Here is a 57671-nt window from a genome sequence, read left to right as displayed (position 1 = left end):
CGGGCATCTTAATCTTTTCGTCGGCGAAAATCGCCACATGCGGCACGCCATCGGCACCAATCCAACCGCGGTACATGCCTTCGGTATTGAAGGGGAATGCCGCCTTGCCATCAGCAGACAACACGATGCCACCGCCATCGCCACCGAGCTCGGGAATGCGCTTGACGATGACTTCATCGCCGGCCTGTGCCGGCGTTTCCTTCAAGTACTTCATGCGTGCGCATATTTCATGCGCCACCGACAGACGGATGTAGTACTCGCCCCAGCCCGTGCCTGAAACCGCGCACTGGTCGCTGGCATAGGTGCCGGCACCGATGATCGGCGAATCACCCACACGCCCATAGCGTTTATTAGTCATGCCGCCGGTGGACGTGCCCGCTGCGAGCTTGCCCTGGTTGTCCAGCGCAACGGCACCGACGGTGCCGAAATGCTTGGCGGTTTCCAGGTCGGTGTGCGCCTGCCCTGCGGTTTCTTCCTTCAATGCACGCTGCAGCTGCTCCCAGCGCTTTTCGGTGCGGAAGTAGGACGGATCGACCAGCTCGATCTTCTGTTCGGCAGCGAACATCTCCGCGCCCTGCCCCACCATCATCACGTGCGGCGAATGCTCCATCACCGCGCGCGCGAGCAGGATCGGATTCTTCACCGTATGCACGCCAGCCACCGCACCGGCACGCAGCGTGGCGCCATCCATCAGCGAGGAATCCAGCTCGTTCTTGCCGTCATGCGTGAACACCGCTCCACGCCCGGCATTGAAGGTCGGGTCGTTCTCCAGCACGGTGATGGCGGCAGTCACCGCATCCAGCGCCGGCTTGCCCGCGACCAGTGCCTGATGGCCCTGACGCAGCGCCTCGGTCAAGGCCGCACGCGCCGCACGCTCCTCTGCAGCACTGAAGTCCTTGCGCTCGACGCCGGCCCCGCCGTGAATCACCAGCAAGGGAGAAACCTCGGCTGCAGCGGCAGCCCCCGAGGACAGCGACGCCAGGCCCAGCAGTACCGCAGAAGTCAGCTTCATGTTTCTTCACTCCCGAATGGAACCCGATTCTAGGCAGGTGCCAGCCGCTGTGAACAGTGACCGCAGCCACCCGTGCCCACAGCGCCGACACAACCGCAGCCGCAGCGCCGTCGAGAATGGCAACGGGTGCATGACAAGAAAAAAAAAGGGGCCAAAGCCCCTTTTCCTACGCAGCGTGCATCCTCATTCGGGATGCAGCTTCAACTCGCCAGCAACGACGCTGGCCATTGCAGTGAACGCGGCGTTGTCGACCTTGAACCCATCCAGATGCAGGCGGCTGCCTTCCCCTACCCCGGTTACCGGGATAGCACTGAATTCCAGCGGTTCGCCATTGCTGAGCCGGTCGGCCGTGCGCTGCGGCATCACCAACCATGCATAACCATCGTTCAAGGAATACACACGTCCACGGCCATCGGCCTCGACACATAGCGCCGTGTCCTCATCCACGCCGATGCCTACGATGTCGTCCCGCCCCTTGTCCTGCGCGGCGCGGGCCACAAACACGATCAAACGACCCAGCCGGTCACGCTTGGCGAAGTGGGTGTCGGTGACCACGTTGGACAGATAGGGCATGGTCAGGAAATCCCGGTCCATGGTCACCTCGCTGCCCATCGGATCGTTCAGCGCGGTCGGGGAATTGACGCTGCCACCGTCCAGCGCGCCATAGGCGTAGCCACCCAGGATGGCCAGCCCCGCGCTGGTACCGCCGATCGGCTTGCCGGCGCGGATGTGCTCATTGAGCGCGGTATTGAGTTCGGTGCCCTTCCAGAAGCGGATGTAACGCGCCTGGTCGCCACCGGCGATGAAGATTGCATCGGCAGCGCGCACCACCCGCAGCACGGCCGGATCGTCGGCGGCCTTGCGACTGTCGAACACCAGCGTCTGCACCGCAGTGACGCCACCGATGTCGTTGTAGAGCTCTTTCTGCATGTTGTCGTCACCGGAGGCGCGCAGGATCACCACGCGGCCATGCCCGGCACGTTCAACCCACCAATGGAATGCCTCGGGCACCCAGTCGCCGCCGCCCATCAACAGCATCGCCGGCTCGGTCTTGCCGGGACGCGGGGCAGCAAGATCACCCACTTCGTAATACGTGTAGCCGGGCGCGCCAGGACCGCGCGAATCCTGCGCATGGGCCGCACCTGCGGCAGCGATGGCCACCACTACCAGGGCCAGCCGCCCAAGCCAGGAACTCTTACGTTTCATCGCGCACTCCAGCCCACACATGTAACCGCTTCCAGCTGTAATGCCAGACTTTCCGGCAGTGGTCAAGCGTGTAAAAAAGGTGTTAGATGCTGTGGACCCATTCACATTTCAGACAGGGTTGGGCGGCATTCCCTGACAGCCGGATGGGCATCCCAGAACATTCATTAGAGAGCCGATTCATGCGTAAACACGCAATGGTGTGTTCAATCCAACTGGCCCTGTTGTCGATGGCCGCCCCTGCCCTGGCGCAGAACAGCCCCCAAGGCCAACCCCAGCAACTGGACACGGTGCAGGTCACCGGCTCACGCATTCCGCGCGCCCAGGTCGAAGGCCCGGCGCCGGTCACGGTGGTGACTGCTGAACAGATCAAGTCCGCCGGCTTCACCTCGGTGCCCGACGTACTGCGCTCACTGAGCCAGAACAGTGGCAGCACCCAAGGGCAGCAGAACACCACGGGCGCCCAATCCACACCGGGCGCACAGGCAGTGGACCTGCGCGGGCTCGGGCCGAATCACACCCTGGTGCTGGTCAACGGCCGCCGCATCGCCGACTTCCCGCTGCCGCTCAACGGCCGCAGCAACTTCACGGACGTCGGCAACATCCCGCTGGGCATGATCGATCGCATTGAAGTGCTGACCGGCAGCGCATCGGCCGTTTACGGCTCCGATGCCATGGCCGGCGTCATCAACTTCATCCTCAAAAAATCTACTGACGGCACCACCATCGATTACCGGTTTGGCGACACCAGCCGCGGCGGTGGCACCTCGCACAACCTGACCCTTACCACCGGCTTCGACCAAGGCGGCTTCAGCGGCATCGTCGGTGTTGAGCTGATCGATAAGCGTCCGCTCTGGGGCACCGACCGCAGCGTGCAGGATTCAACATTGGATTCACCTGCGGAAGAGCGCCGGTTGCCGCGTCTCATCGCCCAGCTGCAGAACTGGGACGACGATGAAAACATCGCACCGGACGACGGCTGCGCGGCAATGGCTGGCCTCAACGGCGGCACCACCGTGCTCGCCGAGAACGACCTCGGCCCGTATTGCGGCAGCGAGCGCGCAATTGCCTACCGCACCATCCAGAACGAGCGCAAAGGCTTCAATGCCTATGGCTCGTTCGAATACCGCTTCAATGACGCTCTGTCATGGTTTGCCGATGTCCAGCTCGGCCAGCAGAAGGTCAAGCTGCTGACCGGCACCAACAGCAACGATGTCGCCAGCGACCATATGGGCTGGGAATTCCATGACCCGAACTCGTCCGGCAACTACCGCAACAAGATCTTCTACAACGCCACCACCGAGCGTTACGAAAACTGGGCGCGTCAATTCACTCCGGAAGAAGTGGGTGGCCTGCGGAATCGCATGAACACCACCACCCAGAAGACCTTTGCGGTGACCACCGGCCTGAAGGGCATGATCGCCGAGGAATGGAACTGGGAGGCCGCTTACAACCACTCCCAGTACAAGGCTGACGTCAAAATGCCGCGCATCAAGGCGGCTGCGGCCAACCGCCTGTTCCTTGGCGAGCTGCAGGGCTATGACGATGACGGCATTGCGATCTACACCCCGGATCCGGCACGGCTGTTCACGCCACTGACCCAGGCCGAATTCGCCTCGATCGGGGCGATGTCCACCTTCCGTCCGGAAGCCAAGAACGACAATCTCAGCTTTACGGTAGACAACGCGTCGCTGTTCTCGATGCCTGCTGGCGATGTCGGCTTCGCAGGTGCCGTCGAGTACGGCAAGCAGTCCTATGAGATCAACCCCGATCCGCTTGCGCTCACCGAAGATGCCTACTATGGCCCGCGCTATGGTGATGGTCATGGCGATCGCGACCACTGGAGTGCTGCCGGCGAACTGCGCTTGCCATTGGCTTCGAGCCTGCAGGCAAGCGTAGCCGGGCGCTATGACCGCTACAGCTACGGCAACAAGAACCCGGGCAAATTCACCTACAGCGCCGGTCTGGAATGGCGTCCGTTGGATACCTTGCTGCTGCGCAGCTCCTACGGCACCGGCTTCCGCGCACCGGACATGCACTACCTGTTTGCCGGGAACGATTACTACCGCACCCGCTTCGCCACCGACTACTTCCAGTGCCGCACCGCCGAGCCCGGTGTCACTGACGGGTATTGCTATGACGACGGCAGCTATGACGGCAGCACGTTCGATGTCTACAGCGGCAACATGAATCTGGATGAGGAGACCAGCAAGTCGTTCTCGGCCGGCTTCGTCTGGTCGCCGGTGGCCAACTTCGACCTGGCAGTGGATTACTACAAGATCCGGATCGAGAACCAGGTACAGACGCAGGACCGCGAGGAACTGCGCATCACCGAAGCCAACTGCCGCCTGGGCAGCACCGACAGCGGCGCAGCGGTCGACATCAACTCGCCCACCTGCGTGGACGCCTTGGCACGCGTCATCCGCGACGGCGATGGCAACATCACCAGCGTGCGTTTCGGTCCGATCAACATTGCCAACGAGGAAACCTCGGGCATCGATGTGGCCGCCAACTACCGCCTGCAGACAGCAAACGCGGGTGATTTCAGCTTCACCGGCCAGTACAACTGGACGCACCGCCACACCCGCCAGCAGTTCCCGGGCGACCCGAAGGAAGACATGCTCGATGTCAGCTTCAGCGCCACCACGCTGCCACGGGTGAAGTCGAATCTCGGCGTCAGCTGGGACAAGGGTGCGTGGGGCGCCAGCCTGTTCGGCAGCTACCTGGGCCGTGTTGCCAATTACGACAACGATGCATGGACCGAGGCCACCTGGCGCTTCAACGCCGGTGCCCGCTACGACATCACCGACCATCTGCGGGTGTCGTTGTCGGTCAACAATCTGTTCGACAAGATGCCGCCGAAGGATCCGACCTGGTCGAACTACCCGTACTACGACACCTCCTGGTTCGACAGCATGGGCCGCAGCTACTACGTGCAGCTCACCTGGAAGCTGGGCGGCAAGGCGTTGTAAGGCCTGGTCGTATGTAGTGCCAACAAGGCCCGCCAATGGCGGGCCTTGTTGTTTGCGCGAAACAGGAATGTCACCTGCAGAGGCCTGCCGACGCCAGAGGCTTCCGTAGCCTGGGCAAGCCCAGCGCCCCCCCCCCCGGGGCCTTGCGCCCGGCCGCTGCACTGCCTTGCGATGTTCATCCCCCGGGTGCGCTGCGCTTACCCGGGCTACACGGATGATCCGAATCTGTCGACGACGACAGTTCTCCACAGCGGCTGTGTGCAATGGATGGAGAAGGTTGTGGACAACTCCGTGCAGGCCTTGCACTGCAATAGTTTCAAAGCCATGGTGAATTTTTGGCCAGCACACCGGGACGCGCAGAACAGCGCGTGTTTGTAGGAGCGGCGTGAGCTGCGAAGCACGTGGATTGTCAGCTTGCAAAGGCCATCGATACGTCGGCAATACCAGCTTCGGGGCGGGCGCCCCACCCACCAACCAAAGACGCGCCCCCCCTGGGGGTGTGCGGGGAGCACCCAACCCGCCTATGCCGGCCCGCCTTGTGGGAGCGGCGTCAGCCGCGAAGCAGGTAGATCATCAGATGGCATAGCTGCCTGCCGCTTCGGCAATGCCAGCTTCGCGGCTTACGCCGCTCCCACAAACAACTCTGCCAACCTGGCTTCTCCACAGCCGCTGTGTGCAATGGATGGAGAAGGCTGTGGACAACCGTGCGCAGGCCTTGCGCTGCAAGGCTTTCAAAATTGTGGTGAAATTTTGACCAGGCAGCAGATTGCAGATACAACAAGGCCCCGCAATGCGGGGCCTTGTGGCTGCAGCAACGTCGATGTAATCAGACGTTGAAGCGGAAATGCAGCACGTCGCCTTCCTTGACGATGTAATCCTTGCCTTCCAGACGCAGGCGACCGGCTTCCTTGGCGCCCTGCTCGCCCTTGAGGTTGATGAAGTCCTCATAGCTGATGGTTTCGGCGCGGATGAAGCCACGCTCGAAGTCGGTATGGATCACGCCAGCAGCCTGCGGCGCCGTCGAACCGGCGCGCAGCTGCCATGCGCGGACTTCCTTCACGCCTGCGGTGAAGTAGGTCTGCAAGCCGAGCAGCTTGTAGCCGGCACGGATCACGCGGTTCAGGCCAGGCTCTTCCAGGCCGAGATCCTTGAGGAACTCATCGCGGTCGGCGTCATCGAGCTGCGCCATTTCTTCTTCGATGGCCGCACACACCGGTACCACTTCGGCGCCTTCCGCCTCGGCGCGGGCACGCACCAGGTCCAGCAGCGGATTGTTCTCGAAGCCGTCCTCGGCGACGTTGGCGATGTACATCAGCGGCTTCAGCGTGATCAGGAACATGTCACGGATCAACGCCTTCTCATCGGCATCGAGGCCAGCCGAACGCGCCGACTTACCCTGGTCCAGCGCCGACGCCAGCTTTTCCAGCACCGGCTTGCGGGCCAGTGCTTCCTTGTCGTTGGCCTTGGCCGCGCGGGTAGCGCGATCCAGTGCCTTCAATACCGATTCCAGATCGGCCAGCGCCAGCTCGGTATCGATAGTCTCGATATCGGCGATCGGGTCGACCTTGTTGGAGACGTGGATGACGTTGCTGTCTTCGAAGCAGCGCACGACGTGGGCGATGGCATCGGTCTCGCGGATGTGGGCCAGGAACTTGTTGCCCAGGCCTTCACCCTTGGACGCACCAGCAACCAGGCCGGCGATGTCGACGAACTCCATCGTGGTCGGGATCACCCGCTCTGGCTTGACGATGGCTGCCAGCGCGTCAAGGCGCGGATCCGGCACCGGCACGACGCCGGTGTTCGGCTCGATCGTGCAGAACGGGAAGTTGGCCGCAGCGATACCCGCCTTGGTCAGCGCATTGAACAGGGTCGACTTGCCGACATTGGGCAGACCGACGATGCCGCATTTGATACCCATGCTTGAACTCCCGTGAATGGAAAATCGGGAATGGAGAATCGGAAGGGCGTACCGCCGTTCCACTCCCCATTCCCCATTTCCTGCTCACTTGATGGTGTGCAGACGCTTCATTGCTTCGCTGAAATCGCCAGCTACCGCCAGCGGCATTACATCGATGGCCGCATCGATGGCCTGTGCCATCAGCACGGCGTCGTCCGGCGACGGACGGCCCAGTACCCAACCCACCACGCGGTCCTTGTGACCGGGATGGCCGATGCCAAGACGCAGACGGTGGAACTTGCCGTGACCGAGCAGACGGATGGTGTCACGCAGGCCGTTCTGGCCGCCATGACCGCCATCGAACTTGAGCCGGGCCACGCCGGGCGGCATGTCCAGTTCGTCGTGTGCAATCAGGGTTTCTTCCGGCTCGATCTTCCAGAACCGCTGTGCGGCGGTGACCGATTTGCCGGCAAGATTCATGTAGGTGGCCGGCTTCAACAGCCATACCGGCTGCCCAGCAATCTCGACCTTGGCGACTTCGCCAAACAATTTGCTTTCCAGCGCCCAGCGCGCGCCCTGCCGCTCTGCCAGGGCCTCAACGAAATGAAACCCAGCGTTGTGCCGGGTTCGGGCGTGTTCGGGTCCGGGGTTGCCGAGACCAACGATCAATCGCAAGCCAGTCATCTGTCAGATACACCTGCTGCGCCCGCTCCGAAGAGCGGGCGCAACATAGCCGATTACTCGGCTGCTGCTTCTTCTGCAGCGGCGGTCTTGGCGATGACAACTGCGTCGTCATGGCCCTTGCCCAGCTTCAGTGCCGGAATTTCCACGCCAGCCGGCAGCTTCAGGCCCGACAGGTAGATGATGTCACCAGCCTTCAGCTCGCCCAGGTCGACTTCGATCGACTCCGGCAGGTCCTTCGGCAAGCAGGCAATCGCCACTTCCTTCAGTTCGTGGGTGACCAGAACGTCGGCAGCCTTGCCAGCCGGCGAGGTGTCTTCGTTGATGAAGGTCAGCGGCACCGAAGCGTGCAGCACTTCATTTTCGTTCACGCGCTGGAAATCCAGGTGCATGACCAGCTGCTTGTACGGGTGACGCTGCATGTCACGCAGCAGCACCTTGTGGATGGTGCCGTCGAGGTTCAGGTCGATGATGGAGGAGTAGAACCAATCGTTGAACTGGGCCAGCCAGATTTCATTGTGGTTGAACTCGACCTTCACCGGCTCCTTGTTACCGCCGTAAACGATACCCGGGACCACACCGGCATGACGCAGGCGGCGGCTCGCACCCTGACCTTGCACGTCACGACGGGCGACTTTGATTTCGTGGGACTTTGCCATGTTGACTACTCTAGGTTGTTGCACCGCCTCGCGGCGCTGCGTAAAGACTCTTCCGCGACCAGAAGAGCCTGTTGTGATCCCCGGACACGCCGGGGACCGGATCCATCAATCCACGTACATCGAGCTGACCGACTCACCGAAGGCGATGCGGCGCATCGTCTCGGCCAGCATTTCGGCCACGCTGATCTGGCGGATCTTGGGACAGACGCGGGCCACTTCGGAAAGCGGAATCGTGTCGGTCACCACCAGCTCGTCGAGCTGGGAGTTGTTCAGATTGTCCACCGCCGGGCCCGAGAGCACGGCGTGGGTGCAGTACGCGGCAACCTTGAGTGCGCCACGCGCCTTGAGGGCAGCAGCGGCAGCACACAGGGTGCCGGCGGTGTCGACGATATCGTCGACCATCACGCAGGTCTTGCCTTCAACGTCACCGATGATGTTCATCACGGTGGCAACGTTGGCACGCGGGCGACGCTTGTCGATGATGGCCAGGTCGGCATCATCCAGGCGCTTTGCCACGGCGCGGGCGCGTACCACGCCGCCTACGTCCGGGCTGACCACGATCAGGTTGTCGGTGCCGTAAACGCGCCAGATGTCTGCCAGCAACAGCGGCGAGGCATAGACGTTGTCGACCGGCATGTCGAAGAAACCCTGGATCTGATCGGCATGCAGGTCGACCGTGAGGATCTGGTCGGTATGCACGGCCGAGAACATCTTTGCAGCAACCTTGGCGGTGATCGGCACGCGCGAGGACCGCATGCGGCGATCCTGGCGGGCGTAGCCGAAGTACGGCACCACCGCGGTGACGGAGGCGGCGCTCGCGCGCTTGAGCGCGTCGATGATCACCAGCAGCTCCATCAGGTTTTCCGCACTCGGGGCGCCGGTGGACTGGACCACGAATACATCCTGCTTACGCACGTTTTCCTGGATCTCGACCTGAACTTCGCCGTCGGAGAACTTGGAAACCAGCGCCTTGCCCGGTCTTACCCCGAGTTCCTTGCAGATGCTCTGCGCAAGGTGTTTATTGGCATTGCCGGAAAAAACCAGCAGGTTCGGGGAATCTTGCATGACAGCTCTCTCGGGCGGGGGCGAGTAGCAAAGGAAACGTGATTGCTGCAGAGGTGGCGCATATCGGCTTGCTCGCACATCCGGTGCGCTTACAGCTGGAAGGAACGTGTGGCAGGGGCGGTAGGATTCGAACCTACGAATGCCAGGATCAAAACCTGGTGCCTTGGGCCTCTTGGCGACGCCCCTGCATCAAACAATTCCCGTCGTTTCCAGCGCATCAAGCAGTGGCGAGCGATCAACGCCCGCAGCTACCCATGCCCGCAGTTGCTCCGGCAATTCCGCCAACGCCTGCTCTGCAGCAACGCGCGTGGCAAATTCGACGAAACAACCGCTTCCCGACCCCGTGAGCCGTGCCCGACCAATACCTGACAGGGCCTGGAACGTTGCCTCGATGGCAGGTTCCTGACGCCGTAGTACCGGCTCGAACGCATTTCCGAGGACGGTCCCGGAAGCGAAGTCGGCTATTTTCACGGGCTTGGCATCCCGCGTCAAATGCTGCGAACGAAAAAGTTCAGCCGTGGGCACATGAACGCCCGGATCCACCAGCAAATACCATGCTTCCGGCAGTTCGATCGGGGTCAGCAATTCGCCCACGCCTTCGGCCCAGGCGCTGCGGCCGCGCACAAATACCGGCACATCGGCGCCCAGGCCCATGCCGATGGCAGCCAGTGCGTCCTCATCCAGACCCGTGCCCCACAAGGCATTGAGCACCACCAGCACGGTGGCCGCGTCCGAGGAGCCGCCTCCAAAGCCGCCACCGGCCGGAATGTGCTTCTCGACCCGGATATCGACGCCTTTGGCGCAATTTGAGGCATTTCTCAGCGCGATAGCTGCACGAACCACCAGATCATCGGCCTCGGCGACACCTGCCACCGATGGCCCGTCACGGCGTATTTGTCCGTCTTCACGCAGGCGCAGGCCAATGCGGTCGCCCCAATCCAGCAGGCGGAAGACGGTCTGCAATAAATGGTAGCCATCGGCGCGACGGCCGGTGATCTGCAGGAAGAGATTCAATTTGGCCGGGGCCGGCCAGTACGACCAGCCCGCAGCGTCAGCAACCACGGTCATGGTGCGCCCGCGCCCCATTCATCCACAATCAGACGAACCTTGGCATCGCCATTGACCGCCTCGATACGCCGCGGCAGCGAGGGGCGCCCCGGCTCGGCCGGGTACCAGTCCAGATAGTCGACCTGCCAGCCCTGCTGGCGCAGCACCCGCGGCCGGCCTTCGGCGTCGAAACCGAGGTGCTCCGGGGCCATTCCTGATGATGTCGGCAGGCCGCGCACCCATTCGGCCAGCTGCGCTACCGGGATTTCCCAGCCAGTGGCCTGAAGCAACAGCTCGCCGGCGTTATCAGCGCTGCGTGGACCGCCCTCCAGGCCTTCCAGCCGCACCGGCTGGCCGGGCTCGCCGCCACTGAGCTGCCAGCTCTGGCGGGTGACCGGCGCCGCAAGGCTGACCTGGTAGGCCGGCCCCTGCTGCAGCCAGTCAATCCGGCCGTTGCCGCCGTTGCGGCCCTTGCTGATCGCCACCCGGCCCTGGAATGACCAGTCCGGCTGCGCCATCAAGGCCGCCTGCCGCGCCTGCGATGCGGCCTGTGCCGCTGCCGATACCTGCGCAACCTCAGCCGCCACCGGCGTGGCTTGCCGCTTGGGCACCGAGCCACAGGCCGCAAGCGCCCCAACCATCACGAGCGCCAACGGCGCCCGCCACATCATCACGTTCATACACCCAACTTTTCGATCGCACGCTGCAGCGCGCGGTTATCCGGATCCAACTTGCGGGCTTCATCAAAAAAGCGCCGCGCTTCCTCTTTCTGCCCAAGCACCCACAGCACTTCGGCCACGTGTGCGGCAATTTCCGGATCCTTGTTCAAGGTCCAGGCGCGGCGCAGGTGCACCAGCGCTTCCTCGTTGCGGCCCAGCCGGTACAGCACCCAGCCATAGCTGTCGACGATGGCGGCATTATCCGGCTCGGCGACGCGTGCGCGGTCGATCAGCTCCAAGGCTTCCTGATAGCGATGGGTGCGATCGGCCAGGGTGTAACCCAGCGCATTAAGCGCGGCGACGTTCTCCGGCTCGGCAACCAGCACCTTGCGCAGGTCGGCTTCGGCGCGCGGCACGTCATCACTGCGCTCCCATGCCAGCGCGCGGGCATAAAGCAGCGCGCTGTCGTCCGGGAATGCCGCCAGGCCACGGCCCAGCACATCAAGCTCGGCCTGGGCATTGCCATCACGCAGCTGCAATTCGGACTGAAGCAGGTAGGCATCGCGGCGCACGTCGTCATCCAGAGAGGCATCGGCCTGGATGGCCTGCACTTCCTTTTCGGCCTTGGCCTTGTCGCCCATCAGATACAACGCATTGACTGCGCGCAGCTGCGCCTCGCCGCGATGCTCGCCACCGGGCACGCCGTGGTACCAGTCCACGGCTTCCTGATAGCGCTTCAGGTATTCGGCGATCTTGCCCAGCAACAGGCGCTGGTCCGGGTCCGGCTTGCTGGCCTTGGCCGAAATGTCCTGGTAAAGCGCCAGCAGCGCCACATCATCCTTCTGCTTGGCCAGCAGCGAGGCACGCATGCCCCAGCTCTGCAGGTTCTGCTCGCCTACCGACAGCACATGTTCGGCAGCCGTGGTGTCGCCCAAGACGTCATAGGCAATGGCCAGTGCGGCGCGCAGTTCATCATCTTTCTCGGCCTTCGGCTCGATGCCCTTGAGCAGGGCCAACGCCTCGTCCTTCTTGCCGGCCTGGTTGAGCTGCGAGGCATGCAGCAGCGCCACTCGCGGCTCGTCCGGGAAGCGCTTGACCACTTCGGCCACCATGCGCCGCGACAGCTCCGGGCGCTCCATCCGCAACGCCAGCCGGCCGAACTCCTGCCAGGCCTCCAGGTCATCGGGTATCGCATTGGCATCGACCAGCTGGCCCAGCACCTGCGCCGGCACCGCCGGGTCACGGCCGCCGGTAGCCAAGGCCAGCAGCGCATAGCGCCAGGCGCGTGGCTCGGGCGAACGCAGCACCGCCAGCAGTTCCTTGCGGGCAAGCTTGGCATCGCCATTGCGCATGGCCAGCGCGCCACGGGTGCCGCGCACCGCTACCGAACCGGGGTCACGCTGTGCCCACAACGCCAGCGCCTGCTCGGCACGGCCAGCGTCATCGGCAAGCATGGCGATACGGGTGGCGCGTTCGGCCAGCCCCACGTCGCCCTTGGCTTCCTGGGCGGCCTGCAGGTACCAGCGCGCGGCGTCGGGCAGCTTGCCGGCCTGCAGCGAGAATTCGCCGGCCAGCACCGGGGTCAGCGGCAGGCCTTCAGCCGCCAGGGGCGCCTGGACCGGCACAGCCGGGGCCGCCAGCACCGGAAAAACCGGCAGGGAAAGCAACAGAACGGTGCATATGCGATTGAATACGGGCATCTGGCGCAACCGGGCCGTAAAATGGCGGCCTTCAACAGCCAGCAGCTTATCGCAAGCAACTGAACAGATGACCCTGTGGGTGCTCGGACTGAATCACCAGACTGCGCCGGTAGAACTGCGCGAACGCGCTGCCTTTGGCGGAGACGCACTGCCGCGCGCGATGGATTCCCTGCGGCAGACGCCGCAGCTGGCTGAAGCCGTATTGCTGTCCACCTGCAACCGCACCGAACTGTATGCCGTTGCCGATGACAGCAAGGCGCTGAGCCATTGGCTGGAGCACCACGCCGGCAGCCTGCAGGGCTATCTGTACCAGCACAGCGATGGCGAGGCCGTGCGCCACCTGTTCCGGGTCGCCACCGGGCTGGATTCGATGGTGCTGGGCGAGCCGCAGATCCTGGGGCAGGTCAAGGATGCCTGGGCGCTGGCCCACGACAGCGGCGCAATCGGGCAACAATTGGACCGGTTGTTCCAGCAGACCTTCTCGGTGGCCAAGCGTGCCCGTACCGACACCCGCGTCGGCGCAAATCCAATTTCCGTGGCGTCCACCGCGGTGCGGCTGGCGCAGGACTCGTTCGCGCGCATGGATGAATCCACGGTGCTGCTGGTCGGCGCCGGTGAAACCATGGAACTGGTCGCCAAGCACCTGAGCGATGCAAAGGTGAAGCGGCTGCTGATCGCCAACCGCACCGTAGCCAATGCGCAGGATCTGGCCAGCCGCCACGGTGGCGTGGCATTGCCGCTGAGCGAGCTGGAACGCCACCTGGGCGAGGCCGATGTGGTGTTCTCGGCCACCGCCGCACGCGAGCCGGTGATCCTGCACCGGCAGGTCGCCACCGCGCTGCGCTCGCGCCGGCACAAGCCGATGCTGCTGTTCGACCTGGCGGTGCCGCGCGATATCGAGGCCGAGGTCGGCAAGCTGGCCGATGCCTACCTGTACACCGTGGACGACATGGAACGGGCGGTGGAAGAAAACCGCCGTGGCCGCCGTGAAGCCGCCGCCGAGGCCGAGTCCATCATCGACCTGCAGGTCACCCGCTATCTGGAAAACCTGCGCGCCACCCGCCTGCAGGCGCCGATCCGGCAGCTGCGTGCATTCGGCGAGGCCACCCGCGCCGAGCTGCTGGCCAAGGCCCGGCAGCAACTGGCCCATGGCAAACTGCCCGACGAAGTACTTGAGCAGCTGGCGCACGGCCTGACCAACCGCCTGCTGCATCCGCCTACCGCCGCCCTGCGCCAAGCCGCGCTGGAAGGCGATACCGACCTTACCCGCGCCGCCGAGCGCCTGTTCCCGGCAACGCCCGGGTATCAACACCCCGTAGCGAGGAATGATGACGCCGACCCTGCGCCGTAAGCTGCTGGCACTGGCCGAGCGCCGTGAAGAACTGGAACGCCTGCTTTCCGACCCGGATGTGGTCGCCGACAACGAGCGCTTCCGCAATTTTTCCCGCGAGTTCTCGCAACTGGAACCCATCGCCACCGCATTGGCGAACGAAACCCGTGCGCTGGAAGACCTGGCCTCGGCCGAAGCCATGCGCGCCGACCCGGAACTGCGCGAGCTGGCCGAGGAAGAAATCAGCGCCGCCCAGGCACGCCTGCAGGCCCTGGACGAAGAACTGGCATTGCTGCTGGTGCCGCGCGACCCGCGCGATGAAGGCAACCTGTTCCTGGAAGTGCGCGCCGGTACCGGCGGCGACGAGGCGGCCATCTTTGCCGGCGACCTGTTCCGCATGTACGCCCGCTACGCCGAGCGCCAGGGCTGGAAGGTCGAAATCGAATCCGACAATCCCGGCGAACACGGCGGCTACAAGGAAATCGTGGCGCGCGTGGTTGGCCGCGGCGCCTATTCCAAGCTGAAGTTCGAATCCGGCACCCACCGCGTGCAGCGCGTGCCAGCCACCGAATCACAGGGCCGTATCCACACCTCGGCGGCAACGGTGGCGATCATTCCCGAAGCCGATGATGTTGAAGATGTGGTGATCAACCCGGCCGACCTGCGCGTGGACACCTACCGTTCCTCCGGCGCCGGTGGCCAGCACGTCAATAAGACCGAATCGGCGATCCGCATCACCCATATTCCCAGCGGCGTGGTGGTGGAATGCCAGACCGAGCGCAGCCAGCACGCCAACCGCGACAAGGCGATGAAGCGTTTGAAGGCACAGCTGCTGGATGCCGAGCGCAGCAAACAGGCCGCGGCGCAGGCCGAGTCACGGCGCCTGCAGGTTGGCAGTGGCGACCGCAGCCAGCGCATCCGCACCTACAGCTTCCCGCAGGGCCGCATCACCGACCATCGCGTTGAAGGCCTGACCCTGTACGACCTGCCGAACATCATCGAAGGCGGGCTGGACGACCTGATCGCGCGCCTGCAGCACGAACATCAGGTGGATGAGCTGGCGCGGTTGGCTGAAGGGACGTAAGCGCTTTTCCCCCTCCCTTATGCGCAGCATAGGGGAGGGCTGGGGAGGGGTAGCTTTGGATCTGGCTGTTACCCGTAGATTTAGCCATTGCTTGCAGCACAGAGCAAAATCAACAGCAACCCCTCCCCAACCCTCCCCTGCGCTACGCGCAAGGGAGGGAGCAGAGCCAGAACCAGACCATGACCAACGCCCCAAGCGAACGCGACCAACTCCGCCTTGCCGTCAGCCGCCAACCCGGTGACTTCATCGCCTGGGTGATGCTGGCCGATGCCGAGCTGGGCATCGGCGATGTCGCTGCAGGGGAAGCCGCCGCCTCAACAGCGCTGCAGCTGCGCCCGCAACACCCCGAAGCCCTTGCCCGCCTCGGCCGCGCCCGCTGGATGCAAGGCAGGCACGACGACGCCGCTGCCCTGCTGCAGCGCGCCTGCCAACTTGCTCCGCAGCATCCGGGCATGGCCTTGTGGCTGGGTCACGTGCTGGAAGACGCCAACCAACCCGAAGCTGCGGCCGAGGCGTATCGTCGCGCCCATGCACTGGCACCCGACGAAGCCTATATGGCCGCGCAGCGCCTGAACTGGCAGCGCCGGCTGTGTGACTGGCGAGACCTTGATGCACTCTCACAGCAGGTGCGCGGCGCTGTCGCGCAGGGCAATCCGGCCGTGGAGCCGTTTGCCTTTCTCAGCGAAGACGGCAGCGCCGCCGAACAGTTGGCCTGTGCACGGCAACGCGCCAGTGTGCTGGCCCAGTCGATTCCGCGCCTGCCGGCAGCCCAGCTGCGTACCCACGGTGCGCTGCGCGTGGGTTTTCTTTCCAATGGTTTCGGCGCGCACCCGACCGGCCTGTTGACGGTGGCGCTGTTCGAGCAATTGCGCGCACATCCGCAACTGCAGATCCATCTATTCGCCCTCAACAGCGACGATGGCAGCGCCATCCGCCAACGCCTGCACGCTGCCGCAGACCAGCTCCACGATCTCAACGGGCAAGCACACGCCGCCATCGCCCAGCGCATCCGCACTGCAGGCATCGATGTGCTGTTCGATCTGCGCGGCTGGGGCGGCGGCGGCACCCCGGAAGTACTCGCCATGCGCCCTGCCCCGCTGCAGCTGAACTGGTTGGCCTACCCCGGCACCTCCGGCGCACCGTGGATCGATTACATCGTGGCCGATGCGTTCGTGCTGCCGCCCGCGCTGGAGCCGGCCTTCAGTGAAAAAGTGCTGCGTCTGCCCCGTGCCTTCCAGCCCTCGGACAACACCCGCACGCTGCAAGCGGAGCCGTCGCGCAGTGACTGCGGCCTGCCCGACAGCGGCGTGGTGTTCTGCTGTTTCAACAACAGCTACAAGCTCAACCCGCGCAGCGTGGAACGGCTGCTGCAGATCCTTATCGGCGTGCCCGGCAGCGTGCTGTGGCTGTTGTCCGGCCCGGGCTTGGCCGACCAGCGCCTGCGCGAGGTCGCGCGCCAGCGCGGCGTGGATCCGGCGCGGCTGATCTTCATGGCCAAGCTGCCGCATCCGCATTATCTGGCCCGCTACCAACACGCCGACCTGTTCCTGGATACACACCCCTACAACGCGCACACCACGGCCTCCGACGCGCTCTGGGCAGGCTGCCCGGTACTGACCGCGCCCGGCAGCACCTTTGCCGCACGGGTAGCCGGCAGCCTCAATCATCACCTCGGGCTGGACGAGTTGAACCTCGCCGATGACCAGGCCTTCGTTGCCAGCGCAATTGCGTTGGGGAACGACGCAGACGCCCTGCAGAATCTACGCCAGCGGCTGGCCCATGCGCGCCAGCATTCCAATCTGTTCGACATGGCCGGCTTTGCCGCCGACCTTGCACAGCTGCTGCAGCAGCTTGCCAGCCGGCATGGCTGGCGCGGTGCAGACGCGGGCTGACATCTGCATGCGGTAGGCTCGGCGCATCCACAAGGAATGACCATGGGCAAGCTCAAGCGCAAAGAGTACGAAGCGTTGCTGGAACCAATGCAACTGGAACTGGCCAACATGGCGCGCTGGGCCCAGCATTGCGGGCAGCGGATACTGGTGCTGTTCGAAGGGCGCGACACCGCCGGCAAGGGCGGCGTCATCCAGGACATCGCCAAGCATGTGAACCCGCGTCAATGCCGGGTAGTGGCGCTGCCCAAGCCCAGCGAGCGCGAAGACGGCCAATGGTATTTCCAACGGCATATCGCGCACCTGCCTGCCGCAGGCGAAATCGTGTTGATGGACCGCAGCTGGTACAACCGCGCGGGCGTGGAGAAAGTGATGGGGTACTGCACCGATGCGCAGTACAAGGCCTTCCTCAAGCAGACCCCGGCATTTGAAAAACTGTTGGTGGACGATGGCATCCTGCTGTTCAAGTACTGGTTGTGCGTGGACCAGGAACAGCAGGAGAAGCGTTTTGCCGAGCGCCGCGACGACCCGCTCAAGGGCTGGAAGCTGTCGCCGATCGACCTGAAATCACGCCAGGAATATGCCGCCTACACCCAGGCCCGCGAGGCCATGCTGGAGGCCACCCACAACGGGCATGCACCGTGGACGCTGGTGGATTTCAATGACCAGAAGCGCGGCCGTTTGACAGTGATTCGCGACCTGCTCGATCGCCTGCCCGACACCCACATCGAGGAGCCGCTGATCGAGCTGCCACCGTTGCCGGGCAAACCGAAAAAAGAGAAGTACGGAGCGGTGAAGCCGATCCCGGCATTCGTGCAGGATGAGGACATCGCCAAGCCAAAGCGCGCCTCAAGTTCCTTGTAGGAGTTGCGGTAATACCGAGCCATGCTCGGCAGAAGCACTACAAATCATCCCGCAGCGCTGCGGTAGTGCCGAGCCATGCTCGGCAGGGGCACTACCGACCATCCTGTGAACGCTGCGGAAGCAGCGTCAGCCGGGAAGCTGGCAACGCGGGAAGATCAAAGGCTCACCCCTCCCCAACCCTCCCCTTCGCTACGCGAAAGGGAGGGAGCTGTTCTCGGCGATCTGCCAGAGGGAGGGAGCTGTTCTTGACGATCTGCCAGAGGGAGAGAGCAGCCCTCAACGACCTGCCAAAGGGAGGGAGCTGCTCTCAACGATCTTCCAGGCGGCAGCGAAAGCTGCTTTCACCCCCTCCCTTTCGCGCAGCGAAGGGGAGGGTTGGGGAGGGGTAAGCTCTGGCAAGCAATGTCGCCACACCAGGCCACCCTGCCAATGCTCAACACCATCCTGCGCCGCACATTTCTCGCTTTCATCTGCGCAACAGCGGTAGCTGCAGCTCCCATTGCGTTCATGCTGTATCGCGACTGGCGCTTCGCTTATTCCTTCCATGTCGCCGCTGGCGTCGCCCCGCCGCCTTACCAGCCCGGCATCCTGGTCTTCGGCACTGTCCCGCAATGGCTGTCGCTGGCAGCCGCACTCCTTGTGCTGTGCGGCCTCGCGGCAACCCTATGGACGTGGCTTGAACATGGAACGCGGCGGCGCAGGCAGCCATAGCTGCCCAGCAACAGCTGACTTACACCGCCTTGCCACCGGCAGCCACGATTGCCTGCTCGATCTCATGGGCATTCACCGGCCCCAGGAACTGCTTGGCGACCTTGCCGTCCGGTCCGATCAGGTACGTCATCGGCAAGCCACGCGGGGTGGCGAAATCCTTCGGCGGGCTGAAGGTGTCGATGATGGCGATTGGATAGGCCACCGGATGCTCCTTCAGGAAGGCCTGCATCTCGTCCAGCTCGATGTCTTCATACGCCAACCCCACCACTTCGACGTTGCTGCGCATGGCGTGCAAGGCCGACAACTCCGGCATTTCCTGCAGGCAGGGAGCGCACCAGGTGGCCCAGAAATTGACCACCACCCACTGCCCACGGTGACTGGCCAGGTCATAGGTCTTGCCGTCCACCGTCGGCACCTGCAGCTGCGGTATTTCAGCCGTCTGCTGGACCACGCTGGGCTGCTCGGGGGCTGGCGCAGCAGGCGCCTCGGGCGCGGACGGCGCCGCAGCAACCGGCGCCGGGTCCGGCTTGCAGGCTGTCAGCGCCAGTACCAGCAGCACGGACGGAAGGTATTTGGCGGTCATCGGCTATCTCCACGCTCTACATAAATGTCGTCCACACGGCGCTTGAGCAGTTCGCGCAACGGTAGACGTAGTTGATCCAGGGCACTGCAGGCCGCTTGCCCGAGGCTGTCCTCGCGCATCGGCAGGTATTCCTCGGCCACCGGAATGCGCAGCTGCGAGCTTTCATACAGGTCATGCAGGCTGATGCTGTCCAGGTCGCGCGCCAGCAGCCATTCGCCGCGTTCATCACGGCGCAGCACACCGATGCTTTCCATCTGCTCCAGCAGCTGCTGCAACAGGGAGTCGGTGAGCATGGGTTCCTGCAGCAGAATCTGGTCTTCATCCAGGCCCCGACCCTGCTGCCGCGCCTCGCGGAAACGCCCCAACAGCCGCAGCAGCCCATACAGTTCACATCCCTGCGGCAACCGCAACGCCGCCGGTTGATAGCGGAACGCGGCCACTGACGAGGCCAGCGATGCGCCCAGCAATACCGAAACCCAGCTCAGGTAGATCCACAGCAGCAGGATCGGCACGAACGCCACCGTGCCGTAGAGCTTCTGATAGGACTGGAAGCTGCCCAGGTACAGGCCCATGCCCCACTTCACCAGCTCCAGCATCAACACCGCCAGCAATGCGCCGGGAATGGCGTGCCGCCATTTCACCGTGTGGTGCGGCACCACCCGGTAGATCAGCACCACACAGAAGAACTCGATCAATACCGGCGCCAGGCGCAGGCCCAGATCGGCCAGCCAGCGGCCTTCGGTGGTGCCGAATAGCGGCAAGGACAGGACCTTCGCCGATACCGCCAGGGACGCGGCGGCCAGTAGGGCGCCCAGCGTCAACACCGTCCAATAAACCAGGAAGCGGGTCAGCTGCGGCCGCGCCGAGGCTACCCGCCAGATTCGGTTGAAGGTCTGCTCCACGCTGTTGAGGGTGATCAGCAGCGATACCACCAAGGCCAGGAAACCGGCGGCGGTCAGCTGCCCGGCACTGGCCGAGAACTGCCGCAGATAGCCCTCGGCCGCGCGCGCCGCCGACGGTACGAAGTTGGAGAACACGTAGTCGCTGAGCGCCTCGCTCCAGCGGTCGAACATCGGGAACGCAGACAGCACACCGAATACCACGATCGCCAGCGGCACCAGCGCGAATACCGTGGTGTAGGCCAGCGAGCCGGCCGCCTGGAACAGGCGGTCATCGATGAAGCGCTTCCACAGGAAGCGCCCGAAACTGGCGTTGCGCGCCCGGTCACGCAGGCGCTCCATCCATAGATTGAGTGAATCCAAAGGTTCCATCTGGCAAGGGTACCCGATGCAAAGCGCGGCCCGCATCGTTGATACTGCCGGCTCCTGCAAGATTGAGTGAACGGTGCGATGGCGGAAATTCTGGTGCTTTACTACAGCCGTGGCGGCTCGGTGGCGCGGCTGGCGCGGCAGATCGCCCGCGGTATCGGCGAGGTGCCGGGCATGAGCGCCCGCCTGCGTACCGTGCCGCCAGTGGCCGCAGTCACCCAGACCACTGCCCCGCCCGTCCCCGAAGACGGCGCCCCTTATGTGGAAATAGCCGATCTGGCCGAATGCGATGGCATCGTGCTGGGCAGCCCTACCCGCTTCGGCAACATGGCCGCGCCGGTCAAGCATTTCCTCGATGGCCTGGGCGCGGAATGGGTCAATGGCACCTTAGCTGGCAAGCCGGCGGCGGTATTCACCTCCACCGCCTCGATGCACGGGGGCCAGGAATCGACGCTGCTGTCGATGCACCTGCCGCTGCTGCACCACGGTTGCCTGATCGTCGGCATCCCCTTCACCGAACCGGCATTGAGCCATACCACCAGTGGCGGCACCCCTTATGGCGCCAGCCACGTGGCCGGCACCCAGGCCGACTCCCAGCTCACCGACGACGAAGCCCAGCTGGCAAGAGCACTGGGGCATCGGGTAGCCGATATCGCCCGGCGGCTGGGCCGATGAACCGGCGCACGCGCGATCTGGTCCTCGCCGCCTCACTGGCACTGCTGGCCGGGCTGTATGCGTGGTGGTTCCGCGCAGACCGCCATCTGCTGGCGGTGGCGCTGGTGTTCGTGGCGCCGCCGGCACTGCTGTTGCTGGGGGTATTGGCACAGCGCGCGGCCGCGCGTTTCTGGGCCGGGGTATTCGCCCTGTTCTGGTTCAGCCATGGCGTGATGAGTGCCTGGAGCCACCGCGACACCGCCCTCTACGCCTGGATCGAAATCGCCCTGGCACTGCTGATCGTGGCCCTGGTCAGCGTACCCGGCATGCGCGCCCGCTTTGCCGCCAAAAAGGCCGGCTAAACCCACTGTAGGGCCGAGCCATGCTCGGCTGGAGCTTTCTCGGCCCCCCTCCCCTGTAGAGCCGAGCCATGTTCGGCTGAGGCTTGCCGAGCAACCCTCCCATGTAGAGCCGAGCCACGCTCGGCTGGAGCTTTCCCGGCAAACCTCCCGTGTAGAGCCGAGCCATGCTCGGCTGGGGCTTTCCCGGCGATGTGTCACCAGCCTCTGTGGGAGCGGCATCAGCGGCGAAGCCACTGATCCTGCAGGTTGCGGGCCAGTCTTCGGCTTTGGCTGTACTGGCTTCGCGGCTTACGCCGCTCCTACAGACGGCTCTGCGGTAGTGCCCAACTGCGGTGAGGCCCCAGCCGAGCATGGCTCGGCTCTACCAATGACCAATGACCAATGACGCCTCGGCTTGATGCCAGGCAATGACATGGCCCGGCGCTGCCGACCGCATTATCATCTGCAACATCGCGGCCTGTGCCGCTGGCAGTCACCGCAAGGATTTACCGCAATGATGGAAGAACTCCTGATCGTCACCACCGGTGGCACGATCGACAAGATCTACTTCGACGACAAGTCCGACTACCAGATCGGCGACCCGCAGATCGGCATGATTCTGCGCGAGCTGGGGGTTACCTTCCGTTTCAACGTGATCCCGATCCTGCGCAAGGACTCGCTGCATATCAGCGACGACGACCGCGAGCTGATCCGCGCCACCATCGCCGCACAGCCAACCCGCCACGTGCTGGTCACCCACGGTACCGATTCGATGGTAGCCACCGGCAAGGTGCTGGCCACCATCCCCGGCAAGACCATCGTGATGACCGGCGCGCTTAGCCCGGCACGTTTCCGTGGTTCCGATGCCGAGTTCAACATCGGCTGCGCGATCGGCGCGGTGCAGTCGCTGCCGGAAGGTGTCTACATCGCCATGAACGGCCGCATCTGGAACCCGGAGCAGGTCCGCAAGAACGTGGACGCCAACCGCTTCGAATCGCTGTAAGTGGCCAAAAGCACCCGCGCTACCGCCGCGTTGGACAAGGCAGGCATCGCCCATGGCGTGCATGCCTATGACTACTCGGCCGATGTCGACAGCAAGGGGCTGGCGGCAGCGCAGGCGCTGGGCATCGCCCCGGCGCGCATGTTCAAGACCCTGATGGCGTGGGTGGACAAGCAGCCGCTGATCGCGGTGATTCCCTCCGACCAGCGCCTGTCATTGAAAAAGCTTGCCGCCCATTGTGGCGGCAAGCACGCACAGATGATGGAAGTACCCGAGGCCGAGAAGCGCAGCGGTTACAAGGTAGGCGGCATCAGCCCGTTCGCACAGCAGCGTCCGGCCACGGTGGTGTTCGCCGCCAGCGCCCAACAGCAGCAAACGCTGTACATCAATGCCGGCCAGCGTGGCCTGCTGTTGGATATCGCCCCAGCCGACGCCTTGCAGGTATTGCAGGCGCGCTGTGCGGATATCTGCGAAGACTGAGCAGCGGCCCCCGCCACTGCCCCTGCCGCGAACACCAGCGCACGTGCAGCAACCCGCTCCGCTCCGGTTTGCCTCCGGCGGCTTGATCTAGAACGTGATCGACCAGCCATTCAGACGCCCGCTGTCACCACTGGCCTTGTCATGCACACGCAGCGTCCACGTACCATTCAATGGCTCAGTGGAAAGATCGACCTCGAAGGTCTGCTTGATGTCATCGGCACTGCCACCTTCATAGTTGCTAAGCAGGTAGGCGCTGCCGTCCGGTGCAATCAACTCCACTTTCAGATCGCCGCGCCAACTGTGGTTGATATCCACCTGCACCGCTGTGGCAGCTGGTGCGTTGGCACTGCGGCCGGCGACGGTGATGGCACTGTCCAGCGTGCCGTTGTCCAGGATGTCCATGAGCTCACTGCTGCGATAGGTCTGGGCAGGAACCAGGCCCCAGCTTGCCTTCAGGCTGACCTCCGAATACCTGCTGTATCCACTCACCATCACATGGTAGGTACCTGCAACCGGAGCGGGAAAACTGCAGCTCTCACCATTGCCGCCACGGAACGGGCGGCAATCGAACACCGAACTGTTCGGCCGGCTGCCGGCCCTGACATACAGGTCAGCATCACCCGCGCCGCCGCTGATGCTGATCAGCAGGTTGGACGCCCCTGACGGAAGCTGCGCCGTGTAATAGCGGTTGCTGCCCTTGCTGCCGCTGACGCCGGTCACCGCAACGCCATTGTCCAGCGCAGTATCTGGCTCAGGTTCGGGCTCAGGCGGCAGCGTAGCGCTCATTGCCGCTGTCACTGCGGCCTGTGCATTGACGATACCGGCACCAATCGGCCTGTCCGGCGTCCGTGGAAACGGCGTGGCGGTAGCCTTGATCAAGGCTTCAAGTTGCGCCGGTGTCTTTGCAGGATCCGATACCTGCTGCACCAGCGCCACCACACCGGCCACATGCGGTGCCGCCATCGAGGTCCCACCGCTGTAACCATAGCTTTCAACCGAGGGCGCCGTGCTGCCGCTGTTGAACGTTGAAACAATAGTGCTGCCTGGCGCGGCCACATCCACCAACGGGCCAAAATTGGATTGCTGGGTGCTGCTCCAGATCGAGCGTTTGCCGTCGCTGTCGCTGGCACCCACCGCGATCACATTGTCGCAGTTGGCCGGTGCCGAATTGCTCGCATTGACGTTGCCATTGCCGGCGGCGATGACCAGGGTTGCGCCGTTGGCCAGCGCGCTGTTGATCGCCGTCTGGAACGTGGTGCCACAGGCGCCTCCGCCGCCCAGGCTCAGATTGATCACCTCGGCCGGGTTTGCATTGGTGGGCACGCCGTCCACCTCCCCGCCCGACGCCCAGACAATCGCATCGGCGATATCGGACGTATAGCCGCCGCAGCGGCCCAGTACGCGTACCGGCACGATGCGGGCGGCCGGTGCGACACCGGCAACGCCCTTGCCATTGTTGGCAACCGCCGCAATCGTGCCGGCCACGTGGGTACCGTGCCAACTGGAGCTCCACGCATCGTGGCTGCCGCCACACTGCTTGGCTTCCACCCAATCACCCGGATCGCGCGCATCCGCATCACGCTCATCCCCATCGTTGGCCATCGCCGCATCGCTGATGAAGTCGTAGCCCGGCAGGACATTGGCAAGCAGGTCGCTGTGCTCGGCGATGCCGGTGTCCAATACCGCCACCACCACGCCTGCACCGGTGGCGTCTTCCCAAGCCGGCACCAGATTGATGCCAAAGCTACCGGCAAGACCCCACTGCTCTGCGAAACGCGGATCATCCGGGGCTGCGCTGATGCCGAGACGACGGTCGATCTCGACGTACTCGACGTTGCGATCTGCCGCCAGCCTGCGCATCAACACTTCGCTCTCGACGTGATCCAGCGGCACTTCGGAACGCACCAGCTCCGCGCCGCCAGCCAAGCGGCGCAGGTGTTGCAGGGCTACCGGCCTGCCAGCACGCAGCGGCAAAGCACGCGAGGCAGCATCCAGAACGTTCGGCAGCACGGCTGTAGCAGCTTGAGTACTTTCCTGACGAAGCTTGACGATGAATTGCTGGTGCGTCGGCGCTGCGTACAGACCCGCCCGCTGCACATCGCCGGCAACCGCTGGCGGGCATAGAAACAGGCAGGACCACAACGCACTGCCAACCGCTGCAACGCCACGACGAAGCACACACTGCGATATCGAAGACATGATTCGGCCCTTCTGCAGAGGAGGACGCCGCCAATGCGGCATCTGTGCCGGGCAGACGTCGCCGTGTGGACAGCAACGCTCGCCAGGAGGGAACTGCGCGGGCCTGCCCGCTGTCATTGGCCCGTCCGCAGACACTAGGCATTCGCCGTTGCCACTCCCATCGGAGTAACCCTGAAACCTCTGTATCCGACGGCCTCGAAGCGGCAGCCATCCGCGAGAAAGCACCCATCAGTCATGGATGATTCTGCGTTCGCCTTGTCCTCAAGTTAGCGGCGCGCTGCAGGTCCGCGCCGAACGCTCTTCCCGCCATTGGCTGGCACCGCCGGTACGCACAGCTGCAACGCCGCACCCCAAACCGGCGAACATGAGAAGGCCCCGGCACTATCGCCGGGGCCTTGAGCTTGCACGGCGCAGCGATGGCATCTTCCTGATGCCCATCACCACGCAACTTCCCTCTGCTCGATCAGAAGGTGACCGACCAGCTGTTGATGCGGCCGGTGTCGCCGCTGGCCTTGTCGTTGACGCGCAATTTCCAGCTGCCGTTGAGGGCTTCGCTGGACAGGTTCACGTTGAAGGTCTGCTTGATGTCATCGGCGCTGCCGCCGGCATAGTTGCTCAGCACATAGACGCTGCCATCGGGCGCCACCAGATCCACCTTCAGGTCGCCCTTCCAGGTGTGGCTGATATCCACCGCCACCGGTGTGGACGCCGCTGCATTGCCAGTGCGGCCGGAGACCGCAATCGCGCTTTCCACCGTAGCGTTGTCGAGGATGTTGACCACGCCTGTATTGCTGTAGGTCTGCACACCACCACTGCCACCGCCGGTACTCCAGCTGGCCTGCAGGCTGAGGCCGGAGAACGCCGAGTACGCGGACAACATCACGTGGTAGGTGCCTGCCACCGGTGTTGCGAAGCTGCAGCTCTCAGCGTTGCCGGTCTTGTAGGGGCGGCAGTCGTAGGTGGAGGTGGTCGGCTGGCTGCCGGCGCGCACGTACATGTCCGCATCACCGCTGCCACCAGAGCTGGCAACCACCAGATTGGTGGCCCCGGCCGGCACCTGCACGGTGAAGAACTGGGTGCTGCTGGCCGCGCCGGCAAGTCCGGTGATCGGCACGCCGTTGTTCAACACCGTGCCGCCCGGGTTCGGGTTGCCACCGCCGTTGGCCGCATCCACCACCGCCTTGGCATTGAGGATGCCGGGGCCGATGGTTTGCGAAGGCGTGGACGGGAAGGCGGTGACATTGGCCTTGATCAAGGCTTCCACCTGCGCCGGTGTCTTCGGCGTGGTTGCCACCGCCTGCAGCAGTGCCACAACGCCTGCCACATGCGGGGTCGCCATCGAGGTGCCGTTGTAGGCGGCGTAGCTCTCCGAACCGGGCGTGGTGGTGCCACTGTTGAGCGTGGACAGGATGTTGGAACCCGGCGCGGCGATATCGATCAGGGCACCGTAGTTGGAGAAGCTCGAACGTGCGCCGGTGCTGGTGATCGATGCCACCGCGATTACATTGTTGCAGTTGGCCGGCGAGGCGTTGGAGACATTGGTGTTGTCGTTGCCGGCAGCAATGACCAGCGTGGTGCCACGGCTGACCGCGCCATTGATCGCCGCCTGCGTGGTGCTGCCGCAGGCGCCGGAGCCGCCCAGACTGAGATTGATCACCTCGGCCGGATTGGCATTGGCCGGCACGCCGCTGACGCTGCCGCCGGACGCCCAGACAATGGCATCGGCGATATCCGAGTCATAACCACCGCAGGTACCCAGCACGCGCACGGGCACGATCTTGGCGCCGTACGCCACGCCAGCAACGCCCTTGGCATTGTTGGTGACCGCGGCGATGGTGCCGGCCACATGCGTGCCGTGCCAGCTGGAGTTCTGCGCGGCATGGATGCCGCCGCATTGGTTGGCGGTGATCCAGTCACCCGGGTCACTGGGGTCGTTGTCGCGGCCATTGCCATCGTTGGACACGGTGGTGTCGTTGATGAAGTCATAGCCGGGCAGCAGGTTGGCGGCCAGGTCGCTGTGGCTGGTGATGCCGGTGTCCAGCACCGCCACCACCGAGCCGGCGCCATTGGTTACATCCCAGGCCTGGTTGGCCTTGATGCCATAGGTGCCGGAATAACCCCATTGTTCGCCGTAGCGGGTGTCGTTGGGGGTCAGGCTGATGGTGTTGAGGCGGTCGACCTCGACGTATTCGACGTTGGGGTCGGCCGCCAGCTTGCGCATCAGCGTTTCAGCATCGGCACGGTCGAGCCTGGCGTCGGCGCGGACCACATCCGCGCCCACCGCAAGCCGCCGCATATGCTGCACGCCGATGCTCTTGCCGGCGCGTGCCGGCAGCGCGCGAGCGGCCGAGGCCAGGGTTTTCTGCAGGGCTGCATCGCCGGCGGCCTGGCGGCTGTCCTGACGGTATTTGACGATGAAGCGCTGATGCGTCGGCGCGGAATCCAGCCCGGCCAGATGCACATCACCGGCCCAGGCCGGCGCACACAGAAGCAGGGAAGACAGCGAAGCAGTGCCAACGACTACCAACCCACGAGCAAACGCACGGTGTGATCTGGATGACATTGTTGAACCCTTCTGCATTGGAGGATGCCGCGAACGCGGCGCCGTCCCACCCGGGCGTGTGGCGATTTCGATAGCGCTGGTTGCCCGGGTAGAACTACCCGAACCAGTCCCCTGTTACCGATCCGTGGGCGGACAGTAAATGGCGGCTGAACCGATGACAAGAGGGTTACAACAGAAACCGTTGTTCCGTCACGTTTACGTACGTGATTGATTCGTAAAGAATATTTACAAATCCCTTGGTACCACTGGCTGCAGCGCCGGGCGTCCGGACAAAGAAAAACCCGCTGCGACATTCGCCGCAGCGGGTTTGATCAGCAACCGAACCTGGCCGCTCAGGCGTCCAGGCGCACCAGCCAACCGTGACGGTCCGGCTGACGGCCGTACTGGATGTCGGTCAGTTCCTTGCGCAGCGACATGGTGACTTCACCGGCCGGCGCGTTGAGGTCGCCCACCGAGAAATCTTCGCCCTTGAGCTGGCCGATCGGGGTGATCACCGCAGCGGTACCGCAGGCAAACACCTCGGTGATTTCGCCCGAGCTCACGCCCTGCTTCCACTCATCGATGGTGACCTGGCGCTCTTCCACGTTCATGCCACGGTCGCGGGCCAGCTGCAGCAGCGACTCGCGGGTGATGCCTTCCAGGATGCTGCCCGACAGCGCCGGGGTAACCAGCTTGTTTTCCTTGCCGTAGACCAGGAACACGTTCATGCCGCCCAGTTCTTCCAGGTACTTGCCTTCGACCGGGTCAAGGAACAGCACCTGCGAACAACCCTGCGCCTGCGCCTGCTGCTGCGGCAACAGCGAAGCGGCGTAGTTGCCACCACACTTGGCCGCACCGGTGCCGCCCTTGGCAGCGCGCGCGTAGTCGGTGGACAACCAGATCGCCACCGGCGCCACGCCCTTGGCGAAGTACGGGCCAGCCGGGCTGGCGATCACGTAGTAAGTAGCCTTGTGCGCACCGCGCACGCCGAGGAAGGCTTCATCGCCAATCATGAACGGACGGAAGTACAGGCTGGCCTCATCGGCATCGGACACCCAGTCCTTGTCCAGCGCGACCAGCTGCTTGAGCGACTCGACGAAGATGTCAGCCGGCAGTTCCGGCAGCACCAGACGCCGCGCCGAACGCTGCAGACGCGCCGCATTGGCTTGCGGACGGAAGGTCCACACCGAGCCATCGGCGTGACGGTAGGCCTTGATGCCTTCGAAGATTTCCTGGCCGTAATGCAGCACGGCAGCAGCCGGATCCAGCGAAATCGGGCCATACGGCGTTACCGCCGCGTCGTGCCAACCGGTGTCCTTGTCCCAGCGTACGGCCACCATGTGGTCGGTGAAGTGCAGACCAAAGCCCGGCTTTTCCAGGATTTTGGCGCGCTCCTCGGCGCTACGCGGATGATCCGAACGGGTGACATCGAAGCTCAACGAAGACTGGGACACCGGATAATTCCTTCCAGATTGCGGGATGGGACAGCCCCGGGGCCACAGCGGCGCAGGGGGTGCAGCACAAACCGTTACCGGCAGCGCCGGCACGGGCTTACAGCATGCCAGTTTCCAGGCGCGCCGCCTCGGACATCATGTGACGCCCCCATGGCGGATCGAACACCAGATCGACGTCGGCCTGGGCCACGGTCGGAATCATTTCCAGCTTGCTGCGCACGTCATCGACCAGGATCTCACCCATGCCACAGCCGGGTGCGGTCAAGGTCATCTTGACGTCAACTTCGCGCTGGCCGTCGTCCAGGTGCTTGATATCCACTTCGTAGATAAGCCCAAGATCGACGATGTTGAACGGAATTTCCGGGTCGAAACAAGTGCGCAATTGCTCCCACACCAGCTTCTCGACGTCTTCGTCGCCGGCGTCGTCGGGCAGTTCCAGCCCCGGCGGTGGCTCCTTACCGATGGCATCGCCGTCCTTGCCGGCGATACGGAAGAGATTGCCTTCGACAAACACCGTATAGCTGCCACCCAGCGCCTGGGTGATATAGCCATAACTGCCGGCCGGTAGGGTCACGCTATCGCCCTGCGGCACCATCACGGCCGGGCAATCACGCTCAAAATGGACAGGTTCGCTGCTACGGGAATACATGTAGATCGATATGGGGACGCGGTGGCTACCCGCAATGCCCCCATTTTATCCGACTGGGCGTACTCGCCGCTGAAACGCTATGCTGCGGAATCTGTTCGGGAATACCCATGTCGCCAGTTTCCACGCCAGCCAGCCCCACCCGCCACTGGCTCTGGCCCATTTTATTGTTGCTGGGAAGCATCACCCTCACCATCGCCTGGCTGCTGGTCGCCTTGAGCACCGGCACCCAGGCCGGCTGGATGGCGATATTCGCTGCGCTGGAAGCCGCTTGGATGCTGCGTCTGGGGACTTTCCGCCCCGGCGTGGCGCGCATCACCCTGACCATCTTCACAACCCTGCTGATCACCCTGGTGGCCAACTGGGGCATCGCTGCGGCCTACGTGGGCGGACCAATGGGCCTGACCCCATGGGAATCGGCGCTGCGCATGGGGCCCCATTTCGCCTGGACGCTGCTGTCGCTGGCCAACGGCCTGGGCGAGCTGATCTGGCTGGGCATCGCGCTGCTGGTGGGCTGGCGCTCGGCGCGCTGAATCCCGGTTGCGCACAGCCTTGCCCCGAGTTTGCGGGCAAGTGAAACAAAATGTGCGTTTTTGCACATTGGGCGCAGTCTGATCCGCACAATACTCACGGTTAAAAATTTGTAATTTCGTGACTCCCTCGCACCATTCTGCGGAGAGTCATACGTGAGTATCCAGCCACTGAGTCAAGCTGTTCGCCGCGCCCTGCTACCCATTTCGACGGCGGCCCTTGCATTGGGAGCAACGGGCAGCGCCCTCGCCCAGGAGACTGCTCCGAAGGAAGAGGCCACCAACCTGGACCGGATCCAGGTCACCGGCTCGCGCATCAAGCGCGCCGACCTGGAAACCTCCAGCCCTGTATTCACCATTGACCGCCAAAGCATCGAAAGCTCCGGCGCAGCCACGGTGGGCGAATTCCTGCAGCGCACCCCGGCCATCGCCGGTGCCGCAACCAATCCCCAGGTCAACAACGGTGGCGGCGCAGGCGCTGCGACGGTCGACCTGCGCGGACTGGGCGTGAACCGCTCGCTGGTGCTGGTGGACGGCAAGCGCTGGATCGGCACCATCTCCAACGCCAATGGCGCGGTGGACGTGAACTCCATCCCGATGGCGCTGATTGAACGCGTGGAAGTTCTGAAGGATGGCGCCTCGGCCATCTATGGCTCCGATGCGATCGGCGGCGTGGTCAACTTCATCCTGCGCAAGGATTTCGAAGGCGTGGAAGCCAGCGCGTTCTACGGCATTTCCTCGCGCGGTGATGCCGATACACAGCGCTTCGATGCCACCTTCGGCCTGGCCGGTGAAAAGGGCCACCTGATGCTGGGCGCCAGCTATGACAAGGAAGACTCGGTCAGCGCTGCCGACCGCAGCTATTCCAGCCAGCCTTACCAGTTGTATGCCGGTGAAAAGGGGATTGGCGGTACCAGCCGCATCCTGACCGGCCGCTATGTGGTGCCGCGTGATGTCGCCATTGCCCGCGGCACTACCTTGGATGCGAACTGCGCCCAACCCAGTGCTACCAACCCCAACCCCAACGTCGTGTTGACCCGCATCGACGGGCAACCGGGTACCTCGGCGTCGAACTTCCGCTGCTTCAACGGCAATACCGACACCTACAACTTCCAGTCCGATGGCAACCTCAACCTGACCCCGCAGGAACGCACATCGTTGTTCATGAGCGGCAACTACCAGCTCACCGACAACATCGAAGCCTTCATGCTCGGTTCGTGGATGCGCACCGAGTCGTCGTTCTTCATCGCCCCGCTGCCGTTCGACGGCCGCGCCGATGTCGATGACGTGATGATCAGCAAGGACAGCCTCTACAACCCGTTCGGCGTGGACATCACCGATGCGCGCCTGCGCCTGCGTGATTTCATCCCCACCCGCACCACGCGTTTCGAAACCGAGACCTACCAGATCACCGCTGGCCTGCGCGGCGTGTTCGGCGACAGCACCTGGAGCTGGGATGCGTCCTATGGTTACGGCCGTACACCGCAGTCCTCCACCGTGCGCGGCTATCTGATCGGCCAGGGCCTGAACGATGCGCTGGGCCCGTCGATGATCGACCCGGCTACCGGCAACCCGATCTGCGTGCGCACACCCGGCAATGCGGCAACTGCCATCAACGATTGCATCCCGGTCAATTTCATGGGGCCGGCGCCGGACCCGAACACGCCGACCGGGCAGGCACAGCTGGCCGCATTGGAGTTGATCAACCCGACCATCCACAGCACCAGCGAAAATGACCTGAAGGTCTTCAACGCCAACGTCACTGGCGACCTGTTCACCATGCCCGCAGGCGCGGTCTCGCTGGCTGTCGGCGTGGAGCGCCGCGTCGAGTCGGCCAGTTCCAGCGCCGACTTCCTGACCATCATCCCGCCGGGCAAGACGGTTTGCCGCATCACCCAGGAAGCCTGTACCGGCGGCGACATCGACGGCAAATTCGACGTCAACGAAATCTATGCCGAGGCCCTGATCCCGCTGTTGGCCGACGCCCCGTTCGCGGAGAAGCTCAACGTATCGCTGGGCACCCGCTATTCGGACTACTCCAACTTCGGCGGCACCACCAACTCCAAGATCGGCGTGGAGTGGAAGCCGTTCTCCGACCTGCTGATCCGTGCCACCTATGCCGATGTCTTCCGCGCCCCGACCATCGGCGACCTGTACTCACCCACGGTGCCCAGCGCCAACACCTATGCCGACCCGTGCAATGGCTATGAAGGCGGCAACCCGGTGGCCTGCGCCGGCGTACCCGCCGACGGCTCCTTCCAGCAGAGCGGCAACCAGGTGACGTCGTTCCAGGTCTCGGACCCGAACCTGCAGCCGGAAGAAGGCGACGTGCTGACCTACGGTTTTGTCTACAGCCCCAGCTGGCTGGAGGGCTTCAGCGTCACTGCCGATTACTGGCGAGTGAAGTTGAACGATTTCATCGTCAACCTGCCGGAGAACATGCTGCTCAACCAATGCTTCAACTTCGGCCGCTTCTGCGACACCTTCATCCGCGACGCCAATGGTGACGTTGCGCAGATGACCAACCTGATCGGCAACTATGGCTCGATGAAGACCTCCGGCATGGACCTGGGCTTCCGCTATCAGCTGCCGGAAGGCGCATGGGGCAAGCTGGTGTGGAACCTGGACACCACCTATCTGGCGCAATACGACGTGCAGTTGGTGTCAGGCGACCCGACCAGTGATGTCGGCGCGTTCCCGGGTATCCCGACCAGCACCGGCCTGGCCGGCACCTTCGTCGACAACGCCTCCTCGGGCTTCGGCAACATGGCCCGCTGGCGCGCGCTCAACGATCTGACCTGGTCACGCGGCAACCTGAGTGCCAGCCTGACCACGCGCTATGTGCACCATGTCTACGAAGCGCCGGATGTGGCCGACGTGAAGGATCCGGGTTACGTCGCCAAGCGGCGGGTGCCGTCCTACACCCAGACCGATCTGCAGATCGGTTACCGCTTCGAGGACCTGAAGAACAGTTCCATCCAGATCGGCGTGCGCAACCTTACTGACCGCCAGCCGCCGTTGATCTATTCTGGCTTCAACGCCTCGACGGACATGCGGACCTACGATGCAATCGGCCGTTTCTACTGGATGCGCTGGACTGCCCGCTTCTGAGCCCGCACCAGCAACAGGCACATCCGCCGCGGCCAGTGCCGCGGCGGATGTTCATGGCAATGATCTGCGCCACTACATACGCAGCTATGACCACAGTTTGCCGGCAGAAATGTGCGGCAAACTGATCGCGTCCTTCAACGCGCTCTCACGCTTCCAGCAACCCAACGGGCGCGGAGTAAGGCCGGGACTGGACGAGAGTGCATGGACCGAGATGGACCTGAGCCGGCTCTCCGATGCCGGGTTTCTCGCATTCTTCCGGCAGCTGGTGAGCACCGCGCTGCAGCGTTACAACGCCGATGTCGGCCTGCCGGTGGCCATCCCCGACAGCCCCCTGCTCAGCCCGTTGATCATGAAGCGCTACCGCGCCGGCAGCGATGAGAAGTTCCAGACCCACTTCGATTCGATCAACGAGGTCTGCGACCGCTACCTGGTGTTCCTGTGGTACCTCAACGACGTGCAGACCGGCGGTGAAACCTGGTTCCCCGGCCTGCAGACAGGGGTGACGCCGCGCACCGGAAGGCTGCTCATGTTTCCGCCGTACTGGATGTATGCCCACCAGGGGAAGGCCTGCCCGGAGCAGGACAAGTACATCCTCTCCACCTACCTGAGATTCCCCCAGCGTCAGTCCAGCGTGTAGCCATAACGCTGCACCCAGGGTGCAAGGAGGGCCAGCGTCTGCGGGCTGAAATGCGCGCGGTAGCTGCGCCACCTGCCCACGGCACCGGCGTTCAACGGCTGCACGACCTGCGAGTAACTGGGGGTGTTGATGCGGCGGCTTCGGGTGCTGGCGTGCTCGGCGAAGGCTAGTTGCTGCTCCTGCATCGGCTGCGACAGGAACGCCATCAATGCGGACAGCTGCCCCGGCAGATCGGCAACCATGTCCTCATAGCGCAGCACATGTACATGCGCCGGCACCAATGTGCGCTGCTGCTCCCACCATTCCATGATGGCCACGTAGGTACGTGCGCTGGCGTCCAGCGAGGTGAAAGCCATCGCCCCACCATTGCTGCCGAATGCCTGCATATGGCAGCTGAGCACGCAGTCGCAGGGATGCCGCAGCAGCAACAACCACTGCGCCTGCGGGAACAGGCGTGCCACATAAGGCAAGCGCGTCATCGTCAGGGGATATTTGTCGACCAGGCGCCCGCGCGGCAGCAGGTGACGACGAACCTCATCCCAATAGCGCTGGTTCGCCGCAGCCTTGGCGGCCGGCGTGAGTGCATCCAACGCCGCACCGAAATCATCGTCCTGCCACCCGGGCGAAGCCCGCAGCTGCGCTATTGCCACTTCAAGTGCAGGCCGTTCGTCCAGCACATCCAGATCCGTGTGCGCATCCAGTATCCGCTCCAGCAGCGTCGTTCCGGAACGGGGAAAGCCCACCAGGAAGATCGGATCGCGCGGCAGCGCAGGATCGGCCTGCGCCTGTGCCCAGGCTTGCGGTGCAGGCCGCAACAGCCGCTGCTGCAACCAGTCCAGCACCGGCGGCGCAGCAGCACCGGACAAGCGTTGTTGGAACGCCCTGCCCGCTGCGTCGTGGGCAGCCGCCAATGCCAGCATCGCTGGCTCGGCCTGGCGCAACTGATCATGGTTGCGTGCCAACTCGAACTGCAGCTGCGCCTGCATCGCCGGCGCAAGGTCCCGTTGCAATCCATCGCCCAGCCGCAGGATTGCCAGCGGCTGCTGGTGCTGTCTACGCAGTACCCGCGCAGCCGCCAATTCGAACATTCCGCCGCTGCTGCGTGCGTATTCCGCAGGCACGGCCCGCAGTTGCTGATCCGCTTCCTCCACCCGGTTCAGGCGTTCCAGCAACAGCGCGAATTGAACCCGCGACTCAGCGGACTCCGGTGACTCGGCGATCACCTGTCGGTACAACTGCTGCGCGCCGTCATCGTTGCCCGCCTGCGCCAACAACCAGGCCAGAGCCTGGCGTTCGTCAAGGCGCAACGAACCGGCGTGCACCGCCTCAAGACAGAGCGCGAGTTCCTCGAAGCGCTCCAGTTCCGCCAGACTTTGGGCGTAGGCCAGGCGCACGTCGATCGCATCGGGCTCACGCGACAGCGCTGCGCCCAGGTACCGGTTGGCATCTGCAAACCGCGCCTGCCCCAGCAGTGCCAAGCCATAGCCCAGCAGCCAGGCGACATCGTCGGCCCCCAGCGCATGGGCACGTTCAAAGGCGACACCGGCGGCGGCGGCATCCACGCTTTCAAGGCAGGCATTGCCGAGGTTCATCCAGGTGCTCAGCGAATCAGGCTGCAGCGCGGCCGCCCTGCAAAACCAGGTACGCGCTTCCTGCACTCTTGCCTGCCCGGCCAAGGCCATGCCGAGCACTTCCATTGCCGGCGCGAAATCTGGCGCCCGCTCGAGCAAACGACGCATCGCAGCTTCAGCCGCGTCTGGCCTGCCCTGGTGAAGATCCTTCACAGCGTTTTCAAGCTCAACCTGCATCCACGCCCCCGATGGTTACAAGTAGATCCATCCAGACCACGCTGAAATCTTCATTTCGGGTAATCCAAGCGCAAATGCTCGCATGTATTGGCATTGCGGCAGCACGCAGCATAGGACGTGTTCGGGGACTTGGTAAGTCACTCTTCTCTCTGCACAGGTCAGACCTACTCAGCCCAAACGCAGTGGGCACGATGGTCGGCCCCGAACCTACCCGGCAGATGCCGGGTTTTTTTTGGCCGCGGCGAAACGCATCTACGGTCATTCTGAAATTTTCATTCTCGTTGCCAGATTCCAACTGTCATGCGATGTTTTCATCGTGTTTTGGGCACAGCTGTTCAACTGAATTCTCGACCTTCCTTTCAATTCGATCGACCGATCGGACGGTGAAGACGAAGTGAAGATCCAACACCATTGCGTCCATGGTTCCCATGCACTGGTTCTGTCCAGTCAGCACGCCGCAAGCGTGCACGCCACAAGCTGCTCCGGGCGCGGCGCCCGCGTACTGGTTCCCGCAGGCTGGATAAGCGTCACCCTGGTGCTGACCGGCCTGTTGGAAGTCAGCAGCGGCGATGCTCCCTGGCAACTCATGGCCCACCATCTGCAGCTATGGCTGGAAGGCGAACTGCGCCTCACCAGCCGCAGCCCTGCCTGGTGGCTGTGCATCACCGCACCTGCAGCGCTGTGGGAACGGCTGCCGTGCTCACCGCCAAACAACAACCATCTCATCCCTCGGGAAGTGAACTGCGACCGGGAGCTCGCAAGCGCCGTGCTGCACATGGCGCGCAAGCGCTGCTTCAATAACAGCGATGCAACCGCAGTCCAGGACGGGATGTTGCTGCTGCGGGACACGCTGGTGGAGCGGCAGCAACCCTTGCATGGCCAACTCAACCGCTGCAGTGGCCGCACCGCGCTGCGGCGCCATCAGACCCTGCTGCGGCTGCTGCGTGTGCAACACCTGATCCGCTGCAACAGTGATGGGCGATTGGATCTCAATCGCTTGGCGGCCATTGCCAATTACTCGCCCCCGCACCTCATCCGCATCTATCGCGAAGTCTTCGACGAAACACCGTTCGAATATGCCAACCGCCTGCGCCTGCAGCGCGCGTGGGAGCTGGTGCGCACCACGGATCTTTCCATCTGCGAGATAGCCGGCGCGTTGGGCTTCGAAACAGAAAGCGCGTTCTGCCGCTCCTTTAAACAATCCTTCGCCTGTACCGCCAGCCAAGCTCGTCGCGGCGGTGCAGCCAACACCGGTGCAACAGAGGCATCACGGTCAGCGCCAATGCATGACCTGCGGGCTGAACTTGCGACCCAATGAGATGCTGCTCAAGCGCCTGCAGGGCCGCGATGAAAAACCATGTGCAGGTGTGAGCCACCACAACTGAAGCAAGCAGGCGCCTGATCCGTCTGCTTGCCGCTGCGGCTGCGTATGCGGGTCCGGCTGCGACACGCACCGTTCACCGCGCCGCTCTGGCCGCCCTTCCGAACGGAATCCCATAAGGCTGTCGCACCAGCGCCAGTTTGGTCGGGCAGCGATCCGGACTGGACCCGGCTTTCCGCAGGCCAGCCCGCCACAGCGTGAGCCGATGCCTGGATAGCGACCCGTTCAACCTGGCCGGGTGCCGCCGGCTCGCGTGGCGTTTTCGCATACGCCTCAACGCTGATGTACATCAACACTCATTTTCATATCCCCAATTCAGCAAGGTTGCAGCCCACTTGAGCACCTTGGTGATGCGTACAGGTGAGGTATTTGGCCGCTGCCTGCGTCTGAACTGAGTAGAGCTTCACAAAAAGCTCTCACGACGGCCGGGAAAGGTCCCGGCTACAGCGCGTACAGCCGCCGCGTGCGGCTTGGCGCCCGTCGCCCGTTCACGCAGGCACTTGGGGGAAGACGCAGTGGGCATCAGACATCATTCGATTCAAGGTTCGCAGTCGCTGGACCTGACCATGCAACGGCCGGACTGCATTCACGCCATCAGCGGCCGCGGCAAAGGCGGCCGCCTGTTGATTCCCGCTGGCTGGATCAGCACCACGCTGGTGCTGGAGGGCAGCCTGGAGTTGAGCAGTGGCGATCTGCCGTGGTTGCTCGGCACACGCCAACTGCAGCTCTGGGTAGATGGCAGCGTCCGCCTGAACTGCCGCGAGCAGGCATGGTGGTTGTGCATCGCCGCCCCTGCCGCGCTTTGGCAGAAGCCACCGAAGAGCACCGCCTCCATCATCAACTGCCTGATCCCACGTGAGCAGGGCTGTGACAGCAAACTGGCGCGTGCACTGGTGCACCTCTGCCGGCCCCGCTGGTTCCAGCAGGGCAGCGATTCACCCGACCCCACCTATAAGCTGGGGCTGCTGCGTGACGCCCTGATCGAACGCCAGCAGGCCCAGCATCTGCAGCTTGAACGCTGCAGTGGCCGCACCGTGCTGCGCCGCCATCAGACCCTGTTGCGGCTGCTGCGCGTGCAGCACCTGATCCGCTGCACCATCGACACCCGGCTGGATCTGGTCAGTCTGGCCGCAGTGGCCAATTATTCGCCCACCCATCTCATCCGCATCTATCGCGATGTGTTTGGTGAAACCCCCAGCGAATACGCGGCGCGGCTGCGCAACAAGCGCGCATTGGACATGGTCTGCAACACCGATCTGTCGGTCTGCGAGATCGCCGAATCGCTGGGTTTTGAAAGTGAAAGCGCATTCTGCCGCGCGTTCAAGCACGCCTTCGGTTGCACCACCACCGCAGCGCGCCGGGGTCAGCACACACAGCACGGCGCGTTGCTGGCCGCCTGCCCGGCCCCGGCCGGCAGCACCCGGCTCGTTGCCGCAGCTGCGATGGAATGGGCGGTAGCCTCCTGACCACCGCCCATGGCACTCAGTGCCCGCCGTCCAGCGCCTTGAGTTCGCTGACCAGGGCGCTGGCCGCTTCGGCGCCATCGCCGTACAACATGCGCGTGTTGTCGGCGTAGAACAGCGCGTTCTCGATGCCGGCAAAGCCGGTACCCTTGCCGCGCTTGATGACGATGGTGTTCCTGGAATTGACCACATCCAGAATCGGCATGCCGTAGATCGGGCTGGTCGGGTCGGTCTTGGCGACCGGGTTGACCACGTCGTTGGCGCCGATCACCAGTGATACGTCGGTGGTGGCGAACTCGGGATTGATGTCGTCCATGTCGGCGATCAGGTCGTAGGGCACGCCCGCTTCGGCCAGCAGCACGTTCATATGGCCCGGCATGCGCCCGGCCACCGGGTGGATAGCGAATTTCACCTTGACCCCACGCTCGATCAGACGCTGCGCCAGCTCCCAGATCTTGTGCTGGGCCTGGGCAACCGCCATGCCGTAGCCGGGCACGATCACCACGCGCTCGGCGAACGCCATCATCGCTGCGACATCGGCGGCCTCGATCGGCTTCTGCGTGCCGCTGATTTCCGCGCCTTGCCCGCCACCGCCGAAGTTGGAGAACAGCACGCCGCTGATCGGCCGGTTCATCGCCTTGGCCATCAAGCGGGTCAGCAGGATGCCGGCCGCACCGACCATCATGCCGGCGATGATCAAGGCCTCGTTGCCGAGCACATAACCTTCAAATGCCACTGCAAGACCGGTGAACGCGTTGTACAGCGAAATCACCACCGGCATGTCGGCACCACCAATCGGCAGTGTCATCAATACGCCCAGAGCCAGCGCCACCACGAAGAAGCTGATGATCGCCAGCGGCTGCAGGCTGATTGCCGCCCATGCGCCGAGCACCACCATCGCCACGGCAACCAGCAGGTTGAACACCTGCTGCCCGGGGAAGGTGACGCGCTTGTCCAGGCGCCCATCGAGCTTGGCCCAAGCGATGATCGAGCCGGACAACGACACCGCACCGATCGCCGAGCCGATCACGGCCAAAGCCAGCACGGTGTTCGACGGCAAGCGTGCCGACAGATCGGCAATGGCCTGTGCGCTCCAATGGCTGGTATCGCGGTTGGCCAGCTCGGAGAAGCGCAACAACTCCACCGCGCCAATCGCCGCCGCCGAACCGCCGCCCATACCGTTGTACAGCGCCACCATCTGCGGCATGTCGGTGATGGCCACCTTCTTGGCCGACACCCAGGCCAGGCCAGTACCCAGCACCAGTGCCACCGCGATCAGCGCGAGGTTGTGCAGCCCCGGCAGGAAGAACGTGGCTGCGGTTGCAATCAACATGCCCGCGCCGGCCCATTGGATACCGCTGCGTGCGGTCTTGGGCGAGGCCATGCGCTGCAGGCCCAGCAGGAACAGCGTCGCGGCAACCAGATAACTCGTATTGACCAGGATCGATATGCTCATGCACCGGCCTCCAGAGCCGTGTCGATGGGGCGAGGAGACTGCTTGTCGAGGCGATGGTGTTCGCGCATCTCGATGGCGGTTTTCAACAGGCCGATCATGCCCAGGCCGAATGCCACCAGACCCAGTGCCAACTGCGACAGCGCGGTGTTCGTGGCCAGCACGGTGCCCACCAGTCCCAGCACGATAGGCAACAGCGCCTGTGCGCTGATCAACCACAGCATCAGTCCGCCTTTGCGCGGGTCTTGCCATACCTTCTTCGACATCTTGTTCTGGGTTTTGGCCGGATCCTGCAGCGAGGACATGCCTACGCCGACGCCCGCATACAACAGGGCGCTGTTATAGGCATCGAGCGCCCCCTCCATGCCATTGAACAGCGGACGCGCGGCATAGCCGAATGCCACCAACAAGGCCGGATACTGCAGGTAACTGAGCCACTGGAAGACCTGCCGGGCGCTGATCGAGGGTGCCCTGGCAACACCGGAAGGAGAACTCACTTGCCCTTCCCTTCAGGTTTCTTCGAGCTTTTGAACATGTCCAGCATGCGCTCGGTCACCACGTAGCCACCGGCCGCGTTGCCCGCACCCAGCGCCACCGCGATGAAACCGATGATCTTCTCCAGCGTGGTGTCGGCATGGCCGAGCACCACCATCGCGCCGATCAGCACGATGCCGTGAATGAAGTTGGAACCGGACATCAAGGGCGTGTGCAGGATCACCGGCACCCGCGAAATGATCACGTGGCCGGCAATCGCTGCCAGCATGAAGATATACAACGCTACGAACCCGTCGCTCATTGCTTGGTCTCTCCGAGGCTGTAAGCGCCTGTCCGGCATCATAACCATGAGGCCGAAGCCGGCGCGACCGCTGCGTTGTCAACCGATTGGGCGCCCGTGCGTTATCACTCCCAGACACGACCACGACCGGGACGCTACCCTGTGCTGGTGACCAGCCCACCCCTGATGCCGCCTGTTGCTGTACCTGCCTCGCTGGACGCCTTTCTGGCTGGCATCGGCCCGCGCGCATTCCGCTTCGCCGAGGCTGGCCTGCGCCAGCGCGATGACGCCCTGGACGCGGTCCAGGACGCCATGGAGCGGATGCTGGGCTACCGCGAGCGGCCTGCCGAGGAATGGACGCCGCTGTTCTGGAGCATCCTGCGCCGGCGCATCATCGACCTGCAGCGGCGCCGCAGCTTCCGGCTGAAGTTCTGGGCACCGCAGGAAGATCATGACCAGGACAGCGCCATCGACTGGGCCGATGAAACCCCAGGCCCTGCGCAGACACATGAACAGCAGCACGATTACGCGCGGCTGGTACAGGCGCTGCGCCAGTTGCCGGCCCGCCAGCGCGAAGCGTTCAGCCTGCGCGTGCTGCAGGAACTGGATGTCGCCACCACCGCCAAGGCCATGGGCTGCTCGGAAGGCTCGGTAAAAACCCACCTGTCGCGCGCGCGCGACGCATTGCAGAAACAACTGGAGGCCACGCGGTGAACCGCATGCCCGATTCCCACCAAGATTTCGATCGCCACGCCAGGCAGTTGCAGCAGCAGGCCGATGCGGCCTTGTCCACGGCCACCTTGGCGCGGTTGCGGCAGGCCCGTCAGCAGGCCAGCATGGCAGGTGCGCCTTCGACATGGCGCCGCCATCGCTGGTGGCTGGCCACGGCCTGCTCGCTGCTGCTGGCCGTGCCGATAGCGCTGCAGTTCAACACCAGCACGCCGCCCGCTGCGCCGGTGCTTGCCAGCAACGGCAGTGACGCGGGCGATGACACCCTGCTGTTCGACGAAAGCCCCGAGCTGTACCTGTGGTTGGGCTCTGACAACCTGGCGATGGAATGAACATCATGAAGACCACACTCTCCGGCCTGTTGTTGCCGCTGCTGTTGATCTGCGCCAGCGCCCCGGCGCTGGCGCAACAGCCGTTGCCCGAGTGGGACCAGCTCACCCCGGCCCAACGCGAAACCCTGATCGCGCCAATGCGCGATCGCTGGAATGCCTCGCCCGAGCGCCGCCAGCGCACGTATGAACACGCCCGCAGCTGGCAGCAGATGACGCCGGAACAACGCGAGCAGGCACGCCGCGGCATGCATCGGTTCGAAAACATGTCGCCGGGCCAGCGCCGCGACGCGCAGGCTTTGTTCGACAAGATGCGCGGCATGGACAAGGACCAGCGCCAGCAACTACGCGAACAATGGAACAAGATGAGCCCGGAACAGCGCCGGCAATGGGTGGAAGCCAACCCACCAGCACCCCGCTCCCCGCGCTGAACCGTAGTGCCGAGCCATGCTCGGCAGAGGCTTCCCCAGCGCCTCCTCAGCGCTGTGGGAGCGGCGTAAGCCGCGAAGCTGGCGATGTTTGAACAGCCTAAAAGCCAACCCCTCCCCAACCCTTCCCTACGCCTTCGGCGCAAGGGAGGGAGCGTAGTGCCGAGCAACGCTCGGCGGGGGCTTTCCCTGCCACTATCAACGTAGTGCCGAGCCATGCTCGGCAGAAGCTTTCCTCGTGCCTCCTCAACACTGTGGGAGCGGCGTAAGCCGCGAAGCTGGCGACGCTTGAACGGCCTAAAAGCCAACCCCTCCCCAACCCTCCCCTACGCCTTCGGCGCAAGGGAGGGGGCGTAGTGCCAAGCCATGCTCGGTAGAGGCTTCCCCGGCGCACCATCAGCGTAGTGCCGAGCCATGCTCGGCAGAGGCTTTCCCTGCCCACTATCAGCGTAGTGCCGAGCCATGCTCGGCAGAGGCTTTCCCTGCAATGCCAGCGCCTTTGTAGGAGCGGCGTAAGCCGCGAAGCTGACATAAAGAAATTGCAGACACGGTCGCATCCCGCTGGACCATCGGCTTCGCGGCTTACGTCGCTCCCATATGGTCCAGCCGGAAGCTTCAGCGGAGCATGGCTCCGCTCTCGCCTGATCGGTCAGACCGGTGGAATCTCACCACCGGCCGGACGCTGCGGCCACACGGTCTTGGCCAACAACTCGTCGTTCCAGTCGAACGAGAGCTTGCCATCCTTCAGGAACAAGACCACGAAGTTGTACACATTGCGCGCGAACATCTCACTGGCGTGTACTGCGCCCATGCTGGCCAGATTCAGTGGGCCGGCAACGGTCACGCCGCCCACCTCGATGGTTTGACCTGGGACGGTCGATTCGCAGTTGCCGCCGGTTTCGGCAGCCAGGTCGACGATCACGCTGCCCGGGCGCATGCCCGCCACCATTGCGGCGTTGACGATCTTCGGCGCCGGCCGCCCAGGTACCGCGGCGGTGCAGATGACGACATCCACACCCTTCAAATGCTCGGCAAGGCGGCGCTGCTGCTCGGCCCGCTCGTCCTCGGTCAGCTGCCGGGCATAACCGCCCTCGCCCGCCGCGCTGACGCCCAGATCCAGGAATTTGCCGCCCAGCGACTCGATCTGTTCGCGGGTTTCCGGACGCACATCGAAGCCTTCCACTGCCGCGCCCAGGCGCTTGGCGGTAGCCACTGACTGCAGACCGGCAACACCGGCACCAACAATCAACACCTTCGACGGACGAATGGTGCCGGCAGCGGTGGTGAGCATCGGGAAGAAGCGCGGTGCCAGCTGTGCGGCGATCAGGGTCGCCTTGTAGCCGGCCATGCCCGCCTGTGAGCTGAGCACGTCCATCGCCTGCGCACGGGTGGTGCGCGGCAACCGTTCCAGCGGGAATGTCTGCAGCTGCCGCGCCTGCAAGGCCGCCGCACGCGCCGGATCGGCTTCGGGCTGCACGCCGCCGACCAGTACCGCGCCGGGTTTGAGCCGGCCGATGGTCGTCACCGACGGTGCCTGCACGCACAGCAGCAGGTCCGCGTTTTCCAACGCATCACCCAGCTGTGCACCTGCATCCACATAGGCCTGATCGGGGAAGCCCGCGGCCGTACCCGCGCCAGCCTGCAGGTGTACCTGCGCGCCGGCGGCAACAAGCTTCTTCACCGTTTCCGGCGTGGCGGCAACGCGCCGCTCGCCCTCGGCAGTTTCTTTCAATACCCAGACATCTACGGCCATTCCAGTCCTCGATGCGCAACGGATCAACCGCCGGATCGTAGCAAAGCCGGTGCCCTGTGCGGCAGGCCATCGCCTGCCCAACCGCAATCAGTTGGGTACGCCCTGCGGCTCCAGGCGATCAATCACGCCCTGCATGGCACTGTCGAAGGCACCGTCGTCCACATGCGGACGCAGCCGTTCCAGCCGCACCATTACCGCCAGTTCCTCCGGCGAGGCCACACAGAAGCGGATGCCACGACGGTTGACGAACAGCAGGCGCGAGGAAATCGGGCTCACCCAGGACAGCTTGCCGGCCTGCATCTTGCCGTCCTTGTCGATGAAGTCCAGCCAGGTGCCGATTTCCATCCGGCGGAAGCGCTCGGCATCACCGTCGTCGAAATCCTCGGCCTTGGTGGCGGTGCCAAACTCAATGGCCGGGGTTTCCGGGGCCGGCGCTGTCGGCAAGGCAATCTGCGGCAACTCGGGCAGTGCGCGTTCAAGCTCTGGACGCAGCTCGGCAATGGACTGCAGGGTGTCGTGCAGGGCGTCGATGGCGGTGGTGCCGCCTTCGCCGTGCAGGCCGACGCTGGCAAATACCTTGCGCAGGCCCGGCTGGCTGGACTGCAGCCACAGCTTGCCGACGATATGGCGGCGCGCCTCGGCGACCTCTTCCAGCACGTCGTCGGCCAGTTTCAGGGCCTCCGTCACGCCTTCACCTTCGTCGCCTTCGCGCAGCAGGGTTAGCGTGAGGTGGTGGTTCCACGGCTGGCGCAGGAAGTCCTCAATGGCCTTGGGCAGGACCACCCCGGCAACCCGCTTGTCCAGCTCGGCGCTGGCGCGGTTGCGGGCGACTTCCAGCTTCTCCTGCCCGCGCTGGGTTTCGGCGGCGCGGCGCTCGGTGATTTCGATACGGCGACGATGCTGGGCCAGGAAGTCGCGGAACTCTTCCTCCAGCGTGAGGAAGATCGCCAGGTTCTCGTTGAACTCGGCGGTCAACCTTTCAATGATTTCCTCGACCTTGCCCATCAGCGCGCGCTCGGCCTGGCTTTCGCCGGCATTGCCCTCGCAGGCCTCGGCCAGCGAGTTGAGCAGCTTGCGCGCCGGATGGGTCTTCTGCACGAACATGCGGCGGTCGAGCATGGCGACCTTGACGAAGGGCACCACCAGACGACCGATCAGCTCACGCGAGCGGCCTTCCAGATCGCGCTCGTCGAGCATCACGTCAAACAGCATGCCGACCAGGTCGATCGCATCTTCGTCCTGTGGGTCCAGGTGCGCCTGCTCGGGGTCAACCCCAAGCCGCGTGGCACCGGACAGCACTTCACTCTTCAGGCGCTGTGCCAGCGACTCGCCATCCTCGCCCACCGCCGCGCGCAGGGTTGCGCTCGGCGTGGCCTGCAGCAGCGACAGTACCGACATCATCTCGCGCTGGTTCAACGAACGATGCTGGCCGGCTGCGCCGCCCGGCGACGCGTCCGCCGAAGAAGCACCTTCACGGGTCTGCCGGCTTTGCGCCAGCAGCTCGTGCAGCGCTTCGAGCACCATGTTCTGCGGATTGCCATAGGCCTGTTCGGCTTCAAAACCGGCAGCTGCCTGCGCCGCTTCGTGGCCGGCAATGCTGCCGCGGCGCTGTGTCCAGCGCTCGGAGAAACGCCGCGCCCACATCGGCGCATGGCCTGGGTCGAAGCCTTCCTCTTCCGCTGCGGCCAGCGCTGCCTGCTCGGCAGGTGAGCGCTGCGGGGTGGGACGGCGCGGCGCGGCGATCTCGGGCGCGGCACCGGCCTGGGCCAGGCGCTCGTCCACCGATTCGTACAGCTTGCCGACACCGGCGGCGAACTCGCGCTCGCACAATTTGAACAGCACCAGCCGCACTTCAGCGGTCAGGTCACAGGTATAGAACGCCTCGTGCACGGCAACACCGATGTGCTCGGGGCCGATCGGGTTGCTATCGGCATCCAGCGCCGCCACCCCGGCCACCCAGGCCAGACGGTGATCGATGCGCAGCAATACCTGCTTCCAGTCACGCAGCAGCACGGTGGCGAAATTACGCACCGCCAGCCGCGATTCCAGAATGTGCTCGGGCACCAGGCTCAGGCCGCCCTCGTTCTGGCCGGCCAACACTGCTTCAGCCGACTGCGGGGTACCCGCATCCAATGCGGCCCAGGCCTGCTGCAGGTGCGCGTCAAAGCGGCGGGAGATCTCCTCGCGGCGGCGGCGCAGCTCGCGCATGCCATCCAGGAAGGCCAGCTGCGAGGAGCCGGCCGTCTCGGCGCGGTCGAACAAAACATCGTCAAACCCTGCCAATACCTTGGCAAAGGCCTGCGAAAGCTGCGGCAACGAGGCCTCGCGGGCCATGCCAAGCAGCTTCTGGTTGCGACCGGGCTGACCGGCGGGATGCGGATTGGACATCATGCGCAAAGGCTCCACACCCTCACAGGCGCTGATCTTCTGTTAAACGAATTAGGAAATGCAGACACGGCCCCCGAAACCGCACGCGCATGGTAGGCGGAGAAGATGAACAGGGTCAGTGATGCAGTCCGCACTTCCTTCCTCATGAGCCCTTCCCCGCAATAGCAGCAATGCTAAGCGTGTCGGCGATTATTAGCGACCCATACCTTGTTAAGGGCACACAACGCAGCGCACAAAACCGACCCCGGTACGCGCTAAACGGCTGGTACATGGGCGGCGTCTATAATCAGTGGCCGCCTCAGCCCCTGTGAACCATGTCCGACAACTGCTTCCTGCAAGCGCTGGATCAGCGCCATTCGGTGCCCTCCCTGCAACTGGGCGAGCCTGCGCCGGACCCCGCAACGCAGCTGCGCATGCTGCAATCGGCGGTGCGCGTGCCCGACCACGGCAAGATGGTGCCGTTCCGCTTTCTGCGCCTGCAGGGTGAGGCACGGCACGCGCTGGGCGCGTTCCTGGCCCAACGCAGCCGCCAGCGCGACCCCAACGCGGCCGAAGCCGCAGTTGAGAAGGACCGCCAGCGCTTTTCCCATGCGCCGCTGATCATCACGGTGATCGCGCGGCTGCAGGACAACCCCAAAGTGCCAGCCCAGGAACAGCTGCTCACCGCCGGCTGCGTCTGTTTTGCCCTGCTGCAGGCCGCCCAGGGCTGTGGCTTCGGTGCGCAATGGCTGACTGCCTGGATGGCCAACGACCCGGAAGTCGCCCGTCACCTGGGCCTGGCCGACAACGAGCGGATCGTCGGCTTCATTCATATCGGCACGCCGAAGATCGCCGTCCCCGACCGCGACCGGCCCGACCCGGCCAGCCTGCTGCAGGACTGGCAGCCGTGAGTGCTCCGCTGCAACCGCTGTATCTGGTTGATGCCAGCCTGTACGTGTTTCGCGCCTGGCATTCCATCCCGGATGAATTCCAGGATGCCCAGGGCTGGCCGGTAAACGCAGTTCACGGTTTTGCCCGCTTCCTGCTGGACCTGCTCGAACGCGAACGCCCGCAGCATATTGCCGTGGCCTTCGACGAAGCGCTGGACAGCTGCTTCCGCCACGCGATCTACCCACTCTACAAGGCCAACCGCGACCCGGCCCCGGATGCGCTGCGGCGCCAGTTCGCCCACTGCAAGGCGCTGTGCGCCGCGCTGGGCCTGGAAGTGCTGGCCGACCGCGAATACGAGGCCGACGACCTGATCGGCAGCGCCCTGCATGCCAGCCGCGGCCGCCTGCGCGGCGTCATCGTCTCGGCCGACAAGGATTTGTCGCAACTGCTGCTGGAACATGACGAGCAGTGGGATTACGCCCGTAACCAGCGCTGGGGCGCCGACGGCGTCAAGGCGCGCCAAGGTGTGCACGCGCATCAGGTTGCCGACTATCTGGCCTTGAGCGGCGATGCGGTGGACAACATTCCCGGTGTTTCCGGCATTGGCGCCAAGTCGGCGGCGGTGCTGCTGGCCCATTTCGGCAGCATGGATGCCCTGCTCGAACGCATCGACGAGGTGCCCTTCCTGCGCCTGCGCGGCGCCGCCACCATCGCGGTACGGCTGCGCGAGCAGCGCGAAAAGGCGCTGTTGTTCCGCCAGCTCACTACCGTTGCCCTGAACGCGCCGCTGCACAATGCCGCCGGGGGCTTCCTGCGCAACAGCGGCGACGGCGACATGCTCGGCGGGCTGTGCGAGGCACTGCGCCTGGGCCCGATGACCCGGCGCCGGCTGATGACAGCGGCCGGCCTGCAATCCCCTTCCACTCCTGCCAACGAGTTCGCATGAGCCACAACACCGCCGAACCCCGCGTCGTCTACGAAGGCAAATACCAGCGCATGCTGGTGCGCGGCACCTGGGAATACAGCGAGCGCACCCATGCCGGTGGCCTGGCCGCGATCATCATCGCGGTCACCCCGGACGACGAGGTGCTGTTCGTCGAGCAGTTCCGTGTGCCGTTGCAGGCACGCACCATTGAAATGCCGGCCGGCCTGGTCGGTGACGTCGATGCCGGCGAATCCATCGAGGTTTCGGCCATACGCGAGCTGGAAGAAGAAACCGGCTGGACCGCCGACCATGCCGAAGTGTTGATGATAGGCCCCACCTCGTCCGGCGCCAGCAACGAGAAGATCGCCTTCGTCCGGGCCACCGGCCTGCGCAAGGTCGGTGCCGGCGGCGGCGATGCCAGCGAAGACATCACCGTGCACACCATCCCCCGTGAGCGCGCGGCCGCCTGGCTGGTGGAAAAAATGGGCGAAGGCTACGAACTGGATGCCAAGTTGTGGGCCGGCCTGTGGATGATCGAGCACCATCTGGATGGGCGCCCGCGTGGCTGATTCAGGCTTGCACAGCATTACCCCGCTGCTCGGCGCCGATGATCCGGCGGTGTTCACTGTGCACAACCCGCAAGGCACTTCACCGTTCCTGCTGCTGGCCGACCATGCCGGCCAGCGCGTGCCGCAATCGCTGGCTGCGCTAGGCTTGCCGCAGGCCGAACTGGACCGCCATATCGGCTGGGACATCGGTATTGCCGGCACTACCCGCGCGCTTTCCCAGCGCTTGGATGCCTGGGCCATCGAGCAGACCTATTCGCGCTTGCTGATCGACTGCAACCGGCCGTTGGTGTCGCCAACACTGATTCCCGAAATCAGCGATGGCACGCCGGTGCCGGCCAATCTGGGCCTGGACCAGCTGCAACGGCAGCAGCGCATCGACGCCATCCATGCGCCCTATCACGCCCGTATCGATAGCGAGCTGGACCGACGCCGCGACGCCGGCGTACCGACCCTGCTGGTGATGATGCACAGCTTTACCCCGGCCATGAACGGTATGCAGCGGCCGTGGCACGCCGGTGTGCTCTACCACCAGGACACCCGCTTCGCCGATGCGCTGCTGCAGGCATTGCGCGAGGAAGGCGATCTGGTGGTTGGCGACAACCAGCCGTATTCGGTAAACAGCAGCAGCGACTATGCGGTGCCAGTGCATGGCGAAGGCCGTGGATTGGTACATGTGGAACTGGAAATCCGCCAGGACCTGATTGCCGATGCCGCAGGCCAGCAGGCCTGGGCGGAGCGGTTGGAGCGCGTGTTCCGCAGCCTGCAGCCGAGGCTGCTCGCCCTGCAGGAACCTTGAGCAGCCTTGTGGGAGCGGCGTAAGCCGCGAAGCTGGTGGCCGGTCGGACACAGCGTTTGCAGGGCCCCTGCCGAGCATGGCTCGGCACTACAGCTGCCGCTCTTTTGTGGGAGCGGCGTAAGCCGCGAAGCTGGTGGCCGGTCGGACACAGCGTTTGTAGGGCCCCTGCCGAGCATGGCTCGGCACTACAGCTGCCGCTCTTTTTGTAGGAGCGGCGTAAGCCGCGAAGCTGGTGGACGGCCCGATGGAGCGCTTGTAGGGCGCCTGCCGAGCATGGCTCGGCACTACCGGAAGCGTTGCGTTGTCCACATAGGCTGTGCCCTGAGGGTTACACAAGCTGTGGATAAGGTTGCGCAACCTTTGTGCGACGGACCTTTGCAGCCACTGGTCATTTTTTGATCAAGCAGAGCCCCTGTAGTGCCGAGCCATGCTCGGCAGGGGCTTTATCAGCAAACCAACAACTGCGGGAACCGCACCGGGTGGCCTCAAACAATCCGCCGCGACGCTGGCGACAAAGTCAGGCGCGCATTTCTGCCATCTGATCGTCTACCAGCTTCGCGGCTGATGCCGCTCCCACAATCTGAGGGCTCAGCGGTAACGCCCCTGCCGAGCATGGCTCGCACTACAGGGGCGTGCTTATCAACCGGCGAAGCCGTCGGTGGCGCGTACCAGTGCGTCCACGTTCTCGGCTTCGAATGCCGAGTGGCCCGAGGCCGGGCTGATCTGCAGCTGCGCCTTCGGCCAAGCCTTGTGCAGTTCCCAGGCATTGGCCAGCGGGCACACCACGTCGTAGCGACCGTGCACGATCACGCCGGGGATGTCGGCGATCTTGTGCGCGTCGCGCAGCAGCTGGTTTTCCTCTTCGAAGAAGCCGCCGTTGACGAAGTAATGGTTCTCGATGCGGGCAAAGGCCAGCGCGAACTGCGGGTCTTCGTGGCTGTTGATGAAGTCGTCATCCACGTGCAGGAAGCTGGTGGCACCTTCCCATACGCTCCACGCTTTGGCGGCCGCCAGCCGGGTGGCCTCGTCTTCGCTGGTCAGGCGGCGATGGAAGGCCGAGATCAGGTCGTGGCGTTCAACCTGCGGGATCGGCTTGAGGTAATGCTCCCAGGCATCCGGGAACAGGCGGTTGGCGCCTTCCTGGTAGAACCACTCCAGCTCCCAGCGGCGCAGCATGAAGATGCCGCGCAGCACCAGTTCGGTGACGCGCTGCGGGTGGGTTTCGGCATAGGCCAACGCAAGGGTGGAACCCCAGCTGCCGCCGAACACCTGCCATTTGTCGACGCCGAGCTTTTCGCGCAGCTTTTCAATGTCGGCGACCAGATCCCAGGTGGTGTTGTCCACCAGATCGGCATGCGGGGTGGAACGGCCCGAGCCGCGCTGATCGAACAGGATGATGCGGTACTTGGCCGGGTCGTGGAACTGACGCATCTTGTCGCTGCAACCGCCACCGGGGCCGCCGTGCAGCATCACCACCGGCTTGCCGTCCGGGTTGCCGCATTGTTCGAAGTACAGCGTGTGGCGATCGTCGACCTTGAGCGTGCCGGTATCGTAGGGCTCGATGGCGGGATAGAGCGTGCGCATGGCAGCCTCGCAGGGAACAGGACGGTTAGTTTAGCGCAGCGTTGTTGCTGTCTTGTCTGCGCTGCAATGCCACTTCAGGGCGTTTCGTAGGTCGCGGGGGTGATGCCATCCAGCAACCAGATGCCGTCGAAGCGTTGCCGCGCTTCGGGCAGGCTCAGCTCATCGGCGTAGTCCATGCCCCAGAGCCGGCTGGCCGGATCGTCCTCGCCGGGCAAGCGGCCTGCATGCAGATCGATGAACACCGCAGCGGCTGCGGCAGTTGCGGTCAAGCGCGACTCCAGTTGCGACGGCCGTGCTTGGACCTTGCGAACCTGCTGATCGATGTAGTCGAGGTAGCTCCCCTGCGCGCCGGCGTAATGCAGCACATAGGCCTGAGCCTGCAGCGCCCCTGGCAAGGCGCGGGTTACGTTGTCCACCGGCGGAAAACCACGCGGATGACCATCACGGTAGCCGCCGAGTTTGTTCAGGTGGGCGTAGTGCCCCCAGACGACCGCTTTGCGCCCCGGGTAGGCCTGCTCCAGCAGCCATTGCAGGTTGCCGGCCATGACCGGATCGTGTTCATCGAACGCACGCAGCTGCCAAGCCACTTCCGCCATGCGTTGCAGGCTGGCGTTGATGCGGCGCCAGAAGCCATCGCTGTTGAAAACATCGCCGCCATGCTCGGCATCCGGGGCTGGCAGCAGCTGCAGCAACCATTGCGAATCATCGAGGAATACCTGGCGCGCGCCGGCATCAGCCGTTGCCAACTGGCCATCCAGCAATCGCTGCACTTGTTGGAGGTGGTGTTGCAGACGTTGCTTCTGCGCCTCGTCCAGCGGCCGAAGCAGTAATCGCTCACGCAACTGCGTTACCAGTTGCCGACGCGAGAACGTCCCGCTCAAGCGGCCATCGAAGCCAGCCAGCTGCATCGCACCCGGCGCATCGCGTTGCGCGTCCAGATAGTCGTACAGCGGCCACACCTCGGCGCTGTTGGCATACATGTAGAAGATGTTGCCCGCTGCGTTGGCACGCAACGGCAGCCTTGATTGCCAAAGACGGGTGACATCGAACAGCCCGCTTTCCAGCACCAGCAGGTCGAAGCCTTTGCGCTCGTGCAGGTAGCGCACGGTGTGCACCTTGCTTTCGTAGATATTGCCTTCGCCATGCGTGAGTTCGTCGAGCATGACGATGCGTTTGTCGCCGATGGCCTCACCCAACGGTGCCAGATCGGCATAGTCGTCCTGGGTTGGCGTGCTGGCTCGCACTGGATGGACGGGGGCTTGTCTGCTGGCAGCCGACGTTGGGGTGCAGGCCAGTGATGTGGCCAGTAGTGCAGCAGTGAGCGCGGTACGGATCATCGGCATCCCCGGTTTGGAAACGGCGATGCTACGGAGGTTCAGGGGTGCGTCATACGGACAGAAAATGGCCTGAATGACGCACTGGAATGACACTTTATGGCGCTGCTTTGGCCTTTGGCTTATTGGCTTGATGCCGTCATTCCCGCTTTTGCGGGACTGACGAGCTGAAGCAGAAGCGAGAGCCGACAGCGATAGCAACGGCGAGCGCCAAAGCAGAAAACTCAACCTCAACTAGGCCAACGCCCCAGCGTCACCCGATCGCGCTGTTCCAGATCCTGCACCGTCTGCGCTTCCACAAACCCGGCCTGCTCCAACAGCGCGCGGATCGCCTCGCCCTGGTCCCAGCCGTGCTCCAGCAGCAACCAGCCGCCCGGCACCAGGTGTTCGTGTGCGCCGGCGACAATCTCGCGGATCGCATCCAGCCCATCAGCGCCCGAGGCCAGTGCCGGTGGCGGCTCGAAGCGCAGGTCGCCCTGCACCAGATGCGGGTCACCCGCGGCGATGTACGGCGGGTTGCTGACGATCATGTCGAAGCGGTCCGCACCCAGCGCCGTATACCAGTGCCCGCGCCGGAACCAGACATTCTCCAGGCCATGCGCCTGTGCGTTCTTCACCGCCACCGCCAGCGTCGGGCCCAGCACATCGGTCGCCATCACCGTGGCCAACGGGCGCTCGCTGGCGATGGACAGGGCAATCGCACCGCTGCCGGTGCCCATATCGGCTACGCGCACCATGTCGTCGGCTGGCAGCCGGGCCAGCGCCTGCTCGACCAGCAGCTCCGTCTCCGGGCGCGGGATCAGGGTGGCGGTATTGACCTGCAGGTCCAGGGTCCAGAAGCCGCGACGGCCGGTCAGGTAAGCCAGCGGGTGTCCCTCGGCACGCCGCGTCAGCAGTACCTCGAAGCGTTGCCGGGCGTCGGCGTCCACGTCGTCGGTGGCATGGGCGAACAACCAGGCCCGTTCCACACCCAGCACGTGGATCAGCAACTGCTCGGCCTCATGGCGGGCATCTTGGCCCGGCAGGCGCGCAGCGGCCTCCCGCAACAGCTCGGCAACCTTCAACGTGGACACTTCATTACCTCTTCGCAGCAAGTTTCTGGACGGCGAGGATAGTCAGCGCGCCCGCCCCTGCCTACCGCCATGATCTTTGCCCAAGGATTAATCCCATCTATGTCGGGCCGTTCAGGCAGGCGTCCGATGGCTTGGAAAGCCGGCAAAGCACCCGATATCAGGCCTTGAGGCAGACATACGGCGTCGATTGATAGCTTTTACCTATTGATACGATGCATCCAATTCATTTGTCTTATTAGTTTCTGCCTATTAGTCTTGCTCCATCGATTCACCCAGCCCTACCACCAAGAGGAAACTTCATGTCCCTTATCAACACCCAGGTCCAGCCGTTCAAGGTCAATGCTTTCCACAACGGCAAGTTCATTGAAGTCACCGAAGAGTCGCTGAAGGGCAAGTGGTCGGTCCTGATCTTCATGCCGGCCGCGTTCACCTTCAACTGCCCGACCGAGATTGAAGACGCCGCCGAGAACTATGCCGAGTTCCAGAAGGCCGGTACCGAGGTCTACATCGTGACCACCGATACCCATTTCTCGCACAAGGTGTGGCACGAAACCTCGCCGGCCGTGGGCAAGGCCAAGTTCCCGCTGATCGGCGACCCGACCCACCAGCTGACCAACGCATTCGGCGTGCACATCCCGGAAGAAGGCCTGGCCCTGCGTGGCACCTTCGTGATCAACCCGGAAGGCGTGATCAAGACCATGGAAGTGCATTCCAACGAGATCGCCCGTGACGTCTCCGAGACCCTGCGCAAGCTGAAGGCTGCCCAGTTCACCGCCGCCAACCCGAACCAGGTTTGCCCGGCCAAGTGGAAGGAAGGCGAGAAGACCCTGGCTCCGTCGCTGGACCTGGTCGGCAAGATCTAAAGCCGTACCGCACTCCCACCCCGCTTCACGGCGGGTGTGGGGGTGAACCGCAGACTGTTTGACGCCAGCCAGCACGGCGCCAGCCAGCCGAGCAAGCAGGCTGCGGTTCACCCCTACTTTCCAAGGCGACCTGCCCCCACGCAGTGACGTCACTCCCCAGTATTGCCTCGACGTTTTGCCTCGATAGGAGATTGTCCATGTTGGATGCCAACCTGCAGACCCAGCTCAAGACCTACCTGGAACGGGTTACCCGACCGATCCACATCACCGCGCACGCCGATGACGGCGAAAAGTCGCAGGAGATGATGGAGCTGCTCAACACGCTGGTCACCCTGTCGGACAAGATCACGCTGGACGTGCGCCGTGACGGCCAGGGCCGCGTGCCTTCCTTCGATCTGGACAGCCCGGGCCAGAACATCGGCCTGACCTTCGCCGGCCTGCCAATGGGCCACGAGTTCACTTCCTTCGTGCTGGCCCTGCTGCAGGTCGGCGGCCATCCGTCCAAGGAATCGGCCGAGCTGCTGGAGCAGATCCGCGACCTGAAGGGCGAGTACCGCTTTGAAACCTATTTCTCGCTGTCCTGCCAGAACTGCCCGGACGTGGTGCAGGCGCTGAACCTGGCAGCGGTGCTGAACCCCAACATCACCCACGTCGCCATCGACGGCGCCCTGTTCCAGGACGAGGTCGAGCAGCGCCAGGTGATGTCGGTGCCGACCGTCTACCTCAACGGCGAAGTGTTCGACCAGGGCCGCATGAGCCTGGAGCAGATCGTGGCCAAGCTGGACACCGGCGCCGCTGCCCGCGACGCGGAGAAGATCAAGGCCAAGGATGCATTCGACGTGCTGGTGGTGGGCGGTGGCCCGGCCGGTGCCGCGGCGGCGATCTATGCCGCACGCAAGGGCATCCGCACCGCTGTTGCTGCCGAGCGTTTCGGCGGCCAGGTGCTGGACACCATGGCGATCGAGAACTTCATCTCGGTGCAGCACACCGAAGGCCCGAAGCTGGCTGCCGCACTGGAAGCCCACGTACGTGAGTACGAGGTCGACATCATGAACCTGCAGCGCGCTACCAAGCTGGTGCCGGCCGGTGCCGATGGTCTGGTCGAAGTGCAGCTGGAGAACGGCGCCTCGCTGAAGTCCAAGACGGTGATCCTGTCCACCGGCGCCCGTTGGCGGCAAATGAACGTGCCGGGCGAGAACGAGTACCGCAACAAGGGCGTGGCCTATTGCCCGCATTGCGACGGCCCGCTGTTCAAGGGCAAGCGCGTGGCGGTGATCGGCGGCGGCAACTCCGGCGTGGAAGCGGCCATCGACCTGGCCGGCATCGTCAGCCACGTCACCGTGTTCGAGTTCGACAGCAAGCTGCGCGCCGACCAGGTGCTGCAGGCCAAGCTCAACAGCCTGCCCAACGTGAAGGTGGTGCTCAACGCACAGACCACCGAAGTGCTGGGCGACGGCCAGAAGGTCAATGGGCTGGTCTATACCGACCGCGCCGGTGGCGATTCGCACCGGGTCGAGCTGGAAGGCATCTTCGTGCAGATCGGCCTGCTGCCGAACACCGAGTGGCTGCGTGGCACGGTGGAGCTCAGCGATCGCGGCGAGATCATCATCGATGACCGCGGCCAGACCAATGTGCCGGGCGTGTTTGCTGCCGGTGACTGCACCACGGTGCCGTACAAGCAGATCATCATCGCCATGGGCGCCGGTTCGACCGCCGCACTCAGTGCCTTCGATCACCTGATCCGCTCGCCGGTGCTGCAGCCGGCAGCGGTAGAGGCTGAAATCGCCTGATGCTTGAAGCCCCTCTCCTGCGGGAGAGGGGTTGGGGTGAGGGTAAGACCTTCTGCAATCTTGGAAAACCTGGGCCTGGCCCAACCCTCATCCGCCCCTTCGGGGCACCTTCTCCCGATAGGAGAAGGAAACACCCGGGAGCCCGACATGAATCTTCGTGACCTGAAATACCTGGTGGCGTTGGCCGAGCACAAGCACTTCGGCCGGGCGGCGGCGGCGAGCTTCGTCAGCCAGCCCACACTGTCCACCCAGATCAAGAAGCTGGAAGAAGAACTGGGTGTACCGCTGGTTGAGCGGGCGCCGCGCAAGGTGATGCTGACCCCGGCCGGGCGCGAAGCCGCCGCGCGCGCGCGCAACATCGTGGCCGAAGTGGAACAGATGAAGGAAGCTGCGCGCCGTGCGCGCGATCCGGAAGCCGGCACCGTGCGTCTGGGCATTTTCCCCACGCTGGGCCCGTATCTGCTGCCACATGTGGTGCCGGCCATCCGCCAGCGCTTCCCGCAACTGGAAATGCTGCTGGTCGAGGAAAAGAGCGACGTGCTGCTGGCGCAGCTGCGCAATGGCCAGCTCGACGCGGTGGTACTGGCCTTGCCGGTGGCCGACGATCAGCTGCATACCGAGTTCCTGTTCGAAGAGCCTTTCGTACTGGCCGCGCCGGAAGGCCACCCGCTGACCGCGCACGCCTCCCTGACCCTGGACGACCTGTCCGACCAGCGCCTGCTGCTGTTGCAGGACGGCCATTGCCTGCGCGACCAGGCGCTGGATGTCTGTCATATGGCCGGTGCACTGGAGAAATCCGAGTTCCAGGCCACCAGCCTGGAGACCCTGCGGCAGATGGTGGCGGCCAACGTCGGCGTCACCCTGCTGCCGATGCTGGCGGTCAAGCCGCCGGTGGCGCGCTCGGAGAACGTCAGATTGATCCCGTTTTCGGGCAACCCGCAGCCGAACCGGCGGATCGGCATGATCTGGCGCCGCAGCTCGGCCATGGGTGCCTTCCTGGAACAGTTCGCACAACTGTTCAAACAGTTGCCGGCGGGCTTGCTGGAGGCGCCGGCGGAGGCTGCTCGGGTTCAGGCTTAAAAGCTTACCCCTCCCCGGCCCTCCCCTGCGCTGCGCGCAAGGGAGGGAGCCAAGCCTTGCCC

Annotated in this window: 47 protein-coding genes, 1 tRNA gene and 4 pseudogenes (1 of these 52 running past the window's edge); 25 read left to right on the top strand and 27 right to left on the bottom strand. The window is 64.2% G+C overall.

Annotation, left to right across the window (positions count from 1 at the left end; all coding sequences use genetic code 11):
- Window positions 1-1012, bottom strand: partial view of an isoaspartyl peptidase/L-asparaginase family protein gene (locus ABE493_RS10275; RefSeq protein WP_346498827.1) — the 5' portion only. 8 nt of this gene lie to the left of the window's left edge; only the first 1012 of its 1020 coding nucleotides appear in the window; the start codon lies at window positions 1010-1012; its stop codon lies beyond the left edge, outside the window.
- A 183-nt stretch (window positions 1013-1195) separates the two neighbouring features.
- On the bottom strand, window positions 1196-2239 hold the full coding sequence (locus ABE493_RS10270; RefSeq protein WP_430980757.1) for a cyanophycinase: 1044 nt from the start codon (window positions 2237-2239) through the stop codon (window positions 1196-1198).
- 158 nt (window positions 2240-2397) lie between these two features.
- Between ABE493_RS10270 and ABE493_RS10265 the strand changes: the two genes are divergently transcribed.
- Window positions 2398-5187, top strand: coding sequence for a TonB-dependent receptor plug domain-containing protein (locus ABE493_RS10265; RefSeq protein ID WP_346498825.1), 2790 nt, complete (start codon window positions 2398-2400; stop codon window positions 5185-5187).
- A gap of 826 nt (window positions 5188-6013) precedes the next feature.
- On the opposite strand, the gene ychF is transcribed toward ABE493_RS10265, so the two are convergent.
- The 8 genes from ychF to ABE493_RS10225 all read right to left on the bottom strand — a co-directional run bounded on the left by ychF (window position 6014) and on the right by ABE493_RS10225 (window position 12895).
- A complete protein-coding gene (ychF, locus tag ABE493_RS10260; protein ID WP_346498824.1) occupies window positions 6014-7105 on the bottom strand; it encodes a redox-regulated ATPase YchF in 1092 nt (363 codons plus the stop codon).
- Window positions 7106-7189: 84 nt separating this feature from the next.
- A complete protein-coding gene (pth, locus tag ABE493_RS10255; protein WP_346498823.1) occupies window positions 7190-7768 on the bottom strand; it encodes an aminoacyl-tRNA hydrolase in 579 nt (192 codons plus the stop codon).
- A 53-nt stretch (window positions 7769-7821) separates the two neighbouring features.
- On the bottom strand, window positions 7822-8424 hold the full coding sequence (locus tag ABE493_RS10250) for a 50S ribosomal protein L25/general stress protein Ctc (RefSeq protein WP_346498822.1): 603 nt from the start codon (window positions 8422-8424) through the stop codon (window positions 7822-7824).
- Window positions 8425-8529: 105 nt separating this feature from the next.
- A complete protein-coding gene (locus ABE493_RS10245) occupies window positions 8530-9489 on the bottom strand; it encodes a ribose-phosphate diphosphokinase (protein WP_346498821.1) in 960 nt (319 codons plus the stop codon).
- Between the two features lie 109 nt (window positions 9490-9598).
- Window positions 9599-9675 (bottom strand) — tRNA-Gln (locus ABE493_RS10240).
- Window positions 9676-9678: 3 nt separating this feature from the next.
- Window positions 9679-10557 carry a 4-(cytidine 5'-diphospho)-2-C-methyl-D-erythritol kinase gene (gene ispE / locus ABE493_RS10235; protein WP_346498820.1) on the bottom strand — a complete coding sequence of 293 codons (879 nt, stop codon included), beginning with the start codon at window positions 10555-10557 and terminating at the stop codon, window positions 9679-9681.
- Window positions 10554-11216, bottom strand: coding sequence for a lipoprotein insertase outer membrane protein LolB (gene lolB / locus ABE493_RS10230; RefSeq protein ID WP_346498819.1), 663 nt, complete (start codon window positions 11214-11216; stop codon window positions 10554-10556). The genes ispE and lolB overlap by 4 nt, the downstream gene beginning before the upstream one ends.
- Window positions 11213-12895 (bottom strand): tetratricopeptide repeat protein, encoded by a 1683-nt coding sequence (locus ABE493_RS10225; RefSeq protein WP_346498818.1) that lies wholly within the window; start codon window positions 12893-12895, stop codon window positions 11213-11215. Before ABE493_RS10225 ends, lolB begins: the two co-directional genes overlap by 4 nt.
- A gap of 67 nt (window positions 12896-12962) precedes the next feature.
- Between ABE493_RS10225 and hemA the strand changes: the two genes are divergently transcribed.
- From hemA to ABE493_RS10200, 5 genes are all read left to right on the top strand, one after another.
- A complete protein-coding gene (gene hemA, locus ABE493_RS10220; RefSeq protein WP_346498817.1) occupies window positions 12963-14246 on the top strand; it encodes a glutamyl-tRNA reductase in 1284 nt (427 codons plus the stop codon).
- The gene (gene prfA / locus ABE493_RS10215; RefSeq protein WP_346498838.1) at window positions 14224-15309 is read left to right on the top strand and encodes a peptide chain release factor 1; all 1086 of its coding nucleotides are present in this window, start codon (window positions 14224-14226) and stop codon (window positions 15307-15309) included. Before hemA ends, prfA begins: the two co-directional genes overlap by 23 nt.
- 179 nt (window positions 15310-15488) lie before the next feature.
- Window positions 15489-17201, top strand: a complete 1713-nt coding sequence (locus ABE493_RS10210) for a tetratricopeptide repeat protein (RefSeq protein WP_346498816.1) — start codon at window positions 15489-15491, stop codon at window positions 17199-17201.
- A 42-nt stretch (window positions 17202-17243) separates the two neighbouring features.
- Window positions 17244-18062, top strand: coding sequence for a polyphosphate kinase 2 (ppk2, locus tag ABE493_RS10205; protein ID WP_346498815.1), 819 nt, complete (start codon window positions 17244-17246; stop codon window positions 18060-18062).
- 429 nt (window positions 18063-18491) lie between these two features.
- Window positions 18492-18773: a hypothetical protein gene (locus tag ABE493_RS10200; protein WP_346498814.1), complete on the top strand. Its 282-nt coding sequence runs from the start codon at window positions 18492-18494 to the stop codon at window positions 18771-18773.
- A 19-nt stretch (window positions 18774-18792) separates the two neighbouring features.
- Here ABE493_RS10200 and ABE493_RS10195 read toward each other — a convergent pair whose 3' ends face one another.
- Entirely contained in the window at window positions 18793-19356 is a 564-nt protein-coding gene (locus tag ABE493_RS10195; protein WP_346498813.1) for a TlpA family protein disulfide reductase, read from the bottom strand.
- The gene (locus ABE493_RS10190; RefSeq protein ID WP_346498812.1) at window positions 19353-20627 is read right to left on the bottom strand and encodes a YihY family inner membrane protein; all 1275 of its coding nucleotides are present in this window, start codon (window positions 20625-20627) and stop codon (window positions 19353-19355) included. The genes ABE493_RS10195 and ABE493_RS10190 overlap by 4 nt, the downstream gene beginning before the upstream one ends.
- Window positions 20628-20705: 78 nt before the next feature.
- On the opposite strand from ABE493_RS10190, the gene wrbA reads away from it, so the two are divergent.
- The 4 genes from wrbA (at window position 20706) to ybaK (ending at window position 23099) form a co-directional block, all read left to right on the top strand.
- Window positions 20706-21299, top strand: coding sequence for an NAD(P)H:quinone oxidoreductase (gene wrbA / locus ABE493_RS10185; protein WP_346498811.1), 594 nt, complete (start codon window positions 20706-20708; stop codon window positions 21297-21299).
- Window positions 21296-21640 (top strand): DUF2069 domain-containing protein, encoded by a 345-nt coding sequence (locus ABE493_RS10180; RefSeq protein WP_346498810.1) that lies wholly within the window; start codon window positions 21296-21298, stop codon window positions 21638-21640. The genes wrbA and ABE493_RS10180 overlap by 4 nt, the downstream gene beginning before the upstream one ends.
- A 496-nt stretch (window positions 21641-22136) precedes the next feature.
- Window positions 22137-22622 carry an asparaginase domain-containing protein gene (locus ABE493_RS10175; RefSeq protein ID WP_057628731.1) on the top strand — a complete coding sequence of 162 codons (486 nt, stop codon included), beginning with the start codon at window positions 22137-22139 and terminating at the stop codon, window positions 22620-22622.
- On the top strand, window positions 22623-23099 hold the full coding sequence (gene ybaK, locus ABE493_RS10170; protein ID WP_346498809.1) for a Cys-tRNA(Pro) deacylase: 477 nt from the start codon (window positions 22623-22625) through the stop codon (window positions 23097-23099). It begins immediately after the preceding gene.
- Window positions 23100-23186: 87 nt separating this feature from the next.
- Here ybaK and ABE493_RS10165 read toward each other — a convergent pair.
- The 6 genes and pseudogenes from ABE493_RS10165 to sufT all read right to left on the bottom strand — a co-directional run.
- Window positions 23187-23414 (bottom strand): annotated as a pseudogene (locus ABE493_RS10165) (proprotein convertase P-domain-containing protein); the annotation flags it as partial.
- A gap of 126 nt (window positions 23415-23540) precedes the next feature.
- Window positions 23541-25298: pseudogene (locus ABE493_RS10160) on the bottom strand (S8 family peptidase); the annotation flags it as partial.
- Window positions 25299-25761: 463 nt separating this feature from the next.
- A pseudogene (locus tag ABE493_RS10155) lies at window positions 25762-25986 on the bottom strand (proprotein convertase P-domain-containing protein); the annotation flags it as partial.
- A 141-nt stretch (window positions 25987-26127) separates the two neighbouring features.
- Window positions 26128-27861: pseudogene (locus ABE493_RS10150) on the bottom strand (S8 family peptidase); the annotation flags it as partial.
- 332 nt (window positions 27862-28193) lie between these two features.
- Window positions 28194-29294, bottom strand: a complete 1101-nt coding sequence (locus tag ABE493_RS10145; protein ID WP_346498808.1) for a branched-chain amino acid aminotransferase — start codon at window positions 29292-29294, stop codon at window positions 28194-28196.
- A 97-nt stretch (window positions 29295-29391) separates the two neighbouring features.
- A complete protein-coding gene (sufT, locus tag ABE493_RS10140; protein WP_346498807.1) occupies window positions 29392-29943 on the bottom strand; it encodes a putative Fe-S cluster assembly protein SufT in 552 nt (183 codons plus the stop codon).
- 107 nt (window positions 29944-30050) lie between these two features.
- Here sufT and ABE493_RS10135 point away from each other — a divergent pair, with 107 nt between their 5' ends.
- The 3 genes from ABE493_RS10135 to ABE493_RS10125 all read left to right on the top strand — a co-directional run bounded on the left by ABE493_RS10135 (window position 30051) and on the right by ABE493_RS10125 (window position 34218).
- On the top strand, window positions 30051-30473 hold the full coding sequence (locus ABE493_RS10135; protein ID WP_346498806.1) for a hypothetical protein: 423 nt from the start codon (window positions 30051-30053) through the stop codon (window positions 30471-30473).
- A 153-nt stretch (window positions 30474-30626) separates the two neighbouring features.
- Window positions 30627-33581: a TonB-dependent receptor plug domain-containing protein gene (locus tag ABE493_RS10130; RefSeq protein WP_346498805.1), complete on the top strand. Its 2955-nt coding sequence runs from the start codon at window positions 30627-30629 to the stop codon at window positions 33579-33581.
- 109 nt (window positions 33582-33690) lie between these two features.
- Complete coding sequence (locus ABE493_RS10125) at window positions 33691-34218, top strand: 2OG-Fe(II) oxygenase (protein WP_346498804.1); 528 nt, start codon at window positions 33691-33693, stop codon at window positions 34216-34218.
- Here ABE493_RS10125 and ABE493_RS10120 read toward each other — a convergent pair.
- A complete protein-coding gene (locus ABE493_RS10120; RefSeq protein WP_346498803.1) occupies window positions 34203-35957 on the bottom strand; it encodes a tetratricopeptide repeat-containing sulfotransferase family protein in 1755 nt (584 codons plus the stop codon). The genes ABE493_RS10125 and ABE493_RS10120 overlap by 16 nt on opposite strands.
- Window positions 35958-36801: 844 nt before the next feature.
- Between ABE493_RS10120 and ABE493_RS10115 the strand changes: the two genes are divergently transcribed.
- Both ABE493_RS10115 and ABE493_RS10110 read left to right on the top strand, forming a co-directional pair.
- The gene (locus ABE493_RS10115; protein WP_346498802.1) at window positions 36802-37344 is read left to right on the top strand and encodes an AraC family transcriptional regulator; all 543 of its coding nucleotides are present in this window, start codon (window positions 36802-36804) and stop codon (window positions 37342-37344) included.
- A gap of 578 nt (window positions 37345-37922) precedes the next feature.
- Window positions 37923-38873 carry a helix-turn-helix domain-containing protein gene (locus ABE493_RS10110; RefSeq protein WP_346498801.1) on the top strand — a complete coding sequence of 317 codons (951 nt, stop codon included), beginning with the start codon at window positions 37923-37925 and terminating at the stop codon, window positions 38871-38873.
- A 16-nt stretch (window positions 38874-38889) separates the two neighbouring features.
- Here the strand turns inward: ABE493_RS10110 and ABE493_RS10105 are convergent, their stop codons facing one another.
- From ABE493_RS10105 to ABE493_RS10095, 3 genes are read right to left on the bottom strand one after another with little or no spacing between them, the layout of a single operon-like run.
- Complete coding sequence (locus tag ABE493_RS10105) at window positions 38890-40326, bottom strand: NAD(P)(+) transhydrogenase (Re/Si-specific) subunit beta (protein ID WP_346498800.1); 1437 nt, start codon at window positions 40324-40326, stop codon at window positions 38890-38892.
- The gene (locus tag ABE493_RS10100; RefSeq protein ID WP_346498799.1) at window positions 40323-40820 is read right to left on the bottom strand and encodes a hypothetical protein; all 498 of its coding nucleotides are present in this window, start codon (window positions 40818-40820) and stop codon (window positions 40323-40325) included. The genes ABE493_RS10105 and ABE493_RS10100 overlap by 4 nt, the downstream gene beginning before the upstream one ends.
- The gene (locus ABE493_RS10095; RefSeq protein WP_057628719.1) at window positions 40817-41119 is read right to left on the bottom strand and encodes an NAD(P) transhydrogenase subunit alpha; all 303 of its coding nucleotides are present in this window, start codon (window positions 41117-41119) and stop codon (window positions 40817-40819) included. The genes ABE493_RS10100 and ABE493_RS10095 overlap by 4 nt, the downstream gene beginning before the upstream one ends.
- Window positions 41120-41260: 141 nt before the next feature.
- Here ABE493_RS10095 and ABE493_RS10090 point away from each other — a divergent pair, with 141 nt between their 5' ends.
- The 3 genes from ABE493_RS10090 to ABE493_RS10080 are packed head-to-tail and all read left to right on the top strand — an operon-like array spanning window position 41261 to window position 42587.
- On the top strand, window positions 41261-41812 hold the full coding sequence (locus ABE493_RS10090) for an RNA polymerase sigma factor (RefSeq protein WP_430980756.1): 552 nt from the start codon (window positions 41261-41263) through the stop codon (window positions 41810-41812).
- Window positions 41813-41817: 5 nt separating this feature from the next.
- Entirely contained in the window at window positions 41818-42159 is a 342-nt protein-coding gene (locus ABE493_RS10085; protein WP_346498797.1) for a hypothetical protein, read from the top strand.
- 5 nt (window positions 42160-42164) lie between these two features.
- Window positions 42165-42587: a DUF3106 domain-containing protein gene (locus ABE493_RS10080; protein ID WP_346498796.1), complete on the top strand. Its 423-nt coding sequence runs from the start codon at window positions 42165-42167 to the stop codon at window positions 42585-42587.
- 646 nt (window positions 42588-43233) lie between these two features.
- Here the strand turns inward: ABE493_RS10080 and ABE493_RS10075 are convergent.
- A complete protein-coding gene (locus ABE493_RS10075; RefSeq protein WP_346498795.1) occupies window positions 43234-44337 on the bottom strand; it encodes an NAD(P) transhydrogenase subunit alpha in 1104 nt (367 codons plus the stop codon).
- An 87-nt stretch (window positions 44338-44424) separates the two neighbouring features.
- The gene (locus ABE493_RS10070; protein ID WP_346498794.1) at window positions 44425-46728 is read right to left on the bottom strand and encodes a DUF1631 domain-containing protein; all 2304 of its coding nucleotides are present in this window, start codon (window positions 46726-46728) and stop codon (window positions 44425-44427) included.
- A gap of 311 nt (window positions 46729-47039) precedes the next feature.
- Here ABE493_RS10070 and ABE493_RS10065 point away from each other — a divergent pair, with 311 nt between their 5' ends.
- Genes ABE493_RS10065 through ABE493_RS10050 form a run of 4 tightly spaced genes read left to right on the top strand, consistent with a single transcriptional unit; the run spans window position 47040 to window position 49885 of the window.
- A complete protein-coding gene (locus ABE493_RS10065) occupies window positions 47040-47615 on the top strand; it encodes a nitroreductase family protein (protein ID WP_346498793.1) in 576 nt (191 codons plus the stop codon).
- Window positions 47603-48541 (top strand): 5'-3' exonuclease, encoded by a 939-nt coding sequence (locus tag ABE493_RS10060; RefSeq protein ID WP_346498837.1) that lies wholly within the window; start codon window positions 47603-47605, stop codon window positions 48539-48541. The genes ABE493_RS10065 and ABE493_RS10060 overlap by 13 nt, the downstream gene beginning before the upstream one ends.
- A complete protein-coding gene (locus tag ABE493_RS10055) occupies window positions 48538-49089 on the top strand; it encodes an NUDIX hydrolase (protein ID WP_346498792.1) in 552 nt (183 codons plus the stop codon). The genes ABE493_RS10060 and ABE493_RS10055 overlap by 4 nt, the downstream gene beginning before the upstream one ends.
- On the top strand, window positions 49082-49885 hold the full coding sequence (locus ABE493_RS10050) for an N-formylglutamate amidohydrolase (RefSeq protein WP_346498791.1): 804 nt from the start codon (window positions 49082-49084) through the stop codon (window positions 49883-49885). Before ABE493_RS10055 ends, ABE493_RS10050 begins: the two co-directional genes overlap by 8 nt.
- Window positions 49886-50524: 639 nt before the next feature.
- On the opposite strand, the gene pip is transcribed toward ABE493_RS10050, so the two are convergent.
- The 3 genes from pip to prmC all read right to left on the bottom strand — a co-directional run bounded on the left by pip (window position 50525) and on the right by prmC (window position 53876).
- A complete protein-coding gene (pip, locus tag ABE493_RS10045) occupies window positions 50525-51469 on the bottom strand; it encodes a prolyl aminopeptidase (protein ID WP_346498790.1) in 945 nt (314 codons plus the stop codon).
- A 74-nt stretch (window positions 51470-51543) separates the two neighbouring features.
- The gene (locus ABE493_RS10040; RefSeq protein WP_346498789.1) at window positions 51544-52806 is read right to left on the bottom strand and encodes an erythromycin esterase family protein; all 1263 of its coding nucleotides are present in this window, start codon (window positions 52804-52806) and stop codon (window positions 51544-51546) included.
- A gap of 227 nt (window positions 52807-53033) precedes the next feature.
- A complete protein-coding gene (gene prmC / locus ABE493_RS10035; protein ID WP_346498788.1) occupies window positions 53034-53876 on the bottom strand; it encodes a peptide chain release factor N(5)-glutamine methyltransferase in 843 nt (280 codons plus the stop codon).
- 299 nt (window positions 53877-54175) lie between these two features.
- On the opposite strand from prmC, the gene ahpC reads away from it, so the two are divergent.
- The 3 genes from ahpC to ABE493_RS10020 all read left to right on the top strand — a co-directional run bounded on the left by ahpC (window position 54176) and on the right by ABE493_RS10020 (window position 57609).
- The gene (gene ahpC / locus ABE493_RS10030; RefSeq protein ID WP_057628729.1) at window positions 54176-54739 is read left to right on the top strand and encodes an alkyl hydroperoxide reductase subunit C; all 564 of its coding nucleotides are present in this window, start codon (window positions 54176-54178) and stop codon (window positions 54737-54739) included.
- Window positions 54740-54936: 197 nt separating this feature from the next.
- A complete protein-coding gene (gene ahpF, locus ABE493_RS10025; RefSeq protein WP_346498787.1) occupies window positions 54937-56529 on the top strand; it encodes an alkyl hydroperoxide reductase subunit F in 1593 nt (530 codons plus the stop codon).
- 147 nt (window positions 56530-56676) lie between these two features.
- Complete coding sequence (locus ABE493_RS10020) at window positions 56677-57609, top strand: LysR substrate-binding domain-containing protein (protein WP_346498786.1); 933 nt, start codon at window positions 56677-56679, stop codon at window positions 57607-57609.
- The last annotated feature ends 62 nt before the right edge of the window (window positions 57610-57671 follow it).

Origin of the sequence: Stenotrophomonas terrae (genome assembly GCF_039674165.1) — a bacterium.
Classification (GTDB): domain Bacteria; phylum Pseudomonadota; class Gammaproteobacteria; order Xanthomonadales; family Xanthomonadaceae; genus Stenotrophomonas; species Stenotrophomonas terrae_A.
Note: the sequence above shows the minus strand (reverse complement) of the source record. Positions and strands in the feature narration are given on the sequence as shown.

Excerpts from the sequence above, each read along its gene's own strand:
- ABE493_RS10270 (WP_430980757.1), bottom strand. The coding sequence starts at position 2,239 with ATGTGTGGGCTGGAGTGCGCGATGAAACGTAAGAGTTCCTGGCTTGGG.
- ABE493_RS10265 (WP_346498825.1), top strand. The coding sequence starts at position 2,398 with ATGCGTAAACACGCAATGGTGTGTTCAATCCAACTGGCCCTGTTGTCG.
- ychF (WP_346498824.1), bottom strand. The coding sequence starts at position 7,105 with ATGGGTATCAAATGCGGCATCGTCGGTCTGCCCAATGTCGGCAAGTCG.
- pth (WP_346498823.1), bottom strand. The coding sequence starts at position 7,768 with ATGACTGGCTTGCGATTGATCGTTGGTCTCGGCAACCCCGGACCCGAA.
- ABE493_RS10250 (WP_346498822.1), bottom strand. The coding sequence starts at position 8,424 with ATGGCAAAGTCCCACGAAATCAAAGTCGCCCGTCGTGACGTGCAAGGT.
- ABE493_RS10245 (WP_346498821.1), bottom strand. The coding sequence starts at position 9,489 with ATGCAAGATTCCCCGAACCTGCTGGTTTTTTCCGGCAATGCCAATAAA.
- ispE (WP_346498820.1), bottom strand. The coding sequence starts at position 10,557 with ATGACCGTGGTTGCTGACGCTGCGGGCTGGTCGTACTGGCCGGCCCCG.
- lolB (WP_346498819.1), bottom strand. The coding sequence starts at position 11,216 with ATGAACGTGATGATGTGGCGGGCGCCGTTGGCGCTCGTGATGGTTGGG.
- ABE493_RS10225 (WP_346498818.1), bottom strand. The coding sequence starts at position 12,895 with ATGCCCGTATTCAATCGCATATGCACCGTTCTGTTGCTTTCCCTGCCG.
- hemA (WP_346498817.1), top strand. The coding sequence starts at position 12,963 with ATGACCCTGTGGGTGCTCGGACTGAATCACCAGACTGCGCCGGTAGAA.
- prfA (WP_346498838.1), top strand. The coding sequence starts at position 14,224 with ATGACGCCGACCCTGCGCCGTAAGCTGCTGGCACTGGCCGAGCGCCGT.
- ABE493_RS10210 (WP_346498816.1), top strand. The coding sequence starts at position 15,489 with ATGACCAACGCCCCAAGCGAACGCGACCAACTCCGCCTTGCCGTCAGC.
- ppk2 (WP_346498815.1), top strand. The coding sequence starts at position 17,244 with ATGGGCAAGCTCAAGCGCAAAGAGTACGAAGCGTTGCTGGAACCAATG.
- ABE493_RS10200 (WP_346498814.1), top strand. The coding sequence starts at position 18,492 with ATGCTCAACACCATCCTGCGCCGCACATTTCTCGCTTTCATCTGCGCA.
- ABE493_RS10195 (WP_346498813.1), bottom strand. The coding sequence starts at position 19,356 with ATGACCGCCAAATACCTTCCGTCCGTGCTGCTGGTACTGGCGCTGACA.
- ABE493_RS10190 (WP_346498812.1), bottom strand. The coding sequence starts at position 20,627 with ATGGAACCTTTGGATTCACTCAATCTATGGATGGAGCGCCTGCGTGAC.
- wrbA (WP_346498811.1), top strand. The coding sequence starts at position 20,706 with ATGGCGGAAATTCTGGTGCTTTACTACAGCCGTGGCGGCTCGGTGGCG.
- ABE493_RS10180 (WP_346498810.1), top strand. The coding sequence starts at position 21,296 with ATGAACCGGCGCACGCGCGATCTGGTCCTCGCCGCCTCACTGGCACTG.
- ABE493_RS10175 (WP_057628731.1), top strand. The coding sequence starts at position 22,137 with ATGGAAGAACTCCTGATCGTCACCACCGGTGGCACGATCGACAAGATC.
- sufT (WP_346498807.1), bottom strand. The coding sequence starts at position 29,943 with ATGTATTCCCGTAGCAGCGAACCTGTCCATTTTGAGCGTGATTGCCCG.
- ABE493_RS10135 (WP_346498806.1), top strand. The coding sequence starts at position 30,051 with ATGTCGCCAGTTTCCACGCCAGCCAGCCCCACCCGCCACTGGCTCTGG.
- ABE493_RS10125 (WP_346498804.1), top strand. The coding sequence starts at position 33,691 with ATGTGCGGCAAACTGATCGCGTCCTTCAACGCGCTCTCACGCTTCCAG.
- ABE493_RS10120 (WP_346498803.1), bottom strand. The coding sequence starts at position 35,957 with ATGCGTCGTTTGCTCGAGCGGGCGCCAGATTTCGCGCCGGCAATGGAA.
- ABE493_RS10115 (WP_346498802.1), top strand. The coding sequence starts at position 36,802 with ATGGCGCGCAAGCGCTGCTTCAATAACAGCGATGCAACCGCAGTCCAG.
- ABE493_RS10105 (WP_346498800.1), bottom strand. The coding sequence starts at position 40,326 with ATGAGCATATCGATCCTGGTCAATACGAGTTATCTGGTTGCCGCGACG.
- ABE493_RS10095 (WP_057628719.1), bottom strand. The coding sequence starts at position 41,119 with ATGAGCGACGGGTTCGTAGCGTTGTATATCTTCATGCTGGCAGCGATT.
- ABE493_RS10085 (WP_346498797.1), top strand. The coding sequence starts at position 41,818 with ATGCCCGATTCCCACCAAGATTTCGATCGCCACGCCAGGCAGTTGCAG.
- ABE493_RS10080 (WP_346498796.1), top strand. The coding sequence starts at position 42,165 with ATGAAGACCACACTCTCCGGCCTGTTGTTGCCGCTGCTGTTGATCTGC.
- ABE493_RS10075 (WP_346498795.1), bottom strand. The coding sequence starts at position 44,337 with ATGGCCGTAGATGTCTGGGTATTGAAAGAAACTGCCGAGGGCGAGCGG.
- ABE493_RS10070 (WP_346498794.1), bottom strand. The coding sequence starts at position 46,728 with ATGATGTCCAATCCGCATCCCGCCGGTCAGCCCGGTCGCAACCAGAAG.
- ABE493_RS10065 (WP_346498793.1), top strand. The coding sequence starts at position 47,040 with ATGTCCGACAACTGCTTCCTGCAAGCGCTGGATCAGCGCCATTCGGTG.
- ABE493_RS10055 (WP_346498792.1), top strand. The coding sequence starts at position 48,538 with ATGAGCCACAACACCGCCGAACCCCGCGTCGTCTACGAAGGCAAATAC.
- pip (WP_346498790.1), bottom strand. The coding sequence starts at position 51,469 with ATGCGCACGCTCTATCCCGCCATCGAGCCCTACGATACCGGCACGCTC.
- ABE493_RS10040 (WP_346498789.1), bottom strand. The coding sequence starts at position 52,806 with ATGATCCGTACCGCGCTCACTGCTGCACTACTGGCCACATCACTGGCC.
- ahpC (WP_057628729.1), top strand. The coding sequence starts at position 54,176 with ATGTCCCTTATCAACACCCAGGTCCAGCCGTTCAAGGTCAATGCTTTC.
- ahpF (WP_346498787.1), top strand. The coding sequence starts at position 54,937 with ATGTTGGATGCCAACCTGCAGACCCAGCTCAAGACCTACCTGGAACGG.
- ABE493_RS10020 (WP_346498786.1), top strand. The coding sequence starts at position 56,677 with ATGAATCTTCGTGACCTGAAATACCTGGTGGCGTTGGCCGAGCACAAG.